Raw genomic sequence first — 57,671 nt, forward strand, 5'->3', positions numbered from 1 at the left:
GTTTTTGAACAGGGAGAAGCAAGAGTCAAAATGTTATCTTTAGATAGAGATGGAATTTGTATTGCAGATTTAGAAAATAGCAATGCGAATGTTGTATTTGTTACACCTTCCCATCAGTTTCCATATGGAATGATTATGCCTATTACGAGAAGGATGCAGCTTTTACAATGGGCAAAGAAAGAAGAGAGCAGGTATATTATTGAAGATGATTACGATAGTGAATTTCGTTATTCTGGAAAGCCTATACCGGCGCTGCAAGGGTTAGATACAGAGGGGAAAGTTATTTATATGGGGACGCTATCTAAAGCATTATTGCCATCGCTACGGATGAGCTATATGGTGTTGCCGAAGAAATTAATTAAAAAGTATCAACAGCAATATTTATTTTATACACAAAGTGTTTCAAGAATAGATCAAGAAGTGATTAGAAGATTTTTAAATGAAGGATATTGGGAAAAACATATTCATAAAATGCGTGTTGTCTACCGAAAGAAGAGAGATAGACTTGTTTTTGAAATAGAGAAGTATTTCTCTAATCGTGTTGAAGTGATAGGAGAAGATTCGGGATTACACATTTTATTAAAAGTGCATAATGGAATGCGGGAAGAAGAATTAATTCAAGAAGCTGCGAAATATAGTATTAAAATATATCCTGTGTCTACGTACTATAAAGACGGTATGGCGCCTGAGAGTGTAGTTTTACTTGGGTTTGCGATATTATCAGAGGAAGAGATTGCGAAAGCGATTCAATTATTACACACGGCATGGTTTACAAGAAAGTAAAAAACATCCTCCAAACATGAGGATGTTTTTTATTATTTATTTTCATCTAAGAATAAGACCATATGCTCTTCGTCCCAATATTGTCCGTTATATTTTAATGAACGTTCTTGTACACCGAATGTTTTAAAACCTAATGATTCATAAAGTTTTTTCGCTCCATCGTTGCCAACAACAACATCAAGCATAACTTGTTCTACTTCTAAAGATTTAGCAAGCTCAAGACATTCTTTAATAAGTGCTTTTCCTGCTCCAAGTCCGCGTGCTTTTGGAGATACATATACAGAACCGATTTTAGCTTTATGTTCTTGTTTTACATATGGTTTCGTTTCCAGTGTTGCAACCCCGATTAATTTTCCATCTTTAAATGCACCTAGCGTATAGTTTTCATCTTGTGCTAATTTTTGTGCTTTATATTCAATCGCACACTCTTTATTAATAATATCTTCATAAGAAGAGCTGAATGCTTCAGGGTTTTGCTTTAATCCTTCTACGCGAAGTTCTAAGTAAATTTCTGCTTCGTCTTTTGTTAATACATGGATATCCAATTATATCACCCTCCAAATCTTTGCAAATGTACCTTTATTTTATATTGAAATAAGAATAATTTCAAAAGCTTAGCTTATATGAGCTGTTTTTATGAACAAAATAACACCAGTAGTGTTTACTACTACTGGTGTTTTCACACGCATATTATTCAAAAGGTAGCTCGATTATAAAGTTTGTTCCCGCTTCTAATTGGCTTGTTACTAGAATAGAACCGTTATGCAATTCTACAATTTCCTTTGCAACAGCTAGCCCGATGCCTTTTCCGCCTGTAGCTCGTGTTCTGGATTTATCAACACGATAAAAACGGTCAAAAATATGCGGGATATCTTCTTCAGGAATACCTTCACCTTCATCTTGTACACTTATTGTAAAAGAATATGTTTCCATGAGTACACGTATCGTAATGGATGTGTTTTCTGGCGAATGTTGATAAGCGTTGTGTAATAAATTTAACATAACTTGTTCCATACGTCTTTCGTCTATACAAACTTCTAAATCATCTTTGCAATATACATGAAGTTGCATTTGCTTATTCGTTAATGTTGTTTTTGTTTTTTCAACCATTCGTTCTAAAAATGGCTGAAGAAGCACTTTTTGTTTTTTTATAACAAATTGGTGTTGTTCTAATTGTACAAGCATAAATAAATCTTGGACGAGATCGGTTACACTATCCGTTTCATCCTCAATGATTTGTAAGTATTCTTCTCGCTCCTCTTTTGTTAAAGAGTCTCTCTTTGCTACCTTTGCATAACCTTTCATATAGGTCAATGGAGTTAATAGTTCATGAGCGACACTAGCGAGAAATTCATTGCGCTCTTTTTTCATATACGTAAGCTCACTCGATAAATCTTCAATTGTTTTTGCTAAACTTCCGAGTTCATCATTTCGTTTAATACCTAATTGAATTGGCTTGTTTAATTTTGACATTTTTTCTGTCGCTCTCTTCATTTTTATAAGAGGATCTGTAATAAATTTAGAAAAAACAAAGACAGAAATAGTTGTTAAAATAATCGTCAAAATACTAATGATAAGAAATTGATGCAGGAGTTTAAGTAACATCTTTTCTAAGAAAGATGTTTTTAATAACATATGTAAATTACCTTGAAATCCTTGAATTTCAAGTGGACTTACTGTTGAGATGAATTTTGATTTTTTCCAGTTTCTTTCTACAATTAACCCGCTTTTTGGAATAGATTTTGTTTTACAAATAAGTTGTTTTTGCATTTCTTTCGTTATGGGTTCTGAGTTAGAAATAATTTTGCCGTTATTGTCAGTTATAATGATTGTGATATCAGTATTAGCAATTAATTCGGAACCGATTAAATCTTCAGCCGCATGCTCGATAGTGAAATCCTGATACCGAGGGTGTTTAGGACGTTCTGTGTATTGCTGTTGTTTAGAATGATCATTCCATCTTGCACGGTTTACAATCTTATCACGATACCGATTACCTTTCTCTAATAGAGCATCGGTTTCTTCTTTCACACGCATTGTTGAAAGGCTTTTATAAAAAGATACGAAAGCAATTGTTTCAATACATAAAGCTAATATTAAAAAGTATGTCCCAATTTTAAGGGAAAGTTTACTCATTTTCTCACCATACCTTATTCATAATAAAGAGTCAGTGGTATACGATTTCCCACTGACCGAAGTAATTATTCACTTTTCCATTTATATCCGACTTTATAGACCGTTTCTAGGTAATCTTCAATAGGAAATCCTTTTTTGCGTAGTTTATCACGGATATTACGAATGTGTGAATCAATTGTTCTATATTCGATATCTGTTTCATAGCCCCAAATTTTTTCGATTAAATCATCTCGGCTATAAGCACGGTTTGTATTTTGCAAAAATAGTCCGAGTAACGAAAATTCGATAGGAGTTAGCGAGATTTTTTCATCGTACACTGTGACGGTATGTTTCGTTTTATCCCACTCAATACCATTGAAACTAACAAAGCCATCTTTTTTTGTACGGCGTAATATAGCCTCGATTCGTGCGACTAATACATGCTCATCAAATGGTTTTGTAATATAATCATCTGCGCCCATCGTGAGGCCTTTCACCATATCGTAGTTTTGGTTGCGAGCTGTTAACATAATGATAGGAACGTTAGAAATTTGACGAATTTGATAGCAAGTATCCCATCCATCCATATTCGGCATCATAACATCTAATAAAATAATATCGAATTCTTTTTGTTCGATTAATTTTAGTGCTTCAAGGCCAGAGGTAGCTTTCATACAAAAATAGCCGCGAGGGCTTAAGAATAGATCTAATAATCGTAACATACGTTCTTCATCGTCTACTAATAAAATTTTTACCATAATCTTGTGCACCCCAAACTGTTCATTCTACTTGTATAGTTTACATGAAAATAATAAAAAACTCTTTTTATGTGATTGAATGGAGGGATGATTTTTTCGCTCGGAGTAATTGACATAAAAAATGCACTAGTTTTGCACAACTATTTTTTATAATAAAAAACGTAGCGACACAAAATACCCTATGTTGCGACATAACGTCATGTCATTTTATTTATAAAATGACAATTCCATTCTATTGTGTATGTGAGATAGAGAGGGTTTTCGTATTCACCTCGCATCGGATAAGAAAAATTTCCTATCTCACACTTTTTTTAAAAGGAGATCATACACATGAATTCAAAAGAAGAAATTTCAAAAAAAGAAAAGCAAGATCGTAATACGGTTGTCATGTGCATTGCCGTATCTATGGTTATTATTATAAGTTGTGTAAATAAAATTTTGGGGATTTTATAATATAAAAAAAGCTGATTGCTTCTTAAGAAGCAATCAGCTTTTTTCATTGTTAGGGGAGTATTCCTATATGATAAACCAAGGTAAAATTGCTAACCCAGAAGTTACAATTGCTGTAGTAAATATTAAAAGCATAGCTCGTTTGTTTTGTTTCATGTCACATTCTCCTCTACATATCAAGTACATGCGATCAGCGTGGGATATAGTTCCCCACTGAGTAAAGTTTCACTTTATATTTTTAGTATAATGAATGGTAAGGATTGGTACGATCGATAAAGGTGACATGAAGATTACATTGTTGTAATGCAAAAAAACATCTTTCTTATTAAGAAAGATGTTTTTGGAAAACTACCCCGCAAAAGCCCGATTGGTTCAGCTAATACTCAGTAGGGGATGGAAAAATCACCCACTGAGTAAAGTTTCACTTTATATTGAAGTATTAATCATTTAAGAACAGAACCATATGTTCCTCGTCCCAATATTGACCGTTATGTTTTAATGAACGCTCTTGTACGCCGTAAGTTTGGAAACCTAATGACTCATATAATTTTTTTGCTGCATCGTTACCAACTACAACATCGAGCATAAGTTGTTCTACATGTAATTTATCGGCATTTTCAATAATTGCTTTAATTAGAGCTCGTCCTGCTCCAAGGCCACGCGCTTTTGGAGAAACAAAAACGGAGCCAATTTTTGCTTTATGTTCTTGTTTAATAAATGGTTTTGTTTCTAAAGTAGCGATACCAATTAAATCATTATCTTTGAAGACACCTAGAGTATACTTATCCGGATTGCTTAATCGTTTAGCCATAGCAGCCACAGGATTTTCATGTTTAAGAACATCTTCATAAGAAGAGCTAAAAGCTTCCGGATTCTTCGTTAAACCTTCCATACAAACTTTTAAATATATTTCTGCGTCCTCTGTTGTTAATAAGCGAATTTCCATAGTTGTAACCTCCCTGGTGGATTTCAAATAAATCCATTACTTTTATAAGATTGAGTATATGTTTTGTTAGTATTCTCTTTTAATTTGTAAAAGAATGAAAAGATATATGCTACAATGTTTTGTTTTAATTATGTAATGAAATTATATATTAACTTTGTTAACTATTCAAGTGTTTAATATGTTACATTTTTATAACTAAAATAACTCCTCGATTGAGGAGTTATTTTTTAAACATTGGATTGATAGCCATCAATTCGTTTTGGATGTGTGTAAATATTACAAGATTCATTTCTAATAAACCCTACGACTGTAATGCCTAAATCATGGGCAAGTTGCAATGCCAGTTTTGTTGGAGCGGATTTAGATAGAACAATTTCACATCCGATTTTTGAAACTTTGAGTAAAATTTCGGATGAAATACGTCCGCTAAATGCGATGATTTTTCCTTTAATGGATATATCGTTACGCAAACAATGACCATATATTTTATCTAATGCATTATGTCTTCCAATATCCATTCTTGATAGGAGGATATTGTTTCGATCACATAGCGCGGTATTGTGAACACCGCCAGTTTGGCGAAATGTAGTAGAAGATTGTTGCAAGGTATTCATTAAATGAAAGCATTCTTCAGGAGTAATTTTTACATGTATATCATGTAAGTCTTTTGCTTTTGCTGCGTCGTTTACGAAAATAAAACCTTGTCTACCTTTTCCGCAGCAAGAAGTGATGTATCGTTTATTATATAAAGTTTGATAGAGCGGATTCACTTTTGATGATTTTACATGGACAATTCCGTTATCTTTTTGAACCCATAGTTCTTCAACATCTTTATAGGAAGAAATAATCCCCTCAGAAATTAAAAAACCAATTACCATATCTTCAATATAATTTGGTGTACATACGACTGTTACATATTCTTCACCATTCAATTTAATAGTAATAGGAGATTCTGTAACAATCTCATCAAGTTGTTTTGAAAATGTACCAGATTGATAACGTACAATTGTATAAGTCTCTTGCGTAGGCCCCATATTTCATTCCCCTTTTATATGTATTTATCTCCCACATTTATCATAAAACAATGGAAAAAATAAAAACACCTATTAACAAGAAGATCACAGATTATTTTGGTTATTATTGTATATGTACGATATAATAGAACTGTAGAATAGTGATATTTTCAAGCTTTCGTAGTTATACCTTATAACATCTAGAATCGACTTCATAAGAAAGTATTTGGGTAGAGCGTTTCAAAAATATGTACAGTAATGCGATTTTGAAAACGGATTCATAATTGTGTTGTACAGTTGGTTGTAAGGAGAGGGGAAACTATGGCAGAACAGACAGTCCGTGTAACCGTCGATGGTAAAGAATTTTCTGCATCAGGTGAAAAGACGATACTACAATTATTTAACGAGAGTAATTTGGAACATCCTCAAATTTGTCATGTACCAGAAGTAGATCCAATTCAAACTTGTGATACGTGTATTGTAGAAGTAAATGGAAAGTTATTGCGTGCTTGTTCAACGAAATTAGAGAACGGTATGCATATCGAAAGACAGTCCCAGCGTGCAAAAGAGGCACAGACTGAGGCAATGGATCGAATATTAGAAAATCATCTATTGTATTGTACCGTTTGTGATAACAATAATGGTAACTGTAAAGTCCATAATACAGTACATATGATGGGAATTGAGGAACAGAAATATCCGTATGAGCCAAAAGTAAGTGCGTGTGAAGTGGATATGTCACATCCATTTTATCGATATGATCCAAATCAATGTATTGCTTGTGGGCAGTGTGTAGAAGTATGTCAAAACTTACAAGTGAATGAAACTATATCGATTGATTGGAGCTTAGACCGTCCACGTGTTATATGGGACAATGGTGTAAGTATAAATGACTCATCTTGTGTAAGTTGTGGGCAGTGTGTAACAGTATGTCCATGTAATGCGTTAATGGAAAAAACAATGCTGGGTGAAGCTGGATTCATGACAGGATTGAAACCGGATGTGTTAGATCCGATGATTGATTTTGTAAAGGATGTAGAGCCGGGATATAGTAGTATTTTAGCAGTTTCAGAAGTAGAGGCTGCGATGCGTAAGACGAAAGTGAATAAAACAAAAACAGTTTGTACATTTTGTGGTGTAGGTTGTTCATTTGAAGTATGGACGAAAGACCGCCACATTTTGAAAGTGCAGCCTGTTTCAGATGCGCCGGTTAACGGTATTTCCACATGTGTAAAAGGCAAATTTGGATGGGATTTTGTAAACAGTGAAGATCGTATTACAAAGCCATTAATTCGCCAAGGAGATACGTTTGTTGAAGCTTCATGGGAAGAGGCTCTGGAAGTTGTTGCATCCAATATGCAGCATATTAAATCAGAATATGGAAGTGATGCATTTGGATTTATTTCTTCTTCGAAAGTAACGAATGAAGAAAATTATCTTATGCAAAAACTAGCCCGTCAAATATATGGAACGAATAATGTAGACAATTGTTCCCGTTATTGTCAATCTCCAGCAACAGACGGTTTATTTAAAACTGTCGGTATGGGCGGGGACGCTGGAACAGTGAAAGATATTGCGGAAGCAGGCCTTGTCATTATCGTTGGAGCAAATCCAACAGAAGGACATCCTGTACTTGCAACGCGTGTAAAACGTGCTCATAAATTACATGACCAAAAATTAATTGTGGCAGACCTTCGTAAACATGAAATGGCAGAGCGTGCGGATTTATTCATTCATCCGCGCCAAGGAACTGATTACGTATGGCTCGCTGGTATTACGAAATATATTATTGATCAAGATTGGCACGATAAAAAGTTCATAGCTGAAAATGTGAAGAATTTTGATGAATATAGCAAAATGGTAGAAAAGTATACGCTTGATTATACAGAAGAAATTACGGGGATTTCGAAAGAAAATCTGAAAGAAATGGCTCGTATGGTATATGAAGCAGATGGTACTTGTGTACTTTGGGGAATGGGTGTAACTCAAAATACTGGAGGAAGTACAACTTCAGCAGCAATTTCAAATCTATTGCTTGTTACGGGTAACTATCGTCGTCCTGGTGCAGGAGCATATCCATTACGCGGACATAATAACGTACAAGGCGCTTGTGATATGGCAACATTACCAAACTGGCTTCCAGGTTACCAAGCGGTTTCAGATGATGCGCTCCGTGCGAAATTTGAAAAAGCATACGGTACTACAATTCCGAAAGCACCAGGTTTAAATAATATTGCAATGTTACTTGCGGCAGATGAAGGAAAACTGCGTGGTATGTATGTTATGGGTGAAGAAATGGCTTTAGTAGATTCGAATGCCAACCATGTACAACATATTTTAGCGAATTTAGATTTCCTTGTTGTTCAAGATATGTTCTTATCGAAAACAGCTCGTTTTGCTGATGTTATTTTACCGGCAGCACCAAGCTTAGAAAAAGAGGGAACATTTACGAATACAGAGCGCCGTATTCAAAGATTATATGAAGTATTGAAGCCGCTTGGTGATTCAAAGCCAGACTGGTGGATTTTACAAAAAGTAGCTCGTGCACTTGGCGGGGACTGGAATTATGAAAGTCCAAGTGAAATCATGGATGAAATTGCATCGCTTGCACCTTTATATTCTCAGGCAACATACGATCGTTTAGAAGGATGGAATAGTTTATGTTGGGGTAGCCATGATGGTAGCGATACACCGCTATTATATGTGCATGGATTTAACTTCCCGGATAAACTAGCTCGTCTATCATTAGATGAATGGGTACCACCAGTTGTAGCGCCAGATGAGTATGATTTACTTTTAAATAATGGACGTATGTTAGAACATTTCCACGAAGGGAATATGACGAATAAATCGGCTGGTATTTTATCTAAAGTATCTGAAGTGTTCGTTGAAATCTCGCCTGAACTTGCCCTAGAGCGCAATGTGAAAGATGGTGGCCTTGTAGAATTAGCATCACCATTTGGGAAAATTAAAGTACAGGCACTTGTTACAGATCGTGTAACGGGGAAAGAGCTATATTTACCGATGCATGCAACGGTAAATGAAGAGGCAATCAATATTTTAACTGGAACGGCGACAGATCTTTATACGTGTACACCAGCGTATAAACAAACGATGGTAAAGATGCGTGTATTACGTGAAAAAGGGAATCGTCCGTTACCATCTTCAAACCCGAGAGATAAAAAGCGTAATCCGCAAAACGGTGTTGAAATCGAGCAAAAATGGCAAAGAAAACAATACGTATCACTTGTGGACTAGGGGGCGGAGATAGTGGCGAAAGAAATTACTATAATTAAAAAGAAAGTTGTAACAGAGGAAGAACAGAAACAGCAATTAGCAGATGAACTTCTAAATGAGCTATCTAATAATCGTGAAGCAGTAGAAGAAACGATGCAGCTTTTAGCACAGTTGCAGAAGGCTGGTATATTAGATGCAGCGATTAGTTTACTTGCTGCGAAGGAAGATGTTTCAAAAATCGCTGTGGAGCAATTAAATCGTGAACCAGTTAAAAATGCACTCAACAATATGATGGGGGCAGGAGAAGCGTTATCTTCAGTTGACCCAGAAATAACGAAGCAAATTACGTCCAGTTTAGTTACAGGATTGCAATTTGCAACAGATGAATTAAATAGTGGTAAAAAAACAAAAGTGATGGATTTCTTTAAAGTATTAAAAGATCCAGATATCAATAGAGCTATTACATTCGGTTTTAGCTTCTTGAAAGCATTTGGACAAGGGCTAGAGAAAAAATAGAATAAATGAAAAAGTGATGGGAAGTAGCCATCACTTTTTTCATTATATGTATAAGAGTGTTCATGTTAAGCGGAATATATTATTATTAAAAAGATGGATTAGAACTGGAAATATGGAATCCATCTCAAATATCGTTTTAGAATGTGGAGGAATATATGCAACACCGTAAAAAACTATCTATACCAGGAGTAATAGGACATTCCTTTCAAACAGTTAAATTTGCTTTTTGGAATGTATTAACTTTTCAACTTGCTTATAAATTATTAGCAGCGATTGTGTTTGTTCCACTATTTGGAATCATTTTTAATAAGTTATTGTATTTTGGTGGTTATGCAAATGCGACAAATGATGAATTATTAGCGTTTTTAAAGACGCCTTATGGCATCTTAGCAATCGTAATTTTATCATTGTTAGCACTGTTTCTTATCTTTACAGAATTTGCGGTGCTTATTATTATTTCGTATTTCGCTCATAAAAGACAGAAGGTGAAATTACGTCCGATTTTATATAAAACGGTAACGTATTTACCTACTCTTTTTACATATTGCTTACCAGGATTTATTTTATATGCTGTCGTATTGTTGCCTCTTTTAAATATGGGATATGAAACAGCATTAATCCCGCAAATTCAAATTCCTAACTTTATTACAGGAGAACTGTTTAAGACAACGATGGGACAAGTTGGTTATTACACGTTCTTTGCTGTAGTCGCGTATTTGAATCTTCGATGGATTTTCGTTCTACCTATTGTTGTTTTAGAGCAAAAACCATTTCGCGTGGCAGCACGTAAAAGTGCAACTTTAGTAAAGGAAAGCTTTTTTAAAGTACTATTCTTTTTAGTAGGGTTTTTTATTTCAATTGGAATTGTATATGTCGTGTTTTTGGGAATATATTTATTGTGCCTATGGGGTGTTTATGAATTTACAAACCCGAAAGGAACATTTGCATTATTAGCTGAATCAACGATTTCTGTATTTTTAACGAGCACATTGTATTTATTCAGCTTTATCGTGACGCCATTTTATATTATGGCGATTACGCGATTATACTTACAAAAGGTACCGGTTGAGGATGTTTTATTAGAAGAAGGATTAGATTATTCGAAAACGAAAGCAGATAAATGTTTTTTTCAAAAACATCGTTGGAAATTCATTGGCGTATACATTGTAGGAATTATTACTGCCGGAATGGTCGTTGCCTTCATTGTAACGTTTATTTCAAATTCGTATAAAGAACCGATTATTATGGCGCACCGCGGGTATATATCAAAAGGCGTAGAAAATACGAAAGAAGCTGTGCAAGGTGCTATTGATGCAAAAGCAGACTACGCTGAAATAGATGTATTACAAACGAAAGACGGTGAACTAGCGGTTATACATGATTTGAAGCTGAAACGTCTCGCAAATGCCAATGTGCATGTGTCAGATTTAACGATGGCGGAGTTAAGGCAACTTACCCTTAGTCAAGATGGACTTTCAGGACAAATAAGTACACTTGATGAAATCATTAAGCTAGCAAATGGCAAAATCAAACTTAATATAGAAGTGAAGCTTCATGGGGGCGAAAAAGATTTTGTAAACAAAGTCTTAAAAACGATTAAAGATAATGAATTTGAGAAGCAATGTGTAATTCAAACGTTACACTATCCACTTATTAAAGAGTTTAAGCGTGCAAATCCAGATATAAAAGTAGGGTATATATTGTATGCAAGTAGAGCTAACTTAAAGAATGTGAAGGCTGACTTTTACGTAGCAGAAGAATATATGTTAAATAAGAAATTAGTAAAAGAAGCAAGGAAGTTAAACAAACCAATTTACGTATGGACAGTAAATGATATGGAAAATTTAAAGGCATATTATAAGTTGAACGTAGATGGTATCATAACCGATTACCCTGAAGATGCACGTGAAACAATTAAGATGTTAAAAGAGCAAGAAGCGGAAGAAAGTGATCTGTTTGATAAAATTACTGAAACGACAGATGATTTATTTTCTAAGTTATTTATAAGTTACCCAGCTGCTGGCTAAATGCTAGCAGCTGTTTTTTTGTGAAAAGAATATATCTCTAAAGTATTGAGTAAAGTAATAACTGTATATGTATACGTTATCGCTTAGGTTTCTTACATTGTTACATTATTGTCAAATAATAAATGATTGCTGTTTATTTTGAAGCAGTATAATAAAAATAGAGTGAAAGATAATGAAATGACACGAAACCCCTAATAGAATCAATGTTTTATATATTTACACTATTCTAAATATAAAAACTTTAGGAAAATGGTATGTTAGCGTTTTCATAACTTTTAAGTTATGCTAGAATAAGGACATAAGTTATTAATTATTACAAAAAGAAAAAAGAATCTCTTTTTTCTGTTAATTATAAGGGGGCATTTCATTATGCGTATTGGGGTACCAGCAGAAATTAAAAACAACGAAAACCGTGTGGCAATGACACCAGCAGGTGTTGTACATTTAATTCGTAACAATCACGAAGTATTCATTCAAAAGGGTGCAGGTTTAGGGTCTGGTTTCACAGACGCTCAGTATGTTGAAGCGGGAGCAAAAATTGTTGATACAGCTGAAGAAGCTTGGAACATGGAAATGGTTATGAAAGTTAAGGAACCAATTGAAAGCGAATACAAACACTTCAGTGAAGGCTTAATCTTATTCACATACTTACACTTAGCTCCAGAGCCAGAATTAACAAAAGCTTTAATCGAGAAAAAAGTTGTTTCTATCGCATATGAAACAGTACAATTAGAAAACCGTTCATTACCATTACTTGCACCTATGAGTGAAGTAGCTGGTCGTATGGCTGCACAAATTGGTGCACAATTCCTTGAGAAAAACAAAGGCGGTAAAGGTATCTTACTTGCAGGTGTTCCAGGGGTTAAACGTGGTAAAGTAACAATCATCGGTGGTGGACAAGCTGGTACAAATGCTGCTAAAATTGCAGTTGGACTAGGTGCGGATGTAACAATCATCGACTTAAGTGCAGAACGTCTTCGTCAATTAGATGACATTTTCGGAAACCAAGTAAAAACTTTAATGTCTAATCCTTACAATATTGCAGAAGCTGTTAAAGAGTCTGATCTTGTAATCGGTGCAGTATTAATCCCAGGTGCAAAAGCTCCAAAACTTGTAACAGAAGAAATGATTAAATCAATGGAACCAGGTTCTGTTGTTGTAGATATCGCGATTGACCAAGGTGGTATTTTCGAAACAACTGATCGTATTACAACTCATGATAACCCAACTTATGAAAAACACGGCGTTGTTCATTATGCAGTTGCAAACATGCCAGGTGCGGTTCCACGTACATCAACTCTTGCATTAACAAACGTAACAGTACCATATGCAGTACAAATTGCTAACAAAGGCTACAAAGAAGCTTGCCTAGGTAACACTGCATTACTAAAAGGTATTAACACATTAGATGGCTATGTAACATTCGAAGCAGTTGCAGAAGCTCACGGTGTAGAGTACAAAGGTGCTAAAGAATTATTAGAAGCAGAAACAGTATCTTGCTAATAGAAGCATTATACAAAACAAAATCGAACAATATATAAAACAACATGATAAGAGCTAAGAGTGAAGATCTCTTAGCTCTTCTTGGCAAAAGGGGGCATACATCGTGGCCAACCTATTTAAAAAGAAATCCGTTACGCAATTGTTAGGGGAAAGTAAAAGTAAAACTTTGACGAAAACGCTAGGGGCATTTGACCTAACAATGCTAGGGATTGGTGCGATAATTGGTACAGGAGTTCTAGTATTAACTGGATTAGTAGCAGCAAGAGATGCTGGTCCAGCAGTTATTTTTTCATTCATGATTGCAGCCATCGTTTGTGGATTTGCAGCATTATGTTACGCAGAGGTTGCTTCTACACTTCCTGTTTCAGGTAGTGTGTACACATACTCATATGCAACAATTGGTGAGTTTGTAGCTCATTTAATGGGATGGACATTACTATCCGTATATGTTGTAACGACTGCCGCAGTAGCTGGCGGATGGACTGGTTACTTCCATAACTTAGTGAGTGGATTAGGGCTTGAAATTCCAAAAGCACTGCTAACGATTCCGTCTCAAGGTGGTATAGTGAATTTACCAGCAGTTATCGTTACATTAGTTATAACTTGGTTATTATCAAGAGGTACGAAAGAAAGTAAACGAGTGAATAACATAATGGTATTAATTAAAATTGGTATCGTTGTTTTATTCATTGCAGTTGGTGTATTCTACGTGAAACCAGAAAACTGGATACCATTTGCACCGTATGGTTTAAGTGGAGTTTTCGCGGGGGGAGCAGCAGTATTCTTTGCTTTCTTAGGATTTGATGCATTAGCAACTTCTGCTGAAGAAGTAAAAAATCCGCAACGTGATCTACCGATTGGTATTATCGCTTCGTTAGTCATTTGTACAATCATTTATGTTGTAGTTTGTCTCGTTATGACGGGTATGGTTTCATATAAAGAGCTAGATGTACCGGAAGCGATGGCGTATGTGTTAGAAGTTGTAGGACAAGATAAAGTAGCTGGTATAATCGCAATTGGAGCTGTAATTGGTATTATGGCAGTAATTTTTGCTTACATTTATGCAACGACACGTGTATTCTTCGCTATGAGCCGTGACGGTTTATTGCCAGAATCTTTCGCGAAAATTAATAAAAAGACAGAAGCACCAACATTTACAGTTTGGTTAACAGGAATTGGTAGTGCTTTAATTGCTGGATTTATCGATTTGAAAGAATTGTCGAATTTAGCGAATATTGGAGCGTTGTTAACATTTGCGATGGTTGGTGTGTCAGTTATTATTCTTCGTAAAACACATCCAAAATTACAACGTGGATTTATGGTACCACTTGTACCGATCTTGCCGATTATTTCAATTGCATGTTGTCTATTCTTAATGGTAAACCTACCATTAAAAACATGGATGTACTTCGGTGCTTGGTTAGCAATCGGAGTAGTTGTATACTTTGTTTATTCGAAAAAACATAGTCATTTAAAAGACGATGGAAGTTCGCAGGATAATTTAGAACAAGCTAATTAAAGGGATATAAACACAGTAAGCCTTGTGCGTCTAGGGAGCGCGCAAGGCTTTTTCTTTTGTTGAAATAAAGGGAATGTATATTATTTTGTCGAATTTTTCTGTCGGAATATGAAAAAAGGGTGGGAGCGAAATGGAAGAAGCAAAAGTTGTTGTTGGAGCAGAGGGTTATAATAATAACCCTGGTTGGTTACATACGAATGAAGAAGAATTAAATTTATTACGGAGAGAAACTTGGCTTGATAAATTTCAACCTAATTCTTTATCAGTAATTTTGGCAGAACATGTATGGGAGCATTTATCATATGAAGAAGGAATTGAAGCTGCAAAAATTTGTTATGAGTTTTTAATGGAGAATGGATATATTCGTTGTGCAGTACCAGATGCATTTTTTCCAGATGAAGAATATCAGCAAGGGGTACAAGTAGGTGGACCTGGTCCATTAGATCATCCTGCAGCAAGTCATAAAATTGTTCATAGCTATAAAACAATCACGTCCATGTTTGAATCAGCAGGTTTTCAAGTAAGGCTCTTAGAATACTGTGATGAGAATGGTAAGTTTCACTATAATGATTGGAATGAGAAAGATGGATTTATTTATCGTTCGAAACGTTTTGACCATAGAAATCGGGATAATCATTTAGGATTTGTTTCTTTAATTGTGGATGCGGTGAAAAATGAAAAGTAAGTAAAAAGGGGTGTGCGAATTGTGCATCCTTTTTTGTATGAGAATATAGAGAGTGCGGAAAATATGTATACGACTTATTAAAATGTGAACGGAATGTTCATAAAAAAAATTCAGATTTCATTGACACATATGAGTGGGCGCTCATATAATAAGAGTATAAGATATATGAATGATTGTTCATATGTTCAATTAAAGAGGTGAGCTATAATGGCTGGAAATAAAGTAGAAACACTACAAGAGACATGTTCTCAAACGATAATTCATGAAGAAGTTGTAGAGCAAGTAAAACAAACAATTCCAACTGATGAAAGTTTAAGTAAAGTAGCAGAACTATTTAAAGTATTAGGTGACCGTACACGTACGAGAATATTACATGCGCTATTTGAAGCTGAAATGTGCGTTTGTGATTTAGCTTATTTATTAGGAATGACACAATCATCTATTTCGCATCAGCTTCGTGTGTTAAAGCAAGCGAAACTTGTGAAGAATCGTAAAGAAGGAAAGGTTGTTTATTATTCGTTAGCTGACCAGCACGTAATTCATATCTTCGAGCAAGCGTTTGAACACGTAAACGAAGAAGAATAAAAGAACGCGAGGAGGGAGAACGATGGCTGAAGCATTGGTGAAAAAGAAACTGATGTTAGAAGGTTTAGATTGTGCGAACTGTGCAATGAAAATTGAAAAAGGTGTTGGGAATATAGAAGGAGTAAATTCTTGTTCTGTAAACTTCGCAACAAAGACAATGATCTTAGAAACAGCACAAAATAAAGAAAACGAAGTTGTTACGGAAGCAAAACAACTCGTTACAAAATTAGAACCGCATATTAAAGTTCAAGAAGAACAAAAAAATAAAATTGCTAAAGAAGTATTTATATTAGAAGGTTTAGATTGCGCGAACTGTGCAATGAAAATTGAAAATAAAGTGAAGGAAATGCCAGCTGTCTCAGAAGCAACTGTTGATTTCGTATCGAAGAAATTACGAGTAGAAGTTGCGAATAAAAGAGAACTAGAAGCGACTGTAGCAAATATAACAAATGTCGTTCAAAAGTTAGAACCAGATGTGAAAGTTGTTCGTGAAGAGAAGAACGGTCATGACCACGGACATAGTCACGATCATGGTGAAGCAAATGTGAAAAAGATGGTAGGGAGATTAGTGGTCGGCGGAATTTTGACAGCAATTGCTGCATTAGCGGGCTTACCACAAATGGTAACAATTCCGTTATTCGTCCTTGCTTATTTATTAATAGGTGGAGATATCGTTTGGAGAGCGATAAGAAACATAACTCGTGGCCAAGTATTTGATGAAAACTTCTTAATGGCAATTGCAACTGTAGGAGCTTTTGCAATTCAACAATATTCTGAAGCTGTAGCAGTAATGCTATTTTATCAAGTAGGAGAACTATTCCAAAGTATTGCGGTAAACCGCTCCCGAAAATCAATTACTTCATTAATGGATATTCGTCCTGATTATGCGAATGTAAAGGTTGGAAATGAAACGAAGCAAGTATCACCAGAAGATGTACAAATTGGCGATTATATTATCGTTAAGCCAGGTGAGAAAGTGCCGTTAGACGGAAAAGTAATTGAAGGAACATCAATGGTAGATACTTCAGCATTAACAGGTGAATCTGTACCACGTGAAGTAGAAGTTGGAAATGATGTATTAAGTGGCTTTGTGAACCAAAATGGTGTGTTGACAATTGAAGTTACAAAAGAATTCGGTGAATCCACTGTATCGAAAATTTTAGATTTAGTTCAAAATGCAAGCAGTAAAAAAGCACCAACGGAAAACTTTATTACGAAGTTTGCACGTTACTACACTCCAGTTGTAGTTATTACAGCGGCGATCATGGCGTTTATTCCACCACTTATTTTAGAAGGAGCTACATTCTCTGAGTGGATTTATAGAGCTTTAGTGTTCTTAGTAATCTCTTGTCCATGTGCGTTAGTTGTATCCATTCCTCTTGGATTCTTTGGAGGTATCGGTGGTGCATCTAAAAGTGGTGTGTTAGTAAAAGGTAGTAACTATTTAGAAGCTTTAAATGATGTAAAATATATTGTTTTTGACAAAACAGGAACATTAACAAAAGGTGTTTTCAAAGTTACAAAAATGGAACCGAGCGAAGGTACTACAAGTGAAGAGTTATTAGAGTATGCGGCATTTGCTGAAGTATATTCTAACCATCCAATTGCCCAATCTATTCGAAAGGCATATGGAAAATCAATTGATGAAAAAATAATCGATGATTATAACGAAATTTCTGGTCACGGTACAGTCGTAAAAGTACAAGGAAAAGAAATTTTTGCAGGTAATGCAAAATTAATGAGAAAAGAAAATATTGAATTTAAGCAACCAGAAACAGTAGGTACATTAGTTCACGTTGCTGTAGATGGAAGATATGCAGGTTATATTGTTATCTCTGATGAGGTAAAAGAGGATTCGAAACAAGCGATTCAAAAGTTAAAAGAACTAGGTATTAAAAAGACAGTAATGTTAACTGGTGATGCAAAACCAGTTGGTGAAGCTGTCGGTAAAGAATTAGGCTTAGATGAAGTTCGTGCGGAATTACTACCACAACAAAAAGTAGAAGAGATTGAAAAAATTGATGCAGCGAAGCACGGAAAAGAAAAAATTGCCTTCGTTGGTGACGGTATTAACGATACACCAGTATTAGCCCGTGCAGACGTTGGTATTGCGATGGGTGGTTTAGGATCAGATGCAGCAATTGAAGCGGCAGACATCGTTATTATGACTGATGAGCCTTCAAAAATTGCGACAGCTGTAAAAATTGCAAAACGTACAAGAAGTATAGTGTGGCAAAATATCATCTTTGCTCTAGGTGTAAAAGGGATCGTTTTATTACTTGGTGCTTTTGGTATTGCAACAATGTGGGAAGCTGTTTTCTCAGATGTTGGTGTGACACTACTTGCAGTGTTAAATGCAATGCGTGTATTAAGAGTGAAAGATTTATAAAAAAGAGGACGCGACCCGCGTCCTCTTTTTTATTGGTGATTTTGTTGAAATTGACTCAATAAAATAATACCAAATATTATTTTACTTTTAAATAGCGTTATATTGAAATTTACAAATAAAATACATTCGTCTTATTCTTTTAATATATTTTTTACAAATATCCATATAGTATTGAAAAAACAGAGAAGGGGAAACTTCTCTGTTTACTTTTGTATGTTTTTTTCGACTTGTTCTCGAACTGTTTGAATGTAATTCATTTTATGATCCCAGCACTCTTGGCTTAAATCGACAGGGTATTCTTCAGGATTTAAAGTTCGCATATATTCTTCCCAAAATAGAGAGAGACTCTGTTCATTATATTTTTGAATATCTAATATACTTGGTAGTTCATATGTTCTTTCACCGTTAACGAAAATATCTTTATGCAGTTCACGGGCTTCAAAGTTTGTTACGAATTTACTTATATATGTGTGAACTGGATGGAACATTTTTAAGCGCTCTTCTTTTCCAGGTTCTTCAGAATCTAATGCAATATAATCGCCTTCTGCATGATCGTTTACCCGATTGATAATACGATAAATTCGTTTCAGTCCTGGAGTGGTAATTTTTTCAGGGTTAGATGAAATTTTAATCGTATCATTTAATTTTCCGTCAGTATCTTCAATCGCAACTAGTTTGTAAACAGCCCCCAATGCAGGTTGCTCAAAGGACGTAATTAATTTTGTCCCAACGCCCCATACGTCAATTTTTGCTCCTTGAGATTTAAGGTGCATAATTGTGTATTCATCTAAATCGCTAGAAGCGATAATTTTTGTATTTGTAAACCCTGCTTCATCTAATAGTTTTCGTGCCTTTTTCGATAAATAAGCCATATCACCACTATCAAGACGTATGCCATAGAAATCAATACGATCCCCAAATTCTTTTGCAACACGAATCGCATTTGGAACACCAGATTTCAATGTGTCATATGTATCAACGAGAAAGACGCACTTTTTATGAGTTTCAGCGTATTTTTTAAACGCGACGTATTCATCGCGATATGCTTGAACGAAAGAGTGAGCGTGTGTGCCAGCTACAGGAATCTCAAAGCGTTTCCCAGCACGAACGTTGCTTGTAGAGGAGAAACCACCAATAAAGGCAGCACGCGTCCCCCAAAGGGCAGCATCGAACTCATGGGCACGTCTTGTGCCGAACTCTAAAAGCTCATCATTACTTGCAGCATGTTTCATACGTGCTGCTTTTGTGGCAATTAATGTTTGGTAATTCACAATATTTAAGAGGGCAGTCTCAATAATTTGTGCTTCACCAAGTGGTGCATCAACACGTAATAAAGGTTCGTTATTAAATACAACTTCGCCTTCTTGCATACTGCGAATCGTCCCAGTGAATTTCATATTTTGTAAATAATGAAGGAATTCTTCTTCAAATTGTAATTCTGCTAAATAAGCGATATCGCTTTCAGTAAAACTGAAATTTTCTATGTACTCTACAATTTTCTCAAGGCCAGCAAAAACAGCGTAGCCGTTCTCAAATGGAAGCTTTCGAAAATATAAATCAAAAACAGAACGGCGATTATGAATACCATCTTTCCAATATGTATAAGCCATGTTGATTTGATATAGGTCTGTATGTAAGGCATAACTATCGTCTTTATAATGAGTCATCGCGAGAACACCTCCATAATTTGGTTATAGTATACCAATTTTTCACCATTCGTAGCAAAGAAGAGATATTGATGTGAAGTCAAGAGAGAAAAAAATGAAATTATGCATATTTTTTAGAAAATTTATATTTATCAATTTATATTTCTCCAAATTTTATGTATTATTAGAGTAATGGGGGTAATGAGAATGGAGGAGGACAATGCAACAAACATTAGAAAAAATAGGCAAACAAGTCTTTTATAAACGGCTACAGCAAAAAATGACACAAGAAGAATTATGTCAGGGCATTTGTTCTGTCTCATACTTAAGTAAGATTGAAAATGGAAAGATTGAAGCATCAGAAGAAATTCTACAATTGCTCTGCGCAAGATTAGAAATTGCCGTGACGGATTTGAGGGATGTAGAAGAAGATGTGAAGGGGAAGCTGGATGAATGGTTGAATGCACTAGTTCATTTAGACAAGCAACAAGTAGAACGTATATATGAAGAGTTGCAAGGTGAAATGAAGCATGTGTTGGATTTTGAAATTATAAATTATTATAAACTGCTGTATACACGTTATTTAATTATGAAAAGGGATTTTCCTGCTGTCGAAAAAGAGTTAGAGAGCTTAAAGAAGATGTACAAAAAGTATTCACCATTCCAAAAATTATTATATACGTATAGCAAAGGGTTATATTATTTTTTACAACATAGATATAAGAAGGCATTGGAGTATTTGACTCGAACAGAAGTAATGGCAAAGGAACAAGGTTATCATGAGAATGGAATATATTTCAATTTAGCTCTTGTTTATAATGAATTAGAAGTTGAACATATGACTTTACATTTTGCTAATGTAGCAATGGAAGGATTTAAGAATGAATATAAATTCCGTTATGTGATAAATTGCCAGTTACTTATTGCGTTGAGTTATATACAAAAAAAGCAATATAATGAAGCACTATCTATTTATAATAATATTTTGAGGGAAGCAAATTCTTTTGCTGATAAAGAAAGTATAACAGCTATTGCTTTAAATAATTTAGGCTTTTTGTACTATAACTTAAAAGATTATGCAAAAGCAAAAGATTATTATTTACAATGCCTAAAGTACAAAAAGGAAGAGGATTTAAATTATATTGATGCAGTGTATGAGATTGCTTTGCAGTGTATTGAATTAAAAGAATTTGAAGAAGCGAAAGATTGGATTAATAAAGGGATAGATGTTGCCAAGAGGGATGAAAAGTATAAAAGTATGCTATATATACTTTCAATGCTTAAGAATAAATACTTTGAAACGAAAGATGTTTATAAAAGATTTTTAGAAGTTGAGGCAATCCCATTTTTTAGAGGCGAAGAAAATAAAAAGGAATTAAAAATGGTGTATTTAGAACTAGCAGGATATCACGAGGAATTACTAGAATTTAAGGAAAGTAATAACTACTATAAATTAGCAATTAATTTATTAGAAGAAAAGGGAGGAAAATAATATGAAAAAAATAATTATTGGTGCTTTGGCTTTGGTAGCTGTATTAGTGGTATTGGAACCGCAATATGCTTGGACATCGGATATTTATGGTCAAGGAGAAAAAGTAGTAGAATTAATAAATTCTTAACAGAAACCCCTTTCCAACAGGAAAGGGGTTTTTCAATATTTGTTCCTCAAAATTCTACAAAACTTGAGAAAAAAATTATTTGAATTTTTAGTATATTAATAGTGGAAACATAATGCTAATATGAAACTACTCTTTTTCAAAAAAAATTTTTATTAGGGGGAAGGTTCATGAAAAAGAAAAGTTTAGCATTAGTGTTAGCGACAGGAATGGCAGTTACAACGTTTGGAGGGACAGGCTCTGCATTTGCGGATTCTAAAAATGTGCTCTCTACGAAGAAGTACAATGAGACGGTGCAGTCACCTGAGTTTATTTCTGGTGATCTAACTGAAGCAACTGGCAAGAAAGCAGAATCTGTTGTGTTTGATTACTTAAACGCAGCAAAAGGTGATTACAAGCTAGGGGAAAAGAGTGCACAAGATTCTTTCAAAGTGAAACAAGTGAAGAAAGATGCTGTAACTGATTCAACAGTAGTACGTATGCAACAAGTTTACGAAGGAGTGCCTGTATGGGGTTCTACTCAAGTAGCTCACGTAAGTAAAGACGGTTCCTTAAAAGTATTGTCTGGAACAGTTGCACCTGATTTAGACAAAAAGGAAAAGTTGAAAAATAAAAATAAGATTGAAGGCGCAAAAGCAATTGAAATCGCGCAGCAAGATTTAGGGGTAACACCGAAATATGAAGTAGAACCAAAAGCGGACTTATATGTATATCAAAACGGTGAGGAAACAACATATGCATATGTTGTAAATCTAAACTTCTTAGATCCAAGCCCAGGAAACTACTACTATTTCATTGAGGCAGACAGCGGTAAAGTATTAAATAAGTTTAATACAATTGATCATGTGACGAATGATGATAAGTCACCAGTTAAGCAAGAGGCTCCTAAACAGGATGCGAAAGCTGTTGTAAAGCCTGTAACAGGAACGAATAAAGTAGGAACTGGTAAAGGTGTATTAGGAGATACGAAGTCGCTTAATACAACGTTATCTGGATCATCTTACTACTTACAAGATAATACACGCGGGGCAACGATTTTCACATATGATGCGAAAAACCGTTCAACATTACCAGGAACATTATGGGCAGATGCAGATAATGTTTTCAATGCAGCGTATGATGCAGCAGCAGTAGATGCTCATTACTATGCAGGTAAAACATATGATTACTATAAAGCTACGTTTAATAGAAATTCTATTAATGATGCAGGAGCACCGTTAAAATCGACAGTTCATTACGGAAGTAATTATAACAATGCATTCTGGAACGGATCACAGATGGTATACGGAGATGGTGATGGTGTAACGTTTACTTCATTATCTGGTGGAATTGATGTAATTGGTCACGAGTTAACGCATGCTGTTACGGAAAATAGTTCAAATCTAATTTATCAAAATGAATCTGGGGCTTTAAATGAAGCGATTTCTGATATCTTTGGTACTTTAGTAGAATTCTATGATAACCGTAACCCGGATTGGGAGATTGGTGAAGATATTTACACACCTGGTAAAGCAGGAGACGCACTTCGCTCTATGAGTGATCCTACGAAGTATGGTGATCCAGACCATTATTCTAAGCGTTACACTGGTTCAAGTGATAACGGTGGTGTTCATACAAACAGCGGTATTATTAATAAACAAGCTTATTTATTAGCAAATGGTGGTACGCATTATGGTGTAACTGTAACTGGTATCGGTAAAGATAAATTAGGTGCGATTTACTACCGTGCAAATACACAGTATTTCACGCAATCTACTACATTTAGTCAAGCTCGTGCTGGTGCAGTACAAGCTGCTGCAGACTTATATGGTGCAAATTCTGCTGAAGTAGCAGCAGTTAAGCAATCATTTAGTGCTGTTGGTGTAAACTAAGGCTTTAAGGAAGAGCTAGTAATAAAATACCTCAAAAATAAAGAAGGAGCATAGGCTCCTTCTTTATTTTTTTCTCCATTTTTTCCACAAATAAAACAATCCAATAACGCCTGCGATTGTTACAACCCACTTCGCTTCATTTGTTCCGTTCATGACTTGGTATGCCGAATATACTTCAATCAATAAGGCCGGTATTTTACCTATTGTACTGGCAATACTGAAGGAGAGTAATGACATTTTCCCTAGAGCTGCAAATAAAGTCACGATACTTGATGGGATGAAAGGTATCAATCGAAACGATAGAACGAGTAGAAAGGCCTCTCTACCTTCTACATAAAGAAGACGCTCTACCTTTGGGTACTTATTTACTTTATCGTGAGTGAACTTTTGAAGGCCCAGGCGGTAAATATAAAACGAGATAATAGCCCCTAAGGCCTCACCTGCGATCGAAATGATTGTGCCATTTGTTACACCGAAGAGCTGTATATTAATGGCGGTTAAAAAGATGCTAGGAATAACACCTAAAAGACTAATGATGATGTTAATTAAGATACTAAGTGGAATTGCGATTGAATAGTATTCTATTAAGAAATTTTGAATCGTTTCAGCCATTGTTTAAAATCCTTTATCTTTTTTTGCATTACACCATATTTCGATTGTATAGGCAAGGGGAAATTTACATAATGTAGAAAAACGTTGATAAGAAGGGATCCTGATACCTTATATAGGTATTAGGTATATAAAAATAGGGGTATTTTAAATCGTTTTGAAAAATAGTATAAAACCCTTTTTATAAAAGGGTTTTATAATTATATTATTGGTGATTTTATTCGGGAAATAATTATAAAATATAGGGGGTATATATTATAAAAGGCGAAAAATAGAGGGTTGATGAAATTGCGCGGGTAAATATGGAAAAATAGATGAAAAAAATGAAAACTGATAGATTTTTTCGTTGTGAAATTGACTTTTAGTGAAGTTGCGATAATAATCATGGAAGAGGTGATATGATGAAACGAATAAGTAGTCTTTTCTTCAGTAGTTTATTGGCATTAATGCTGATCTTAAGTGGATGTGCAGGAAAAGAACAAAAAACAGAGAAACAGACAGGTAATCAAGCTACATCGGTAGAAAAAATTAGTGATAATATTTTAGATGAAATGGAAGGACCACCTAAAAATGGTCATACGATTGAAAGACATGTAGGCAAGTCAGAAGAGGATTTGAAGAATCGCTTGAAGACAGATAAAGTGTCAGCCGCAAGTACATACTATGATAAAGAAACAGCGACGAAAGCTGTAAAAGATAGCTTGAAGCAACATGACAAAGAAATTCAAGATTGGTTAAAAAATTCTAAAGAGGCTCGTCTCGTAGTAAATACAACTCATTCATTCCCTGTTGGAAAAACGGTAATAAAGAAAAATATGAGTGTAAAAGACAAGTTGGTAAAAACTGTTACTGTTTTAGCAAGAGATAAGTCAGGGGAATTAGGGTTTAAGATTATTACTTCTTATCCATCTGATAAATAAGAAGGGGGAGTACATTATGTATACGACATTACAATACTTTCTTAAATCGTACTGTACGTTAAGTATTCATGAGGATGAAATAGTAAGCGTGATGGAAGAGTTTATTGAACAAGAAGACGAAGAAATTGTTTTGAAATTACGTGATGAATTAATAAATATGAAGAAAAAGAACGCGTGGGAAGAGGCGTGTGTATTAGCTGCGAAGCAAGGAAATCGTATGTGGTCTTTAGAAGAAACGAAAGATCATCTTGAAACTTTTTTACTATTACTGCAAAAGAAAAAGGCGTGATTTAATCACGCCTTTTTCTTTATGTTATTCGGTTGATATTATCTATTCTTTTGGGGCGCTTTTATATACACTTTTTGAAATTTGTCCATTTGATATTACTTCCCCGTTTTGTGTTACTTTTTTATACGTAACCGCTGTGATTTTATCACTAGTCCTACTAATTACTTGAGAAGACACTTCAACATTTTTACCAGTATTTGTACCGAAAATGCGTGTAGTAATACTACCTCCATTTGAAAATGCTTGAATATAAATATGATTGCCTGTATTATTTTTAAATTTTAAATCTGGACCATAATCTGCTACTGCTGCATCTTGCCCAAGTGGTAAATAATTTACTGGCATAGAATGATTGCTTCGAGAAACAATTCCTAAATCAGCCCTTAAAGCGGCGCTGTATAAAGTACTACTGACTTGGCAAACTCCTCCGCCTGCACTTTGTATTACTTTACCTTGTGAATATACTGCTGCAGATTTGTAACCATGTGCAGCATCAGTTACGCCAACGCGGCCGTTAAAACTAAATGTTTCATCAGGTGCCACAATAACCCCACTTAAAGTATTAGCTGACTTATTTACGTTAAATGATTGATTTCCGTTACGGCCAGCCATTGGAGTAGAATATTCAGCAATGACTTCTTTAATACCCATTTTCTGTATATCTTCTGTAGAACGTTCTGGTTTTATGAATGTAACTGGTAATGTAACATCTGATTTACCAGTAGTAATAGCTTCGTTTGTTAAACTGTTTAGTTTTCCTTTATCAATTTTTTCTCCGTTTTGGCTTTGACTAACATTTACTGTTGAGCCTTCAATGCTTAATTCTGCATTAACAGGATTTTTTAATGTTTCATTATATTTATCTTTTATAAAGGTTTCATAAGCTGTTGCATTTAATTGTGGTGTTAATTTATAGTCACGTTTTAATTCACCGTTTTCAGCTTGCTTGCGCATTTTGTAACGATTCATTACGTTTCCTTCTTGTTCTTTGAAGATTTTGTCAATAATATCTTTCTCTTTATAATTTACCCCTAAATCTTTCCATGTGTAAGTTTGTTTATCGTTTTGGAATATGTAGGTAAGGGATTTTTGATCTAATTCAGTTACCCTTTGATTAATAATTGCTTGAATATCTTTCTTATTTTTTCCATCGAGAGAAATACCTTCAAATGTAGTATTTGGTAATGCAGTAGTATCTAATTGATTATTTAATTTGGATACATATTGATATCCCCCAACACCGCCTACACAAAGTAATATGCCCCCAGCAATTGCAGAACCAATCAGTATTTTACTTAGCTTCATTTATTTCCCCCCAGAAATTTATGTATAAATATATGTATTACATTTTTTGTATAAAAATGATGAAAATAACATTATGTACGTACTAGTATACTATTATTTTCACTGTGTGTGTAATGTTTTCATAAAAAATGTTACATCGCTGTAATAATTGTCACTTCTTGTCACAATGTGTATGAAAAATATGTTGAAAAATATAATAAAAAGGCTGTCTAGAATGATCTAGCAGCCTTTTTATTATAATTTTTTATGTTCATTTTTATTCGTAACACCGAGATGTTTTTGAAGGGTAGTTGAAATAGTATCGACGCTTTTTTCATTTGGCACGTAATAATAAATACCACCTATATATTTATCTGTACCTTCTACTTGCATTTTTTCCATCTTTAAATTTGAATCCATTGAATTTTTTGTAATTGTCATCATATCATCAAAAGTTAAATTGGTTTTTAAGTCTTTATCGACAGCGTCTAGTAGGCCACCGATTTTATTAATGGAATTAAGAGATAGTGCCTTTTCAGCAATGGCCTCTAATACAAGCTGTTGTCGTTGGCCACGCATATAATCACTATCGATGTGACGAGTTCTAGCTAGTGCCAGTGCCTCTTCTCCATTTAAATGTTGACGTCCTTTTTTTAGATGAATTGCATCTGCTTCATCTTTACTATTTTGCTCTGTGAATTCAACTGGAACGTCCACAGTAATGCCACCAAGAGAATCAACAATTTTAATAAAGGATTTAAAATTGAATTTTACATAATAATCAACTGGAACATCTAAAAAGTTCTCTACCGTATCAATTGTGCTGTCTACACCACCGAATACGTGCGCATGTGTGATTTTATCGTATTTATCACGTGATTTAATGTAGACGCGTGAGTCACGTGGAATGCTTACAAGTTTAACGGATTTATCGTTTTTATTAATTGTTGCAAGTAATAACGCATCTGTTCGAGTTGCTTTTCCATAATCTTTTTCCCTAATATCACTTTCATCAACACCCATAATTAGTACGGAAATGTTGTCGGTCATAGGTTTAACAGCTTTTTCACGTTTACTGGACTTTTCTCCTCGACCTAGTTCAGCATAAGCATTATTTAAGACGGACTTTGCTTTACTGTATATATGGAAGGAGTAGCCTCCTGCTCCAAGTGCTACAATTAGTAATGGAATAAGAAGGAACCAAAGTAGGCGTTTTTTCTTTGAGCGTCCTTTTTTGGCTCGCGTATCGTTGTTCGTGTCGGATTTCATCATTTTTTCTCCTTTAAAACTATCAAAGTGTATACATTTAGAAGTGTATTCAAACACATAAAAAATATTTTACGCTAAATAAAAGCGATTGTACATGTATAAAAAATAGATGTCTTGATTATTTATCCGGTATTAACGAGCAGTAAAACGCCCACCTCAAAGTCCAGTGAATACAATGAAGTTAGGTGGGAGATAACTGCCCGTAAATACCCGATTGATGAAGGCTAATAATCAGAGTGGGGATAGCCCCACTCTGATTAAAGTTTCACTTTATAAGACACCTATTCGTTATTGTATACAAAAGATAGGGATAAGAAAATGATAAAATTTTACCTAATTACAACATAATGCTTACGATAATTGCAGATAAAATACTAACGAGAGTAGCTCCATATAGTAATTTAAGGCCAAACCTCGCAACAACGTTTCCTTGTTCTTCGTTTAGTCCTTTTACCGCACCTGAAATAATACCAATGGAAGAAAAATTGGCAAAAGATACAAGGAAAACAGAAATAATACCAACTGTACGGGGAGAAAGGCTATTAGAAATTTTACTAAGGTCCATCATTGCGACAAATTCATTCGTTACAAGCTTCGTTGCCATAATGCTACCAGCTGCTACAATTTCAGAGCTTGGTACACCGATAAGGAATGCGATAGGTGCAAATACGTAGCCAATTAATTGTTGGAACGTAATACCGAATATAATGAGGAACAAGTCATTAATACAACTAATTAATGCGACAAATCCGATGAGCATAGCGCCGACAACAATGGCTACACGAAAACCATCAAGAATATATTCTCCAAGCATTTCAAAAAAGCTTTGTTTTTCACCTTTGATTTCTAAAATATCTTCGTCATCTTTAACGTCGTAAGGGTTAATGATGAGTACGATAATAAAACCGCTAAATAAATTGAGAACGAGTGCAGTTACTACATACTTAGGTTCAATCATTGTCATATAGGCACCTACGATAGACATAGATACGGTTGACATAGCGGAGGCACAAAGTGTATAAAGACGGTGTTTTGGAATTTGAGCTAATTGCTTTTTCACTGTAATAAAAACTTCTGATTGGCCGACAATGGCAGAAGCGATAGCGTTGTAAGATTCTAATTTCCCAAGACCATTTATTTTACTAAGAAAGTACCCGATCCAACGAATGAAAAATGGTAGTATTTTGAAATGTTGTAATATACCAATTAAAACAGAAATAAAGACGATTGGTAATAATACAGTAAGGAAAAATGGCATTTCACCTTTATTTGCAAGACCACCAAATACGAAATTTATTCCATTAGCAGCATACTCGAGTAGCTTTGTAAACAAACTGGAAATGATTCTAATAAGTATGAGGCCGATTTCTGTATTTAATAGTAAATAGGTTAAAATTAACTGTATAATAAGCATGATAAAAATTGGTTTAAATTTAATATGCTTCTTATTATTGCTAGCAATATAAGCGAGCAAGAAAACAACAATTAATCCGACGAAAAAAGTAATGAATTTCATGGTAAGCCCCCTAAAAGAGATATTCTGCTATATATGTTTTTCATTTCAAGGGAGAATATGCATCTTTGGTAAAGAAAGGAATAGAGAGAGTATGAATATATGTAGAGTGCATCACGTTGCAATTATTTGTTCGAATTATGAGACGTCAAAGTATTTTTATACTAGAATATTAGGGTTTAAAGAAATGAATGAAGTATATAGAAAGGAACGAGATTCTTATAAATTAGATTTATGTGTAGGAGAAGAGTATCAAATCGAATTATTTTCATTTCCAAATCCGCCTGAGCGCAAAAGTTTTCCAGAAGCAGCCGGTCTTAGACATTTAGCATTTGCTGTTACAAATATAGAAGAAGCTGTGAAGCATTTAAATCAATGTGGTGTTGAGATCGAACCGATCCGTATTGATGAAATAACGGGGAAGAAATTCGTCTTTTTCCAAGACCCTGATGGTTTACCTTTAGAATTGTATGAGGTTTGAAAATTGGTGGATTTTATATAGAGTTGCTTTCCAATAATTGAAGAAACTAAAGTGAAACTTCTTTTTAAAAGGAGGTGTAACTTTAGCTAAGAAAGCTAAAGAGCATATGTGGATATTTTAAAATTATTGATGGTAGTCATTCTTATTGGGTTAACAGCATTTTTTGTGGCTGTTGAATTTGCAATTATTAAGGTACGTAGCAGTCGTATTGATCAACTCGTTAGCGAAAAAAGACGAGGTGCACTGGCCGCTAAAAAGGTAACTACAAATTTAGATGAATATTTATCGGCCTGTCAGCTAGGTATTACAATTACTGCTTTAGGGCTCGGGTGGTTAGGGGAACCAACCATTAAACATTTACTCGAGCCGTTGTTTTTAAAATTGCAATTCTCACCTACAATTTCCAGTACAGTTTCATTTATTATTGCCTTTGCAGTAATTACATTTTTACATGTTGTCATTGGGGAACTTGCTCCAAAGACATTTGCTATACAAAAAGCAGAACAAGTTAGCTTATTGTTATCGAAACCACTTATTTATTTTTACCGAGTTATGTATCCGTTTATTTGGGCTTTGAATGGTTCAGCGAGGGTTGTAACTGGTTTATTCGGATTACATCCAGCTTCTGAACATGAAGTAGCTCATTCAGAAGAAGAATTAAGGTTAATCTTATCTGAGAGCTATGAGAGCGGAGAGATTAACCAAAGGGAATTTAAATATGTAAATAATATTTTTGAATTTGATAATAGAGTAGCAAAAGAAATTATGGTACCTCGTACGGAAGTTGTAGGCTTATATGAGGACGAACCATTTGAAACACATATTAAAGTAATCGCGCAAGAAAAGTACACGAGATATCCTGTATTTGGTGAAGATAAAGATGAAATTATTGGGATGGTTAATGTAAAAGATTTATTTATTCGTTATATGGATGGTAATCGGGACGAGGAGTGCTCGATTATGCCATATACAAGGCCAGTTATTGAAGTGCTAGAAAATATTCCAATTCATGATTTACTATTACAAATGCAAAGAAAACACATTCCATTAGCTGTATTGTATGATGAATATGGTGGTACAGCAGGGATTGTTACACTAGAAGATATTTTAGAAGAAATTGTTGGAGAAATTCGAGATGAATACGATGAAGATGAGAATCCACCTATAGAGCATGTAAGTGAAGGCTATAAAATCGTAGAGGGAAAAGTGCTTATTAGTGAAGTAAATGATTTGCTTGGCATACATTTAATTGCTGATGATGTAGATACAATTGGTGGCTGGATTATGGTACAAAAACAAATCGTTGCTGAAGGAGATATTATTGAGAAACACGGTTTTTATTTTAAAGTCCTTGAAAAGGATATGCATCAAATTAAACGAGTGGAAATAAGGAAAGTAGGAGAATGATTTTCTATAAACTTTAATAAAAAGGATATACAGAAAAATAAATGTTTGCGCTTTCAAAAAAGGTACTATATAGTGAAGGTGGATACTGAAAAATTCTTCTGAATGATACTCGTGTTTTTAGAGGGCGGATTTTTTGGATAAGGATTTAGAATGAAAAAGTATAGGTGATAAAAATGATAGCAACGAAGGATATACGTATAGAAAAAGATTTTTTAGGTGAAAAGGAAGTACCAAGTGCAGCTTATTATGGTGTACAAACATTACGTGCTGTAGAAAACTTCCCAATTACAGGATATCGCATTCATCCATCACTCATTACAGCAATGGCAATTGTGAAAAAAGCGGCGGCACTTGCGAATATAGATACTGGTTACTTAGCTAAAGACATTGGACATGAAATTGCAGAAGCAGCGCAAGAAATTGTTGATGGAAAGTTTCATGATCAATTTATCGTGGACCCTATTCAAGGCGGAGCCGGAACTTCTATTAATATGAATACAAATGAAGTAATTGCGAATAGAGCGTTAGAACGTATGGGATATGAAAAAGGTGCGTATGCGAAAATTAGCCCAAACACTCATGTGAACATGGCCCAATCAACGAACGATGCGTTTCCAACAGGGATTCATATTGCAACTCTTATGATGTTAGAAAAGCTTCTTATTACAATGGAAGAACTTCATTCTGCTTTTCGTAAAAAAGCAAAAGAGTTTGATCACGTTATTAAAATGGGACGCACACATTTACAAGATGCAGTTCCAATTCGCCTTGGACAAGAATTTGAAGCGTATAGCCGAGTGCTTGCGCGCGATATAAAAAGAATTAAACAGTCTCGTCAACATTTATATGAAGTGAATATGGGGGCGACAGCTGTTGGTACAGGATTAAATGCAAATCCTACGTATATTGAACAGGTGGTAAAACACTTAAGAACGTTTAGTGGGTTCCCACTTGTTGGTGCAGAGCATTTAGTTGATGCAACGCAAAATACAGATGCATACACAGAAGTATCTGCAGCACTTAAAGTATGTATGATGAACATGTCTAAAATTGCAAACGATCTTCGTATTATGGCGTCTGGGCCACGTGTTGGGTTGGCTGAAATTCAATTGCCAGCACGTCAGCCAGGTTCATCAATTATGCCAGGTAAAGTAAATCCAGTTATGGCAGAAGTGATTAACCAAGTCGCATTCCAAGTAATTGGAAATGATCATACAATTTGCTTAGCATCAGAAGCAGGACAATTAGAGTTAAATGTAATGGAGCCTGTGCTTGTATTTAATTTAATTCAATCTATTAGTATTATGAATAATGGATTCCGTGTATTCCGTGAATATTGTATTGAAGGAATTACAGCAAATGAAGAATTGCTGAAGCAATATGTTGAGAAAAGTGTTGGAATTATTACAGCAGTTAATCCTCATATTGGTTATGAAGCAGCATCTCGTATTGCACGTGAAGCGATTGAAACAGGAAAATCTGTTAGGGAGTTATGTTTAGAGCATGGTGTACTGACAGAAGAGGAATTGGATATTATTTTAGATCCATTCGAAATGACTCACCCTGAAATTGCTGGAGCTTCTTTATTAAAAAATAAAGAAATGTAATGTGAAAAACACCGATCCATTTGGATCGGTGTTTTATTTTTAAAAGATATTAAATACAGCGTTTAATTGAAGTAAGCTAATAACAGCTAAGAAGATTAAACTGTATTTCATTGCTGTTTTAAATAGAGCAGATTCTTTACCAACTAGTCCAACTGCGGCACAAGCAACTGCTACAGATTGTGGTGAAACCATTTTTGCCATTGTACCACCTACTACGTTTAAGGCAACGAGTGTAGAAGGAACGATGTTTAACTGGTCTGCTGTTACTGCTTGAAGTGGTGCGAATAAAGAACCACTTGAAACTACTGAACCTGTAATGAATACGCCAATCCATCCTAAGATTGGAGAAAGAATTGGGAATGCATTACCAGTAGAAGAGAATGCAAGTCCAAGTGTAGATGACATACCAGAGTAGTTCTCTACGTAAGCTAATGCGATAACGCTACAAATTGTATATACTGGAGCTTTTAATTCTTTCATTGTTTCAATCATTAATTCTTTAACCATTTTACCTTTTACGCGGTAAACGATAAGTGAAACGATAATTGCTAGTACAATCGCAGTAGTTGTAGAAGAGAATACATCAAATTTGAAAACAGCTGCGAAAGGTGTATCAGCTTTTGTAATTGGTGTAGTTTTCATAACAGCATTATGAAGACCAGGGAACTGAATGTTAAATACTAAGTTTGCTAACGCACCATCTGGAGCAAATAAAGCTTTAATCGGTTTTAAGTTAAAGATTGTTACAAATGCAGTTAAGAATACGAATGGAGACCAAGCATATAAAATTTGATTGAATGTATGTGATACTTTAGTTTCTTGTTTTTCTTCTTTAGTAGAAGATTTTGGTTGCCAAACACGTAAGAATAATGCAAGAGAGATCATACTTACAACGGCTGCGAAAATATTAGTAAGTTCTGCGCCTAAGAAGTAAGTTACAGCGAATTGAGTAATAGCGAAAGAAACACCACTTACAAGAATACCTTGCCAAGTTTCTTTAATACCTTTAATTCCATCGACCATTGAAACAAGTAAGAAAGGTAAGATAACACTAATGAAAGGTAAAATAAGAACAGTTTGACGACCAATAGTTAATGCGTCAAGTTGAGTTAATTGTGCTGGTACTGTAACTGGAATACCCATAGCACCCATAGCACCACCAGCAATATTAGCTACTAAACAAATACCTGCTGCTTTTAATGGATTAAAGCCCATACCTACAAGTAGTGCAGCTGTAATAGCAACTGGAACCCCTAGACCAGCTGCGCCTTCTAAGAAAGCACCGAAAGAATAAGCGATTAATAATACTTGTAAACGTTGATCATTTGTAATGCTTGAAATACTATCGCGAATAATATTGAATTGCTCTGTTTTAACAGTTAATTTGTAAAGGAAAATTGCAGCGATAACGATAGTACAAATTGGATAAAATCCAGATAAAACACCGAATCCGGCAGATGCTACAGCTACTGTTGCTGGCATTTTATAAACAAATATTGCAAGGATAATAGCGACAATTACACTATAAAGACCAGCCATGTAACTTTTCATTTTGAATCCCATTAAACAAATGATGAAACAAAAGATTGGAAGTGCTGCGATTAGTGCAGATAACCAAATATTGTTTAATGGGTCATAAATTTGTGTCCAAGTACTCATAATAATGACAACTCCTATCTATTATATGTGAAGAAATTCACATTATTTGTGAAACTATTCACAATCAACTTACATGCTTAGTATATTCTCCTTCAACACTATTGTCAACGTAAAAAAGTATAATTATTCCATAATAGTGTTAAAAGAAAAGCTTTGTTCATAAAGTAGACAAAAAACACACTCAAATGAATTTAAGTGTGCTGTATAAACTATGTGCATATTATTTTGCTTATTCAGATGGCATGTTCCTTATAGGCGTATATTAGATGAAGTCTTTTATATTAAGTATAAAGTTTGATATATGCAATTATCTGTCCTATTTGATCTAGTGGGGGGAACGGTGAGTGGATTTAATAGGAAGTTTTGCACAACAATCCAACCGCTTGCAATACGAATAAAAAATAAGAAACAAATTTTTAATATCACATCATCTCTTTTTACTGAAAATTCCTTTTAGCGTAACAAAGAGGTTAATTATAGTTCAACTACATTACGATAGGTTATCAATTATAGACGGTATTTTACAATACCGTTACTGTGCATTTCAATGAGGTGAAAATATAACAAAAAGCCTGATAAAACAACGTTTGCAAGCAAAGTATTCGTAGGCCATTATTTTGCTTTTTCGTTATATCATATAGTATAATATTCAAAATCAGCAAGGATTTTTTCCTGAATTTTTGCTGATAAAGATGGAAAAATTTTTCGGCTTTATAGGTTGATAAAGTTATGTCGTAACAGGAAATATAAGAACAGATATATAAATAAATAAAAAGAACATAAAAACGCAAATAAAAACGAAAATGAGGGGAACTTTATGAGCCAAAATCAATTCGAATGTCGTATTTCAGAAGAAGATGTACAAATGTTAAGAGCGTTAGCTCACCCACTTCGTCTACGTCTAGTAATGGAACTTATGCAAAGAGGAACATGTAATGTAACACAGCTACAGGAAGTATTAGAAATTCCACAATCAACTGTTTCACAACATTTAACGAAGTTAAAGCAAAATAAAGTAGTACGCTTTGAAAGACGAGGATTAGAAGTGTATTATCAAATCCATAATGATAAAGTAAGTGCAGTAGTAAAAACATTATTTTCTTAAAATTTGAATATTATGGAAAAAGACGTGTAGAATATACGTCTTTTTTTATTTGTCAGAAAGGTAGCGAGAGAGTAAATATTAGCATGTTAGGAAGAAATGACTATCAATCAACATGCTGCCTTACGGAATATATTCTAAAAGGAAAAGAAAAAATAAAAAGGAGTGTAGTAAGCAAAAGGAGGGATAGTAGTATGGATGTGAAACGTGTGAAACAAATCTTATCTTCTTCAAGTAGAATTGACGTTACATATGAGGGCGTACCAGTATGGATTGAGAGCTGTGATGAGCAGAAGGGGAGTGCTCAAGTGTATGATGTATCTAATCCTGGTGAGAGCGTTCATGTGGACGTGACAGCTTTAGAGGAGAAGTAATAAAAAAGACGCTTCTAATTTTAGAAGCGTCTTTTTGTTATTCCATCATACTTGCAACTTTTTTAGAGCATAGAAGAAGTACAAATCCTAAGACGATAACGATAATCCCGATACTTGCAAATACTTCAAGGTATCCTAATGATTGTGTAAAGGAAGCAAGTTTACCAGCTAACCAGTTAGCCATACCTGAACCAGCTAACCATACACCCATTAATAATGATGCTAATTTAACAGGTGCAATTGCACTTACCATAGATAATCCGATTGGTGACAAGAACAACTCACCAATTGTATGGAACATATAAGTAATGATGATGAATAATAAGTTTGCTTTAACAGTTATATCAGCTTCATTACTTCCAGTTTTTAGAACTGCTAATGTTAAAACAAGGTAACCTATACCTAGTAAAATCATACCTAAGGCCATTTTTGTTGGTACTTTTAAATCACCGCGTTTTGTTTTAGAAAGTTTTAACCATAGCATAGATACTAATGGTGCAAGTAATACGATGAATGCTGGGTTAACAGATTGGAACCAAGATGTTGGCACTTCCCATCCGAAAATTGTACGATCGACAAATTTATTTGTATAAAGTGTTAGAGAACTACCAGCTTGTTCAAATCCTGCCCAGAAGAATACTACGAAACAAGTTAAAATTACAATTGCCCAAGTGCGATTTTTTTCTTGTTTTGTTAAAGGTTTCTTTTCAATTGTAGGTTGATTTTTTGATTTTTTACCGACAACTGTTGTTCCAGCTTTACCAAGGTAGCGAGGAGCTAATAAGTTGAAAACAATTTGCCCAACAATCATACCGATACAAGCTGCTAAGAATCCGTATTTATATCCCATAACCATAACGCCATCAACGCTTGTTTTAAAGAAGTCTTCTGCTAAAAACCCACAAATAAGTGGAGCAAAGAAAGCACCTACGTTAATACCCATATAGAAGATAGTAAATGCACTGTCACGACGTGAATCATTTTCATCATACAATTCACCTAACAGTGTAGAAATATTTGGTTTAAAGAATCCATTACCAATAACTAGTAGTATTAATCCAAGGAAAAGTCCTGTTTTTGTGTTCATTGAGAATAGTACAAAGTTACCGATTGCCATAATAATTCCGCCGAGAGTAATGGCATGACGTCTTGTAATGTAATGATCAGTTAGCCATCCACCAAGAATTGGCATGAAATATACTGCTGCTGTAAAATAACCGTATAATTGCACTGCAAATGCCTTATCAAATCCTAACCCGCCACTAACCGCAGCAGTTGTTAAATAAAGAACTAAAAGGCCGCGCATTCCATAATAACTAAATCTTTCCCACATTTCTGTTAAGAACAACAAGTACAACCCTGGTGGATGTTTTTTTGGTGATTGTTGCTCTCCAGCTTTGTCTAATTTTAAAGCTGCATCCATTTTTGTTTCCCCCTAATCCTGTATAACGGATATTTATGTAATCATTTTAATTTACAAAATATTTAGAAGTCAATAGAATTATATGGAAATAGAAAGAAAATTTCTAAAAAAGTTCTATTTTTCTTCGACCGTTACTGTATTTTGCCCTGAAAACGAGATGATAAGCGTTTTCAAATGTAATAATTGAATTCTAAAAGAAAATAAAATAGTGATTAATCAGAAAATTTAGATTAAAACATTTATTCTGATATAAAGAAAATATATTCTATTTACTTTCTCAATATAACATATTGGGAATAAAAATACAAAACGAAATAATGTGACATTTAAGTGAATTGAAAAATAACCAGCTCCACAGAAGGGAGCTGGTTAAGGAAATATTATTTAACAAAGCGTTTTTCAATGTCATCTAATAGTAGGTTAGCAGCCATTACGCCACCAGCTGTATTCCAAATAACGTCATCAACTTTGTATGCTTTACCATTTTTTACTGCATTTAAATTTTTAAATAGAGGATCGTTTATATACTCTTTTTCTAGTTCAGATCCTTTTTTCTCATTTCCTTTATCGAATGTGAAGTAGAATAATACGTCACCATCCATAGCAGAAATACGCTCTTTAGATACGTTACGCTCTGCAAAATCATCTTTATTTTGATCTCCAGGACGTTTAAATCCAAGTTCTTTTAAAATAACACCAGAGAATGTATCGCCATGATAAATACGAACATCACCAGGCATGAAACGAACCATAGAGATTTCTTGGTTTACTTTATCGCCAAGTTTGCCTTTTAAATCTTTTATACGTGATTCGTAATCAGCTACAACTTTTTGACCTTCTTTTTCTTTATTTAATGCTTTTGCATAAAATTTGAAGTTATCTTTCCATTCACCACGTAATGTTTCTGAGAACACAGTAGGTGCAATTGCTTTTAGTTGTTCGTACACTTTTTCGTGGCGCATTTTATTACCGATAATTAAGTCTGGTTTTAAAGAAGCAATTGTTTCAACGTTAACTTGTCCTTCATCACCAACAACTTTTACATCTTTCATTTTATCCTTAATATGTGGATACCATGGGTCACCAGTCCAAGACTTTACAGCACCAACTGGTTTCACACCTAATTCAAGTAAAGCTTCAGTTCCTTCATTTGTTAAGATAACTACACGTTTTGGATTAGCAGGAACTTCTGTTTTACCCATTGCATGTTCTACAGTAACCACTTCTTTTTTATTATCTTCTTTTGTAGATTCTTCTTTGTTATTTGATTTTCCACAAGCGCTTAAAAGCATTGAAAATGCTAGTAAAAATACAAATACTGTAAACGATTTCTTCCGCATGAAATTCATTATGTACCCCCTACATGTTGAGAATATTTTTCAATAGCAAGCATGATATTAAGCCTTTATCTTTTGATTGTCAATACATATGGGTGAAAATAATTCTCATTTCCGTTGACAATGAGAATTAAGTTGAAATACACTAACAACGTATCATTATACATTGAAGGGGAAACGCTGCATGTTATTAAAAACAAATCGAGCAAAATGGATTGGATTATTTGTTGGAATCATTGCAGTCGTTATTTGTATTTGGGGAAGTATTATTTTCGGGTATACAAATACGAGTTGGAAACTAGCATTGGATGCTTTTTTCCATTTTAACGGTTCCAATGAACATATTATTATTCAAAATGTACGTCTGCCTAGGGCGTTAATTGCAGCTAGTGTTGGTGCTAGTTTAGCCATTGCTGGTTGTCTTATGCAAACTTTAACTAAGAATCCACTTGCTTCTCCAGATTTTATTGGATTAAATTCAGGTGCTGCGTTCTTCATAGTTGTAGCAATTGTAATCTTTTCAGTAACATCATTATCAGCTTTCACATGGATTGCCTTTTTAGGAGCGGCGGTTGCAGCTGTACTTGTATTTGCTTCTAGTTCTTTAGGAAAAGAAGGAACTACTCCTCTTAAGTTAACGTTAGCAGGGGTCGCAATTAGTGCGTTATTTTCATCATTAACACAAGGATTACTTGTGTTAAATGAAAAAGCACTTGAAGAGGTATTATTTTGGCTTGCTGGATCTGTGCAAGGGAGAAAGTTAGAAATTTTACAATCTGTATTCCCATATTTATTAATAGGATGGATTGCATCTCTTATGATGGCAGGGAAAGTAAATACATTGATGATGGGAGAAGACGTCGCGAAAGGACTTGGACAACGAACAATTTTAATGAAATCATTCGTGTTACTTATTATTGTACTGTTGTCTGGTGGTTCGGTTGCGGTTGCTGGCCCAATTGGATTTATTGGAATTATTACTCCGCATTTTGCGAGATTTCTTGTTGGAGTTGACCACAGATGGAGGGTGCCTTATAGCGGATTGTTAGGTGCAATACTACTAATATTGGCTGATATAGCAGCAAGATATGTCATTATGCCACAAGAAGTACCAGTAGGAGTTATGACAGCATTTATTGGAGCTCCATTCTTTATTTATATTGCACGTAAGAGAGGGCTTAGCAAATGAAGAAATATATTCCGTTTCGTATAGGAAAAGGTGAGCTCTCGTTTTTAATGTATAAACGAGCTTGTCTCGTCTTGTTAAGTTTACTAGTTGTTTTAATAGGATTATTCTTTGCGAGCGCAGGTATGGGAGACATGAAAATTGCTCCTTATGATGTATGGCAAGCGATCACTGGAAATGGCGATGCGATGTCTAACATGGTTGTAAATAAGTTTCGTATGCCGCGTATTTTAATTGCCATCCTCGTAGGAATTGCGCTTGCTGTAGCAGGATGTATTTTACAAGGTCTCGTTCGAAATCCACTTGCTTCTCCGGATATCATCGGGATTACGGGCGGGGCAAGTGTTGCAGTTGTATTGTTTTTAGCTATATTTAGTGATAAAAATAATGCGCTAACTGTAAGCATTCATTATATGCCGTTAGCAGCCTTTGTTGGGGCAACGATTGTGGCGCTTTTTGTATATTTATTTGCATGGAGAAATGACGGGTTATCGCCGATTAGTCTTGTTTTAATTGGTGTGGGGTTTTGGGCATTAACGAAAGCGGCAACGACTTTGTTTATGTTGTTAGCACCAATTTATCAAGCGAGTCAAGCGAATGTATGGATTACAGGTACTGTTTATGGTTCTTCACGGCAAAACGTTATGGTGCTTGCACCGTGGGTTCTCATTTTAACGGTAATATCATTTATAGCTGCTAGACATTTAAATGCGCAAGAGCTAGGGGATGATATTGCGGTAGGACTTGGTGTTCCTTTAACGAAGTCACGCGTATTCATGTTATTACTTAGTACGGCTTTAATTGGGGGAGCAGTTGCCTTCGCCGGAGGAATTGGATTTGTCGGTTTAATGGCACCTCATATTTCACGAAGGCTAGTTGGTTCTTTATACGGTGCATTACTCCCAGTTGCAGCTATTGTTGGTGCAATTCTAGTACTTGCTGCAGATTTAATTGGGCGTACAGTTTTCACACCACTTGAAATTCCAGCAGGGGTATTTACATCAGCAATTGGTGCACCTTATTTTATTTATTTACTTTATAAAAGTCGGAATTCATAAAGGGAGATGAATATGCAAAAAGCATTGGAGACGAAACGTTTGACGTTGTCTTATGGTGAAACAATTATTATTGATGAGTTGAATTTAGAAATTCCAAAAGGTGAAATTACAATCTTTATCGGTTCCAACGGTTGCGGGAAATCAACTTTATTACGTTCACTAGCTAGATTATTAAAGCCAACAACTGGTGACATTTTGTTAGATAATCAAGCTATTCAAAGTATGCAAACTAAGCAAATTGCTCGTCAAATGGCAATTTTACCGCAAGGACCGCAAGCACCTGAAGGGCTTACAGTATTGCAACTTGTAAAACAAGGACGCTATCCATATCAAACATGGCTGAAACAGTGGTCAGAAAAAGATGAGGAAATGGTACAGAAGGCACTTGCAGCAACAGGTATGACAGAATTTGCTGAGCGTGATGTGCATGCTCTTTCAGGTGGACAACGACAACGTGCTTGGATTGCAATGACGCTTGCACAAGATACAGATATTATTTTACTGGATGAGCCTACTACATATTTAGATATGACTCACCAAATTGAAGTGCTAGATTTATTATTCGAATTAAATGAAACAGAACAAAGAACAATTGTTATGGTATTACACGATTTAAATTTAGCATGTCGCTATGCAGATAACATTGTAGCCATTCAAGATAAACAAATATATGCACAAGGTAAACCTGAAGAAGTGGTAGATGAGAAACTAGTACGTGATGTATTCCGAATGGAGTGTCAAATTAGTACGGATCCGTTGTTTGGAACACCGCTTTGTATACCTCACGGAAGAGGAAGACGTGTAGTTAAAGAAGTTGCTCAGGTAATGAGATAAAAAAACGATGAGTGATTCATCGTTTTTTTTATTTGGTACAAGAAAATAAGAGGAAGAGAGGAATACGTAAGCGACGTTTATACTCTTCTTCATTTTGAAAATAGGTTGGATTTGGTGTAGCTTCTTTTAATGATGTAATGGTAAATCCGGCTTGCTGTAATAATGTGAAATAATCTTCCGTTGTACGATGATATTTAATAACTTCTTGGTCAATCCATGGTTCAACCCGTTTGCCTAGTTTAAAGTAATCATCGACGAGCCAACTCGTTCTTTTACCACTTGTTTGTAAGCTTTCAAACGAAGAAGTAATAACGGGATGTTGAACGCTAAAGGTAAAGGTGCCATTTGTTTTTAAAGTTTGAAACACATTTTGAAAAATGGCATCAAGATGTTCAATATAATGTAAGGCGAGTCTAGATGTTACTAAATCAAAAGTGGAAGAGGGGTAGGTATAATCTTTGAGGTTTAAAAAATGAACAGATCCATTTTTATTTTCTAGTTGTTTTTTAGCTTTTTCATACATAAGTTCGGAGCCTTCAATGCCGGTGTAAGAGTAGCATCCCTTTTCTAATAATTCCGCGCCAAACTTAGCATCACCACAGCCTAAATCGAGAATTTGTTTTCCTCGTACATGACCAATGAGCTGAAAGAATACTGGTTTTTCAATGGATTCATTTGGGCTATTTTCTCGGTATCTTCGTTTCATATATTGTTCGAAAAATGCTGTGTTATTGTATACATCAGATTCTGTAAATGCCATGTTTGAAACCTCCTGAAATATTTTTTTAATTCTATCAAATATGAAAAGTAAATAATAGATTTATTGTAATGAATCATATATAATCTAAAATTGTAAGCGGTTACTTTAAACTATTTTTCTATAATAAATTCTGAAAACGTGTTAAGCTAGTAGAGGGATTATTAGAACTATTAAGACAATAATCCGCTTACATGAACGATGGGAGGCTTCACGATGTCTAGTAAAACACTTGCGAAATTTTTAGAAGAAAATTTAGAGGATTTAAAATCAAAGGGGCTTTATAACGTAATTGATCCGCTTGAGAGTTCAAATGGACCGATCATTACAATTGGCGGAAAAGAATATATTAACTTATCTTCAAACAACTATCTTGGATTAGCAACAGATAGCCGTTTGCAAGAAGCAGCAATTGGTGCTATTCATAAGTACGGTGTTGGAGCAGGGGCTGTTCGTACAATTAACGGTACTTTAGATTTGCATATTAAGTTAGAAGAAACAATTGCAAAGTTTAAACATACAGAAGCAGCAATTGCTTATCAATCAGGATTTAACTGTAATATGGCAGCGATTTCAGCTGTTATGGATAAAAATGATGCAATTCTTTCAGACGAATTAAACCATGCTTCTATTATTGATGGTAGTCGTCTATCAAAAGCAAAAATTATTGTTTATAAACATTCGGATATGGAAGATTTACGCCAAAAAGCAATTGCGGCGAAAGAATCAGGTCTTTACAATAAATTAATGGTAATTACAGACGGTGTCTTTTCAATGGATGGAGATGTTGCAAAACTACCAGAAATTGTTGAGATTGCAGAAGAGTTAGATTTAATGACATACGTAGATGATGCACACGGTTCAGGTGTACTTGGAAAAGGTGCAGGAACTGTAAAGCACTTCGGTCTTTCTGATAAAGTTGATTTCCAAATTGGTACATTATCAAAAGCAATTGGGGTAATTGGTGGATATGTAGCAGGGAAACAAAACTTAATTGACTGGTTAAAAGTTCGTTCACGTCCATTCTTATTCTCTACAGCATTAACACCAGCTGATGCAGCAGCTTGCATGAGATCAATTGAAATCTTAATGGAAAGCACAGAGTTACACGATCGCTTATGGGAAAATGGCCGCTACTTGAAACAAGGATTAAAAGAACTTGGCTTTAACATTGGAGAAAGTGAAACGCCAATTACACCTTGTATCATTGGGGACGAAGTATTAACACAAGAATTTAGTAAACGTCTAAATGAAGAAGGGGTATACGCAAAATCTATCGTGTTCCCAACTGTAGCAAAAGGAACAGGGCGCGTTCGTAATATGCCTACAGCAGCTCATACGAAAGAAATGTTAGATGAAGCAATTCTTAAGTATGAAAAAGTAGGAAAAGAAATGGGCATCATTTAAGTAACGACATCTTTTGAATAGCTTGCAAATGAGGAGTGGGGAAAATGAAAAAAATTCTAGTAACCGGTTCTTTAGGGCAAATTGGTTCTGAACTAGTAATGAAACTTCGTGATGTATACGGCGCATCAAATGTTATTGCAACAGATATTCGTGAAACAGATAGTGAAGTAGTAACGTCTGGTCCATTTGAAACGTTAGATGTAACAGATGGACAAAAACTACATGATATCGCAAAGCGTAATGAAGTAGATACAATTATTCATTTAGCAGCTTTACTTTCAGCAACAGCAGAAAAAAATCCGTTATTCGCATGGAACTTAAATATGGGCGGACTTGTAAATGCATTAGAAGCAGCTCGTGAATTAAACTGTAAGTTCTTCACGCCAAGTTCTATCGGTGCATTCGGTCCATCGACGCCAAAAGATAATACACCGCAAGATACAATTCAGCGTCCTACTACGATGTATGGGGTAAACAAAGTGGCAGGAGAATTACTATGTGATTATTATCATCAAAAATTTGGCGTAGATACGCGCGGTGTCCGTTTCCCAGGTTTAATTTCTTACGTAGCTCCTCCAGGAGGCGGAACGACTGATTATGCAGTTGAAATTTATTATGAGGCGATTAAAAAAGGTGCATACACCTCATACATTGCTGAAGGAACGTACATGGACATGATGTATATGCCTGATGCTTTACAAGCGATCATTTCTTTAATGGAAGCTGATCCAAGTAAGCTAGTGCATAGAAATGCATTTAACATTACAGCAATGAGCTTCGAGCCAGAGCAAATTGCAGCGTCAATTCGTAAACACATTCCGACGTTTACAATGGATTATGCAGTAGATTCAGCTCGTCAAACAATCGCTGATAGCTGGCCAAACTCTATTGACGCAACTGCAGCAATGAAAGAGTGGGGCTTTAAAGCAGAATACGATTTAGACAAAATGACAACTGACATGCTGGCTAAGTTAAAAAAAAAGCTCACAGCTGAGTTAGTGATGAATTAATAGGAAGAGTCGATTCTTAGGAATCGGCTCTTCATTATTTTTGGGAGGAGAGAAGTCTTATGCAAAGAGTTGATGTCGTATACGCACTAATACATGACGAAGAAACAGATAAAATATTAATGGTACATAATGTAGAACAAAACGTTTGGTCATTGCCAGGTGGGGCTGTGGAAAAAGGTGAAATATTAGAGGAAGCACTAATAAGAGAAGTGAAAGAAGAGACAGGTTTAACCGCCTTGGCTGGGGGGCTTGTTGCGGTCAATGAAAAATTCTTTGAAGAATCAGGGAATCATGCACTATTTTTTACATTCCGAGCGAATGTAGTAAAAGGGGAACTTATTGCGGAAGATGAAGGTGAAATTTCTGCAATAGAGTGGGTAGATCGAACAATTGCGAATGAGCGTTTCCCATACTATGACGGAGGATTTGAATCTTTATTAGAAGTAGCCATTCCATACAAGTTTCAACCAGAAACAAAGTAATTGAACGAAAAAACAGGAGCCACAAGGCTCCTATTTTCTATTCAATCGTCTTCAGTAATAGTTTTTTCAGCAATGGTTTAATCTTCAATCGTAAATCTTCAGCATGATTTGCAACTAAGAAGTGATGGTTATAAATGTTTTTCATCAATTGATAAGTTGCTTCTTTCGCTTCGCCTTCTTCGATGAAGATACCGATTACTTCCATACCACTTTTACGCGCGAGTTTAACAGCTTCATGCGTATCTAAAATTCCGTCTTGTTGATAGTCTAGCGCAGAAGGCTCACCGTCTGTGAAGACTAGTAAGAATTTATGTTTCTCAGGTCTTTTGGCAAGTTTTTCAGAAACGATACGAATAATATATCCGTCGCGGTTATCTTCTTCTTCACGAAGTTGCATAATTTCTGGACCAACGTTTGGCAACGTTGAGTTTTTATAATTTACAACTTCATGGATAACGTTCGGCTTATCTTCAGGTTTAGCACTAGAGGCATCTTCCCAAAATCCGCTAATAGCGTGCGGGATTTTTAAAGACTTTAAAGCTTCATGGAATAGTACAACACTCTTCTTCGTTTCTTCCATTTTGTTATACATAGAACCAGAACAGTCAACTAATAGTTGGAATGCAACATCGAGTTCTTGTGACTCTTGTCCTTTTTTATAAAACATACGCGGTTGTTTTTCGGTATAAATACGAAGGAATTTCTTACGAAGTCTTCCGTAATATTTATCACTATTCGCATTCGTTTTATTTTCAATTGTTTTTTCGATAATTTTCTTTAATTCTTTTACATCTTTATTGACGACTGATTTGATAGCTTGGTAATCTTTTTTCTCATCTGAGTTTGGTTTGCGAGCTTCTTTAAAAGTATGAGAAGCACCTACATTATACTTACCGTATGCACCGTCGTGCTGGCTAGAAGCGTGTGAAGCCCTTGCTTCTTCTGTATCAGCACCATCAAAGTTGGATTGTGTACTTTTTTGTGAAGTACCTTGTACAGAACCAAGTGCTTGGTCGCCATCTTCTGATTCACGGGCAGTATCACCCATCATATTAGTTTTTGTTCCGCTTTCTAATTCAAAGCGTAAAAAGTTCTCGTTTTCGTTATTTTTATTTTCACGATGCCATGTGGAGAAACTTTCATCCATTTTGTTTTTATTTTCATCGTCATCTATAAGCTGCGTATCATCATTTGCTAAATCTTCGACGCGACAGTTCTTTTCGTCTGCAAGGACAGATAAGTAAAGTGGAGCATGTCCGAAATAGTTGTTAAGCATATCGCTTTCAAGAAGCGCCTCTAAGCGATAGCGAATTTTCTCAACGATATACATAATATCTTCTGTATTACGTGCTTGGAATGTTTCATGTAAAATCGCTTCAATTTGCTCAAAATATTCATTATTAAACATTTCGTATTTATCGCTAGTTAATGAAAGATAGCATAGGCAAAATAGACGATCACCGTGATAATTACGAACACGGTTTATTTCATTTTGAGAGCCGAAATAATTGCGGTACATTTCTTTTCGACGTTTAAAAACATGCTTCGTGCCAGGACGTAAGTTCTTTACGATTTCCTCAACGCGTAAATCTTCTAATAGAACAAATAATTGTGTTAAAAACTTTTTTAGGGGCGATTCTTGCAATTCAATCGCATAAGAACGAATTAAAGTCATGTCCGAGTAATGTTTATTACCAAGTGCTTTTAAGAACACTTCGCTTTTTAATCCGATTACTGTATCTTCTTCTTTTCGATCATCCCAAAAGTGACTAATGACAACTTTCTTTTCAATTTCGTCGTAGTATGCTTTATAGCCATATTCAAGATAGGCATCGTCTTCTTTTAGAAGGGCATACATTAAGTTTTCCATTTGTAGAAACAGCGACGCATCAATTTTTTTGTCACTAAAAATTTGTCTCATAAATTATCCCTCAAAGAAATAACTTTCTGCTAATTCACGGACAGTCATTTGTTCTGTTTCATCATTAAGTTTTGCAATTATGCTTCGTTCAATCGCTCGCATAACAGGAATATATACACCTAAATCACATGCGTCGATAATACCACGAATACTTGCTGCTTCTTCACTTACACGTCCATCGCGAGCTAAAGGCATAAGGTCGCTTGCAAATGCAACAAACTTTTCAATTGTTGCAACATCATTTAATTTTGATTCTGCTAATAATAGTTCTTTTAATGTATCACCTTGAATGTAAGGAACTTCAATAATAACGAAACGGTTTTTTAACGCTTCATTTAGTTCACTTGTTCCAACGTAACCTTCGTTAATCGCAGCAATTACACGGTATTCGTCATCACCGTATACAACCTCTTGTGTAAATGGGTTTGTAATCATTTTACGGTAATCTAATGCGCCGTGAAGAAGTGGTAACGTTTCAGGTTTTGCCATATTGATTTCGTCAATATATAGGAAGTGACCGTTCTTCATTGCTTTCATAAGAGGACCGTTAACGAATGAAACTTCAGATGCACCATCTTTCGTTTGTAGTGTGTTGTATCCTAAAATACCCTCTACATCTAAGTCGACAGAGCAGTTAATGCTATGCATTGGTTTTTGGAATAAAGAAGAAAGAGTTTCCGCTAGTACTGTTTTACCACTACCAGTCGGTCCTTTTAATAGAATATTCTTGCCAAGAAGAAGTGCTGTAATCGCATCTTCAATAATGCTATTATCAGACGCTTTATATATTTTCGTTCCGATTAAATGTGCATTTTCACCAGCTTCTTGTTTATTCTTTTCATGAATCGTAGAAAGCTGTTGTTTTAAATCAGCATGTATATGAAATTGTTCTAACATGTATTTCCCACCTAACATTATTTTCATAAAGTAATACATCTTATGATAACTTGTTTTAATATGGTATGCAAAGAAAAGGAAGGAGGATAAAGGGAAAAGAAAAAGCAATCAAGATGAAGTTGATTGCCTACAGTAAAGGAGAAATGAGCCTCATGAAAGACTCCAATATGCGTTTTTTTATACTTCTTTTTTGGAAAGAGTTCCATTTAATTTCAGTTGAATGTTTAAAATCTTCTTCAAAATCACGTTTAATGTCGTGAACTGTTTTTGATTCATAAAGCACGCTAATAATTTCGTAATTCAATTCAAAGCTACGTACATCCATGTTCGCTGTTCCAATAGTTGCAATTGTATCATCAACGAGTACAATTTTTGCATGCATAAAACCATCTTTATAACTGTAAATAGAAGCACCAGCTTTTAAAAGCGGAGTGAAATAGGATTGAGATGCTTGATCACTAATGATGCTATCACTTTTACCTGGATATAAAATCCGTACATCTATTCCGGCAATTGCACTTAAGCGTAATAATGTTAAAGTTTCTTGATCTGGAATAAAGTAGGGTGTAGCGATCCAAATGGATTTTTTTGCAGAGCCCATAACAGCTAATAATGTATTACGAATACTTTTATCATCGGAGCTTGGTCCGCTTGCTACGATTTGAACAGCACCTTCTGCATTTGAAATCTCTTTACCTGGGAAGTATTGTCTATTCATGAATTGATCCCAGGAATAAGTATTTAAACCACTAGAGGCATAGAGCCAGTCTTCTAGAAAGATTGCTTGTAATTTATATAATGCTTTTCCTTCTATTTTTAAATGACTATCACGCCAAACAGGAAATTTCTTGGAACGGCCAAGATATTCATCACCGACATTGAGTCCTCCGGTAAAACCAATTTTTCCATCTACAATAACAATTTTTCGATGGTTACGATAATTGACAGTTTCAAGTAACCAAGCTGAAAAAATAGGGTCAAATTCTACAATTTCAATCCCAGCTTCTTTCATAGGTTGCAAAAATCGTCGTCGTAACGTATTACTTCCAAGGCCATCATAAAGGAAGCGTACAATAACACCATCTTTTGCTTTTTGTATTAAAGCATTTCGAACTTTTGTACCAATTTCATCAGATTTATAAATGTAGTATTGAATATGTATATGATGCTTTGCCTGCTCTATAGCTCGCAAAATTTCTGAAAATGTTTGATCTCCGTTTGTTAAAAGTTTTGTAGTTGTTTTATCTGCGGCAGGACCACCTCCAAATTTTTGTATGACTTCTGTTAAATGTATGGAACGTTCATTTAGTGGGACTGTGAGTAATAACTCTAGTCTTCTTCCTTCTAATATTTCACGGAATAATTTTCTTTGTTCTTCTGAACGATGGAGATGTTTTTTTCTTCTCCAGCGGCTGCGTCCGAAAATAGCGTATAAAAGCACACCTATAATAGGAAGAAGTGCTAATACTAAAAACCATGCTAACGTACTTTGTGGAGATCTATTTTCTATAAAAATAACGAATGAAATTCCGACGATTGTGATGGACCATAGAGCACCGACAAATGTATATAACGAAATATACGATGTATTTAATAGGAACAGAACGATAGATACAATTGTAAATATTAATAGTAATTGAACGATAGGCTTCTTCATTTCTATATAATTCCCCTAATCTTTTTTCAATATAGACTTCTTAAATAGAAGATGTAATATGACATCTTTATTATAAGGTGTTTTGCTTTTTTTACAAAATATAGACATTTCACCTATACTTTCCGCATTTGTCCTACATACAGTGTACTATCCCATTTTTTATCCCACTCTTAACGCATATGAAAATGAAAAAATCGAAAAGGAGCTGAGAAACATGGATTATATAGAAAATAATGGATTGTACTATCGAAATCATCATCATGGAGGACACAATCACTATGATCACCATCATCATCACGGAGGCGGATGGGGCTGGGGTGGTGGTAGTTCATGGGGAGGCGGATTTTTCCCTGGAAGCTTTGCAGGAGGAGTGTTAGGCGGACTAACAGCTGGTGCATTAACAGGTGCAACAAGTGGAGGATATTATCCGGCTCCATATCCAGTAGCTTATCCATCACCATACCCTGTAACGTATCCAATGCCATACCCAGGTTATCAGCAAATACCATATTCGTATTAAACTAAAAAAGAGGCTATCCTCTTTTTTAGTTTAATACAGTATTTATTTATAAAATAATTCCAAAGTTAAGGTGGAAATATGTTAATATTTTGTTATTGTAATTCAAAAACATGCACATTAATGTAGATTTTCATATTATTATTTGTGAATAGTTATGTAGTATGATCTAATTTCTATTTCGTTATTAAAAACAAAGAGATCAGATATGAGTGGTATTAGTTGGAAACAAGGCTTGCATAGAGCTACTTAAAAGGATTGCGGTATAATAAGGCGCGAAGTAATTAGAGATATGGGAAGCTACCAGTTATAATCGAAACGGTATAATATTGCTTTTTATTACAAATAATATTATGTTATTTTAATCGGTTTATTTAAAAAGATAATTTATGTAAAGGGCTAGTATTAGAAAATGAAATATCTCTATTTCTATGAAGAGAAACAGGTTGTGTTTTAGTCAGATAGAAGCAAGGAGAGATGCGCATGCTAGAACAGAGAGGTCATGCATTATATGACTCTTCGTTGCGAGATTTAAAGTTAGCATTAGATGAGTCTTCAATTGTTGCAATTACAGATCGAAAAGGTCTTATTACATATGTAAATGATAAATTTTGTGAAATCTCTAAATACAAAAGAGAAGAATTAATTGGAAAAGATCACCGTATTTTAAATTCAGGTCATCATCCGAAAACCTTTTTTCAAAACTTATGGAAACGTATTTTGAATGGGAAAGTATGGACAGGTGAGATTCGGAATCGAGCAAAAGATGGTACATATTATTGGGTCAAAACAACAATTGTTCCATTTTTAAATGAAAAAGGAGAGCCTTACCAGTTTATCGCAATACGAAATGATATTAGTAGTAGAAAAGAAGCGGAACAGAGGTTGCGGCTAAGTGAAAGTCGTTATAGGGAACTTGCCTATCATGATGCTTTAACGAGTTTGCCGAACCGTTTGCAATTAATAACGACCGTTAATAAATTGATTGCAGATAAAAAAGAATTTGGTATGATTTACTTTGATTTGGACCGTTTTAAATTAGTAAATGATACGTTAGGTCATATGATAGGGGACTTACTTTTAAGCGAAGTCGCTTCAAGGTTGCATTATGTACTAGGAGAGAAAGATGTTCTGGCTAGGCTAGGTGGCGACGAATTTGTGCTGTTAACAAAAAATCATAGACAAGATGATATGAGGCAGTTAGCGACATCTGTGTTGTCATGTTTCCAGGCACCATTTATTCTTGAAGGCCATGAAGTATATATTTCAGCTAGTCTAGGACTTTGTTCTTATCCACAAGACGGACAAGACGTGGAAACATTATTGAAAAACTCCGACTTAGCTATGTATAGTGCAAAAGAACAGGGTAGAAATGCTGCATGTTTCTTTACAGATGAGCTACGCGCGAAAATAAATCGTAGAATGAAAGTTGAGTTTGCTTTGCAAAAGGCAATTCGTGATGAAGAGTTAGATGTAGTATTGCAGCCTATTATTGATTTGAAAACGAAGAGATATTCTGGTATAGAAGCTCTAGTACGCTGTATGACAGAAGACGGACCTATTTCACCAAACGAATTTATCCCGGTAGCTGAAGAGTCTGGACTTATTATAAAGCTAGGAGACTGGGTATTAGAAAAATCGTGCCGATTGTTTAAAACATTGCCCAATTATCAAGAAGGACTAAAGTTATCAGTGAATTTATCTATACAACAATTAATGCAGAAACGTTTTATTTTCTCTGTACGTAGCATTTTAAAGAGAACTGGTTTTCCTCCGAACCGTTTAATATTAGAAATAACGGAAAGCATAGCAGTCCGCCATTTTGATTATATTATTGCTACATTACAAGAATTAAGAAATATGGGTGTTTTAATTGCTTTGGATGATTTCGGAACTGGCTATTCTTCCTTATATTATTTAAAACAACTACCACTGGATATTGTAAAAATTGATCGTAATTTTATTCGTGAATTTCATTATGATCACGCACAACCAGAACGAACGATTGTAAAATCCGTTATTGAAATTGCTCATAGTTTAAATTTAGCAGTAGTTGCTGAAGGAGTAGAAACAGTAGAGCAAGAGAGTTTGTTACAATCAATGAGCTGTGATTATGTACAGGGATTTTATTATGCGAAACCTTTATCTGTAGGAGAGCTAAAAGAAAAGTTAATTACAGATTTTTAATAAAAAAGAGAAGCCAGCAGCTTCTCTTTATTTAATCCGTTTTTTGTGAGTCTTTCATTAGTACTGGATAAAGAATAAGACCTAATACGAACAATCCAATTCCTAAGAAGAATGTTTTTAAATCAGCAGTTCCCGTTTTGATAACCCAAATAGAGTATACCAACGCTAATGTCGTAATGATTCCATCTTTTACCCGAGATCCGGGCAGTATATCATACGTTTCTCCTGTAATAACTAATTTTAATTGGTACAAGGTAGAAACAAGGTATGGAATTAAATAGGCTAATGTTGCTACGACGATAGCGAAACTATACGCTTCTGAAACAGTACCAGAAATCGTTGAAAATAAGAAAATTTGCGTCATTATATTTGTAATCAATAGTGATTTTGAAGGACTACCTTTTTTATTTGTTTTCCCGAAAAACTTAGGGAAAAGTCCATTTTTTGCTGCCTGGTAAGGTACTTCTGAACTAACAACAATCCAGCCAACTGTAGATCCAAATAAAGATATAAGAGCGAGTAAGGCCATTATATATGCACCTTTATTTCCAATTGCTAAATTTAATGCATCTACTAACGGTTTTTGAGACTCCTTTAAAGCATCTTGCGGAAGAGCTCCCATTGTAAGTAAAGTAATTGACATGTAAATAAGAAGAGCGATAATTAATCCGAAAATCGTAGCTTTTTTTACATCGCGCTGTGATTTTGCACGGTTAGAAAGCATAACCGCTGATTCAATACCGATAAACGCCCAAAGTGTTGCAATAGCAGCTGAATTGATTTGGCCACCTAACGAGATAGATTGTCCTGCTTCATTCATAAAGGTTTGACCGTCTCCGAAATTAGAAGCATTGAAAATGAATAATGTAATTACAATAAACATTGTAAATCCGATAATTTTTGCAATAGTAGCAAGTAGATTCATATTTCCAGCTCGATCAATATTTTGAGAAAGAATATATTGAATTCCCCATAGCATAAGGCTACATACAAGGAAAGTTAACCCTTTTCCGAGTTCTAGTGAAAATCCGTTTATTGAAAAAAGAATTTGCTTACTTTGTAAAACTGGAAAGAATGTTGATAAATATCCAGCAAAGGAAATAATAACAGATGCTGTTGCAGCCCAGTTAGCAGCCCAATATCCCCATGCCATACTATATCCTGCAACTTTACCAGCTTTTTTTGAAGGAAACATCGCTTGAGCATAGCTTTGTGGTCCAGCTTTTAATTCTGGTTTACGAATCGCTAAATTTCCAAATACAAGTGCAATCATAAATACGCCAAGGCCTGTAATACTCCATGCGAGTGTAGAACCCATTGGACCTGATACTTGTGCTAAATTTGCTGGAAGCATAAATACGCCACCGCCAACCATATTCCCGATAACAAATGCTGTTAAAACCCATAATCCCCATTTTTTCGTTTCCATTTTTGTTAACTCCTTTGTAGTAAGTTTTGCTTAAACATCATTTTTTACTAGCTTTTTGACAATAAAAAAAGAGCCATGTAGATAAAAAAATACCTACATGGCTCTTTTGCCAAAGCGTAGGTACAACGGGAATAACCCTTGTACCTACGCGTAATTTTTCCGCTAGGTTTCAAGGGTTACGTATGATGATGATGTTTTTGTGCAAATGTAACTACAGTTGTTGTATAAGTAAGCATAGTTCTTTGCTCCCTTTCTCCTCTGATTTTGAAGTTAGTATACTACATGTTTTTTTGAATGAAAAGAAAAATATAAAAATTTTTATAAAAATACGTTTTAAAGATTAAATATTTACCTATATTTTTCTTGTACTGGAAAATAAGTGAGAGATTGGCAGAAGAGTGAAGCATGTTATAATACATATAGAATTAGAAGGTGACAAGGGGCTATTGTAGATGATGAGTAAGTATGAACAAATTTATACAGAAATCAGTAAATCTATTGATAATAAACAATTAAAAGAGGGATGCAAAATCCCATCAGAAACAGAATTAATGAAGCAGTATGAGGCAAGCCGAGGCACGGTGAGAAAAGCTGTAGATTTACTGCAAGAGCGTGGATATGTGCAAAAAATTCATGGAAAAGGTGTTTTTGTTTTAAAGCGAAAAAATATTGAATTTAATTTTGGCGGTATTGTAAGTTTCCAAGAAGAAAATGAACGTTTGGGACGTCATTGTATTACGGAAGTTGTGGAAATGGACAAAGAAAAAGCCACAAAAGAAATTGCAAAATTATTAAATGTAAAAGAAAAAACAGAGATTGACCATATTAAACGTGTACGAAATATTGATGGAGAAAAAGTAATTTTAGATATAAATCATTTTGTATCTGAGTTTGTTCCAGGATTAACGAAAGAAGTTGCAACTGCATCGATTTATAAATACATCGAGAAAGAGCTTGGGCTACATATTAGTTATTCGCAGAGGGTAATTGAAGTACAGCCATGTACAGAGGATGACAGAAAGTATTTAGATTTAAATGGAACAGACTATGTTGTCGTTGTGAAAAACTTTACACATTTGTATGATGGAAGTCAGTTTGAATATACAGAATCACGCCACCGTTTAGATATTTTTCACTTTTCGGATGTGGCACGCAGGAAGTAAAGAGGTGGAACAAAATATTGTTTCATCTCTTTTTTTTATAAAAAAAACACAAACTCGTATATACGAGTGTTGACTAACTTATATATACGAGTTAATATGTAATTGTAAACGGTATCAAAAAAAGAAAAGAGGGACGGGAATATGGGGAAAGACTATCGTAAAACAGCAGAGGAAGTGTTGCAGTATATTGGTGGGAAAGACAATATTGAACAAGCTGCACATTGTGTGACGAGGCTCCGTATCGCTTTAAAAGATGAAAGTAAAATAGATAATGATAAATTACAGTCTGTTTCATTAGTGAAAGGAGCGTTTCATAACGCTGGTATATTTCAAGTTGTAATTGGTCCAGGAGATGTAGATCGTGTTTACGCTGAATTGATAACGCTTGCGGGTATGAAAGAATCGACTGTAGCTGACGTAAAAGACTCTGGAAATCAGAAGTTAAATCCAGCTCAAAAGTTTGTAAAAATATTTTCAGATGTATTTATGCCGATATTACCAGCGATCGTAACGGCTGGTTTACTAATGGGTATTAACAATCTATTAGGCGCAAAGGACTTATTTTTTGATGGGAAAAATTTATTAGATGTTTATCCGAACTTAGGCGGGCTTTGGGATTTAATTAATATGATGGCCAATACAGCATTCGTATTCTTACCAGCACTTGTCGGGTGGTCAGCAACGAAGCGTTTTGGTGGTAGTCCAATACTAGGGATTGTTATGGGATTAATGCTTGTGCACCCGGCCTTATTAAACGCTTGGGACTATGGAAAAGCAGCGACTGGTTTAGACGGACAAAAGATTGAGTACTTCGATATTTTAGGACTGTTCCAAATTGAAAAGGTAGGGTATCAAGGTCAAATCTTGCCGGTTTTAGTAGCTGCATTTGTGTTAAGTAAAGTAGAAATTTTCTTAAAGAAACATGTACCAAATGCAATTCAATTATTAGTTGTACCAATTACAACAATCGTTGTGACAGGTGTGTTAGCATTAGGAATTATTGGTCCGGTTACACGTCATATTGGAGATTTATTAACAGTAGGATTAGTAGGTGTATATGAAACAGTACCAGTAGTTGGAGCAGTATTATTTGGAGCGTTATATGCACCACTTGTAATTACAGGTATGCATCATATGTTTATTGCAATTGATTTACAATTGATTGCACAACATGGCGGTACATTTATTTGGCCGATGATTGCTCTTTCTAATATTGCGCAAGGTAGTGCGGCACTTGCGATGTTCTGGATTTCTAAAAATCAAAATGATAAAAGTATGGCATCAACATCAGCCATTTCAGCATACTTCGGTATTACAGAACCAGCGATGTTTGGTGTGAATTTACGAAATAAGTTCCCGTTTTATGCAGCGATTATAGGGTCTGCTGTGGCAGCGATATTCATTACATTAAATGGTGTATTAGCACCTGCTATCGGAATTGGGGGATTGCCAGCATTTATTTCTATCATTCCGAAATCGATTCCAATGTTTATTGTCGGAATGATTATTGCAGTTGTAATCCCATTTACTTTAACATGGTTATTTGCAAAAAGAGTGAAACAGAAGTAGGAGGAAGTTAAACATGAAGGATTGGCATAAAAGTGTAGTCTATCAAATTTATCCGAAGAGCTTTAATAGTTATTACAATAGAGAAACCGGTGATATAAAAGGGGTTACAGAGAAACTAGATTATTTAAAAGAACTCGGAGTGGATTATATTTGGTTAACACCGATATACCAATCACCACAAAATGATAATGGATATGATGTAAGTGATTATTACAGCATTGATCCATCTTACGGAACGATGGAAGAGTTTGAAGAACTTTTAGCAGAAGCGAAAGTACGTAACATTGAGATTATGCTGGATATTGTTGTAAATCATAGTTCGACTGAACATAAGTGGTTTAAAGAAGCGAAGGAAGATAAAAATAGTCCATATCGTAATTACTATATTTGGCGTGATGAAAAAAATAATTGGCAGTCTAAGTTTGGTGGATCTGCTTGGAAATATGATGAGAAGACGGAGCAATATTATTTACATTTATTTGATGAAACACAAGCTGATTTAAATTGGGAAAATGAAAAACTTCGTGAAGAAGTATATGATATGATGCGTTTTTGGCTGGATAAAGGGGTAACAGGATTTCGATTAGATGTCATTAACTTAATTTCAAAAGACCAATGCTTCTTAAACGATGAAGGTAGTACTGCGACAAGTGATGGACGCAAG

49 protein-coding genes (2 of these 49 only partly in view) are annotated in these 57,671 nt (G+C 34.9%); 31 read left to right on the top strand and 18 right to left on the bottom strand.

The genetic code is table 11. The features are described 5' to 3' along the window. Nucleotides 1–783, top strand: the 3' portion of a protein-coding gene (pdxR, locus tag N2V80_RS02985) for a MocR-like pyridoxine biosynthesis transcription factor PdxR (RefSeq protein WP_000891925.1). It extends 618 nt beyond the left edge of the window; only the last 783 of its 1,401 coding nucleotides appear in the window; the start codon falls outside the window, past its left edge; it ends in the stop codon at nucleotides 781–783. Nucleotides 784–815: 32 nt separating this feature from the next. Here pdxR and N2V80_RS02990 read toward each other — a convergent pair whose 3' ends face one another. From N2V80_RS02990 to N2V80_RS03000, 3 genes are all read right to left on the bottom strand, one after another. Further along, nucleotides 816–1,328 (bottom strand): GNAT family N-acetyltransferase, encoded by a 513-nt coding sequence (locus tag N2V80_RS02990; protein ID WP_000351212.1) that lies wholly within the window; start codon nucleotides 1,326–1,328, stop codon nucleotides 816–818. A 145-nt stretch (nucleotides 1,329–1,473) separates the two neighbouring features. Beyond that, nucleotides 1,474–2,919 (bottom strand): HAMP domain-containing sensor histidine kinase, encoded by a 1,446-nt coding sequence (locus N2V80_RS02995; RefSeq protein ID WP_000041028.1) that lies wholly within the window; start codon nucleotides 2,917–2,919, stop codon nucleotides 1,474–1,476. A 65-nt stretch (nucleotides 2,920–2,984) separates the two neighbouring features. After that, nucleotides 2,985–3,656, bottom strand: a complete 672-nt coding sequence (locus N2V80_RS03000) for a response regulator transcription factor (protein ID WP_000238956.1) — start codon at nucleotides 3,654–3,656, stop codon at nucleotides 2,985–2,987. A 330-nt stretch (nucleotides 3,657–3,986) separates the two neighbouring features. Here N2V80_RS03000 and N2V80_RS03005 point away from each other — a divergent pair, with 330 nt between their 5' ends. After that, nucleotides 3,987–4,109, top strand: coding sequence for a hypothetical protein (locus N2V80_RS03005; protein WP_061456759.1), 123 nt, complete (start codon nucleotides 3,987–3,989; stop codon nucleotides 4,107–4,109). A gap of 436 nt (nucleotides 4,110–4,545) precedes the next feature. Here the strand turns inward: N2V80_RS03005 and N2V80_RS03010 are convergent, their stop codons facing one another. Continuing rightward, nucleotides 4,546–5,052 carry a GNAT family N-acetyltransferase gene (locus N2V80_RS03010; RefSeq protein WP_000405883.1) on the bottom strand — a complete coding sequence of 169 codons (507 nt, stop codon included), beginning with the start codon at nucleotides 5,050–5,052 and terminating at the stop codon, nucleotides 4,546–4,548. 227 nt (nucleotides 5,053–5,279) lie between these two features. Next, the gene (gene fdhD / locus N2V80_RS03015; protein WP_000529230.1) at nucleotides 5,280–6,086 is read right to left on the bottom strand and encodes a formate dehydrogenase accessory sulfurtransferase FdhD; all 807 of its coding nucleotides are present in this window, start codon (nucleotides 6,084–6,086) and stop codon (nucleotides 5,280–5,282) included. Nucleotides 6,087–6,386: 300 nt separating this feature from the next. Between fdhD and fdhF the strand changes: the two genes are divergently transcribed. The 8 genes from fdhF (at nucleotide 6,387) to N2V80_RS03055 (ending at nucleotide 18,526) form a co-directional block, all read left to right on the top strand. Next, the gene (fdhF, locus tag N2V80_RS03020; protein ID WP_000840676.1) at nucleotides 6,387–9,323 is read left to right on the top strand and encodes a formate dehydrogenase subunit alpha; all 2,937 of its coding nucleotides are present in this window, start codon (nucleotides 6,387–6,389) and stop codon (nucleotides 9,321–9,323) included. Between the two features lie 12 nt (nucleotides 9,324–9,335). After that, nucleotides 9,336–9,818, top strand: coding sequence for a DUF1641 domain-containing protein (locus N2V80_RS03025; protein ID WP_001040507.1), 483 nt, complete (start codon nucleotides 9,336–9,338; stop codon nucleotides 9,816–9,818). Between the two features lie 155 nt (nucleotides 9,819–9,973). Beyond that, a complete protein-coding gene (locus tag N2V80_RS03030) occupies nucleotides 9,974–11,845 on the top strand; it encodes a glycerophosphodiester phosphodiesterase (protein ID WP_001164700.1) in 1,872 nt (623 codons plus the stop codon). A gap of 369 nt (nucleotides 11,846–12,214) precedes the next feature. Beyond that, entirely contained in the window at nucleotides 12,215–13,348 is a 1,134-nt protein-coding gene (gene ald, locus N2V80_RS03035; RefSeq protein ID WP_001219744.1) for an alanine dehydrogenase, read from the top strand. 103 nt (nucleotides 13,349–13,451) lie between these two features. Next, nucleotides 13,452–14,867, top strand: coding sequence for an amino acid permease (locus N2V80_RS03040; RefSeq protein WP_001284887.1), 1,416 nt, complete (start codon nucleotides 13,452–13,454; stop codon nucleotides 14,865–14,867). Between the two features lie 130 nt (nucleotides 14,868–14,997). Continuing rightward, nucleotides 14,998–15,552, top strand: coding sequence for a class I SAM-dependent methyltransferase (locus N2V80_RS03045; RefSeq protein ID WP_000390572.1), 555 nt, complete (start codon nucleotides 14,998–15,000; stop codon nucleotides 15,550–15,552). A gap of 207 nt (nucleotides 15,553–15,759) precedes the next feature. Next, complete coding sequence (locus N2V80_RS03050) at nucleotides 15,760–16,137, top strand: ArsR/SmtB family transcription factor (RefSeq protein ID WP_000918375.1); 378 nt, start codon at nucleotides 15,760–15,762, stop codon at nucleotides 16,135–16,137. A 22-nt stretch (nucleotides 16,138–16,159) separates the two neighbouring features. Further along, complete coding sequence (locus N2V80_RS03055) at nucleotides 16,160–18,526, top strand: heavy metal translocating P-type ATPase (RefSeq protein ID WP_000796562.1); 2,367 nt, start codon at nucleotides 16,160–16,162, stop codon at nucleotides 18,524–18,526. A gap of 203 nt (nucleotides 18,527–18,729) precedes the next feature. Here the strand turns inward: N2V80_RS03055 and N2V80_RS03060 are convergent, their stop codons facing one another. Further along, nucleotides 18,730–20,193 carry a nicotinate phosphoribosyltransferase gene (locus N2V80_RS03060; protein WP_061655583.1) on the bottom strand — a complete coding sequence of 488 codons (1,464 nt, stop codon included), beginning with the start codon at nucleotides 20,191–20,193 and terminating at the stop codon, nucleotides 18,730–18,732. A gap of 199 nt (nucleotides 20,194–20,392) precedes the next feature. On the opposite strand from N2V80_RS03060, the gene N2V80_RS03065 reads away from it, so the two are divergent. The 3 genes from N2V80_RS03065 to N2V80_RS03075 all read left to right on the top strand — a co-directional run bounded on the left by N2V80_RS03065 (nucleotide 20,393) and on the right by N2V80_RS03075 (nucleotide 23,659). Then, on the top strand, nucleotides 20,393–21,664 hold the full coding sequence (locus N2V80_RS03065; RefSeq protein ID WP_001187937.1) for a helix-turn-helix domain-containing protein: 1,272 nt from the start codon (nucleotides 20,393–20,395) through the stop codon (nucleotides 21,662–21,664). 1 nt (nucleotide 21,665) lies between these two features. Next, complete coding sequence (locus tag N2V80_RS03070) at nucleotides 21,666–21,791, top strand: NprX family peptide pheromone (protein ID WP_000720172.1); 126 nt, start codon at nucleotides 21,666–21,668, stop codon at nucleotides 21,789–21,791. Nucleotides 21,792–21,958: 167 nt separating this feature from the next. After that, complete coding sequence (locus N2V80_RS03075) at nucleotides 21,959–23,659, top strand: M4 family metallopeptidase (protein WP_000730369.1); 1,701 nt, start codon at nucleotides 21,959–21,961, stop codon at nucleotides 23,657–23,659. Nucleotides 23,660–23,722: 63 nt separating this feature from the next. Here N2V80_RS03075 and N2V80_RS03080 read toward each other — a convergent pair whose 3' ends face one another. Further along, complete coding sequence (locus N2V80_RS03080; RefSeq protein WP_000852189.1) at nucleotides 23,723–24,271, bottom strand: TVP38/TMEM64 family protein; 549 nt, start codon at nucleotides 24,269–24,271, stop codon at nucleotides 23,723–23,725. A 398-nt stretch (nucleotides 24,272–24,669) separates the two neighbouring features. Here N2V80_RS03080 and N2V80_RS03085 point away from each other — a divergent pair, with 398 nt between their 5' ends. Together N2V80_RS03085 and N2V80_RS03090 are read left to right on the top strand one after the other, a co-directional pair. Next, a complete protein-coding gene (locus N2V80_RS03085) occupies nucleotides 24,670–25,188 on the top strand; it encodes an RNase A-like domain-containing lipoprotein (protein ID WP_000822695.1) in 519 nt (172 codons plus the stop codon). Nucleotides 25,189–25,204: 16 nt separating this feature from the next. Further along, nucleotides 25,205–25,477: a hypothetical protein gene (locus N2V80_RS03090; protein ID WP_000288803.1), complete on the top strand. Its 273-nt coding sequence runs from the start codon at nucleotides 25,205–25,207 to the stop codon at nucleotides 25,475–25,477. A 42-nt stretch (nucleotides 25,478–25,519) separates the two neighbouring features. Here N2V80_RS03090 and N2V80_RS03095 read toward each other — a convergent pair whose 3' ends face one another. The 3 genes from N2V80_RS03095 to N2V80_RS03105 form a co-directional block, all read right to left on the bottom strand. After that, nucleotides 25,520–26,782, bottom strand: coding sequence for a VanW family protein (locus N2V80_RS03095; protein WP_000777362.1), 1,263 nt, complete (start codon nucleotides 26,780–26,782; stop codon nucleotides 25,520–25,522). Nucleotides 26,783–27,016: 234 nt separating this feature from the next. Beyond that, a complete protein-coding gene (locus N2V80_RS03100; protein ID WP_001986019.1) occupies nucleotides 27,017–28,033 on the bottom strand; it encodes an LCP family protein in 1,017 nt (338 codons plus the stop codon). A gap of 334 nt (nucleotides 28,034–28,367) precedes the next feature. Beyond that, nucleotides 28,368–29,546 (bottom strand): NupC/NupG family nucleoside CNT transporter, encoded by a 1,179-nt coding sequence (locus N2V80_RS03105; protein WP_000668870.1) that lies wholly within the window; start codon nucleotides 29,544–29,546, stop codon nucleotides 28,368–28,370. A gap of 91 nt (nucleotides 29,547–29,637) precedes the next feature. On the opposite strand from N2V80_RS03105, the gene gloA2 reads away from it, so the two are divergent. From gloA2 to aspA, 3 genes are all read left to right on the top strand, one after another. Next, on the top strand, nucleotides 29,638–30,024 hold the full coding sequence (gloA2, locus tag N2V80_RS03110; RefSeq protein WP_001017684.1) for an SMU1112c/YaeR family gloxylase I-like metalloprotein: 387 nt from the start codon (nucleotides 29,638–29,640) through the stop codon (nucleotides 30,022–30,024). 108 nt (nucleotides 30,025–30,132) lie between these two features. Further along, the gene (locus N2V80_RS03115) at nucleotides 30,133–31,431 is read left to right on the top strand and encodes a hemolysin family protein (RefSeq protein WP_061655584.1); all 1,299 of its coding nucleotides are present in this window, start codon (nucleotides 30,133–30,135) and stop codon (nucleotides 31,429–31,431) included. Between the two features lie 173 nt (nucleotides 31,432–31,604). Beyond that, the gene (aspA, locus tag N2V80_RS03120) at nucleotides 31,605–33,038 is read left to right on the top strand and encodes an aspartate ammonia-lyase (RefSeq protein ID WP_000562129.1); all 1,434 of its coding nucleotides are present in this window, start codon (nucleotides 31,605–31,607) and stop codon (nucleotides 33,036–33,038) included. Between the two features lie 39 nt (nucleotides 33,039–33,077). On the opposite strand, the gene N2V80_RS03125 is transcribed toward aspA, so the two are convergent. Beyond that, nucleotides 33,078–34,697, bottom strand: a complete 1,620-nt coding sequence (locus N2V80_RS03125; RefSeq protein ID WP_000109103.1) for an L-lactate permease — start codon at nucleotides 34,695–34,697, stop codon at nucleotides 33,078–33,080. 817 nt (nucleotides 34,698–35,514) lie between these two features. Between N2V80_RS03125 and N2V80_RS03130 the strand changes: the two genes are divergently transcribed. After that, complete coding sequence (locus tag N2V80_RS03130) at nucleotides 35,515–35,802, top strand: ArsR/SmtB family transcription factor (protein ID WP_000081428.1); 288 nt, start codon at nucleotides 35,515–35,517, stop codon at nucleotides 35,800–35,802. Between the two features lie 191 nt (nucleotides 35,803–35,993). Next, a complete protein-coding gene (locus tag N2V80_RS03135; RefSeq protein WP_000382679.1) occupies nucleotides 35,994–36,173 on the top strand; it encodes an acid-soluble spore protein H in 180 nt (59 codons plus the stop codon). Nucleotides 36,174–36,210: 37 nt separating this feature from the next. Here the strand turns inward: N2V80_RS03135 and N2V80_RS03140 are convergent, their stop codons facing one another. Together N2V80_RS03140 and N2V80_RS03145 are read right to left on the bottom strand one after the other, a co-directional pair. Then, nucleotides 36,211–37,596 (bottom strand): peptide MFS transporter, encoded by a 1,386-nt coding sequence (locus tag N2V80_RS03140; RefSeq protein ID WP_000338328.1) that lies wholly within the window; start codon nucleotides 37,594–37,596, stop codon nucleotides 36,211–36,213. 380 nt (nucleotides 37,597–37,976) lie between these two features. Beyond that, nucleotides 37,977–38,945 (bottom strand): ABC transporter substrate-binding protein, encoded by a 969-nt coding sequence (locus N2V80_RS03145; RefSeq protein ID WP_001010274.1) that lies wholly within the window; start codon nucleotides 38,943–38,945, stop codon nucleotides 37,977–37,979. Nucleotides 38,946–39,117: 172 nt separating this feature from the next. On the opposite strand from N2V80_RS03145, the gene N2V80_RS03150 reads away from it, so the two are divergent. Genes N2V80_RS03150 through N2V80_RS03160 form a run of 3 tightly spaced genes read left to right on the top strand, consistent with a single transcriptional unit; the run spans nucleotide 39,118 to nucleotide 42,011 of the window. Then, nucleotides 39,118–40,122, top strand: coding sequence for a FecCD family ABC transporter permease (locus N2V80_RS03150; protein WP_000925232.1), 1,005 nt, complete (start codon nucleotides 39,118–39,120; stop codon nucleotides 40,120–40,122). Then, nucleotides 40,119–41,177, top strand: a complete 1,059-nt coding sequence (locus N2V80_RS03155; protein ID WP_061655585.1) for a FecCD family ABC transporter permease — start codon at nucleotides 40,119–40,121, stop codon at nucleotides 41,175–41,177. Before N2V80_RS03150 ends, N2V80_RS03155 begins: the two co-directional genes overlap by 4 nt. A 12-nt stretch (nucleotides 41,178–41,189) precedes the next feature. Beyond that, nucleotides 41,190–42,011 carry an ABC transporter ATP-binding protein gene (locus N2V80_RS03160; RefSeq protein WP_001167963.1) on the top strand — a complete coding sequence of 274 codons (822 nt, stop codon included), beginning with the start codon at nucleotides 41,190–41,192 and terminating at the stop codon, nucleotides 42,009–42,011. 28 nt (nucleotides 42,012–42,039) lie between these two features. On the opposite strand, the gene N2V80_RS03165 is transcribed toward N2V80_RS03160, so the two are convergent. Further along, nucleotides 42,040–42,771 (bottom strand): class I SAM-dependent DNA methyltransferase, encoded by a 732-nt coding sequence (locus tag N2V80_RS03165; protein WP_061655586.1) that lies wholly within the window; start codon nucleotides 42,769–42,771, stop codon nucleotides 42,040–42,042. 213 nt (nucleotides 42,772–42,984) lie between these two features. On the opposite strand from N2V80_RS03165, the gene N2V80_RS03170 reads away from it, so the two are divergent. The 3 genes from N2V80_RS03170 to N2V80_RS03180 are packed head-to-tail and all read left to right on the top strand — an operon-like array spanning nucleotide 42,985 to nucleotide 45,667. Continuing rightward, the gene (locus N2V80_RS03170; RefSeq protein WP_000095905.1) at nucleotides 42,985–44,175 is read left to right on the top strand and encodes a glycine C-acetyltransferase; all 1,191 of its coding nucleotides are present in this window, start codon (nucleotides 42,985–42,987) and stop codon (nucleotides 44,173–44,175) included. Nucleotides 44,176–44,219: 44 nt separating this feature from the next. Beyond that, the gene (locus N2V80_RS03175; protein WP_000723129.1) at nucleotides 44,220–45,185 is read left to right on the top strand and encodes an L-threonine 3-dehydrogenase; all 966 of its coding nucleotides are present in this window, start codon (nucleotides 44,220–44,222) and stop codon (nucleotides 45,183–45,185) included. Nucleotides 45,186–45,244: 59 nt separating this feature from the next. Next, nucleotides 45,245–45,667, top strand: a complete 423-nt coding sequence (locus N2V80_RS03180; protein WP_061655587.1) for an NUDIX hydrolase — start codon at nucleotides 45,245–45,247, stop codon at nucleotides 45,665–45,667. Between the two features lie 37 nt (nucleotides 45,668–45,704). On the opposite strand, the gene N2V80_RS03185 is transcribed toward N2V80_RS03180, so the two are convergent. The 3 genes from N2V80_RS03185 to N2V80_RS03195 form a co-directional block, all read right to left on the bottom strand. Next, the gene (locus tag N2V80_RS03185) at nucleotides 45,705–47,588 is read right to left on the bottom strand and encodes a vWA domain-containing protein (RefSeq protein ID WP_001248851.1); all 1,884 of its coding nucleotides are present in this window, start codon (nucleotides 47,586–47,588) and stop codon (nucleotides 45,705–45,707) included. A gap of 3 nt (nucleotides 47,589–47,591) precedes the next feature. Continuing rightward, complete coding sequence (locus tag N2V80_RS03190) at nucleotides 47,592–48,485, bottom strand: ATP-binding protein (RefSeq protein ID WP_000892973.1); 894 nt, start codon at nucleotides 48,483–48,485, stop codon at nucleotides 47,592–47,594. 127 nt (nucleotides 48,486–48,612) lie between these two features. Then, nucleotides 48,613–50,142, bottom strand: coding sequence for a cardiolipin synthase (locus tag N2V80_RS03195; protein WP_000743032.1), 1,530 nt, complete (start codon nucleotides 50,140–50,142; stop codon nucleotides 48,613–48,615). Between the two features lie 214 nt (nucleotides 50,143–50,356). On the opposite strand from N2V80_RS03195, the gene N2V80_RS03200 reads away from it, so the two are divergent. Together N2V80_RS03200 and N2V80_RS03205 are read left to right on the top strand one after the other, a co-directional pair. Continuing rightward, nucleotides 50,357–50,662 carry a hypothetical protein gene (locus N2V80_RS03200; RefSeq protein ID WP_061655588.1) on the top strand — a complete coding sequence of 102 codons (306 nt, stop codon included), beginning with the start codon at nucleotides 50,357–50,359 and terminating at the stop codon, nucleotides 50,660–50,662. 480 nt (nucleotides 50,663–51,142) lie between these two features. Then, nucleotides 51,143–52,846, top strand: coding sequence for a putative bifunctional diguanylate cyclase/phosphodiesterase (locus N2V80_RS03205; RefSeq protein WP_000893350.1), 1,704 nt, complete (start codon nucleotides 51,143–51,145; stop codon nucleotides 52,844–52,846). Nucleotides 52,847–52,877: 31 nt separating this feature from the next. On the opposite strand, the gene N2V80_RS03210 is transcribed toward N2V80_RS03205, so the two are convergent. Beyond that, complete coding sequence (locus N2V80_RS03210; protein ID WP_000448444.1) at nucleotides 52,878–54,275, bottom strand: amino acid permease; 1,398 nt, start codon at nucleotides 54,273–54,275, stop codon at nucleotides 52,878–52,880. Nucleotides 54,276–54,727: 452 nt separating this feature from the next. Here N2V80_RS03210 and treR point away from each other — a divergent pair, with 452 nt between their 5' ends. The 3 genes from treR to treC form a co-directional block, all read left to right on the top strand. After that, nucleotides 54,728–55,438, top strand: coding sequence for a trehalose operon repressor (gene treR / locus N2V80_RS03215; protein ID WP_061655589.1), 711 nt, complete (start codon nucleotides 54,728–54,730; stop codon nucleotides 55,436–55,438). A gap of 141 nt (nucleotides 55,439–55,579) precedes the next feature. Next, entirely contained in the window at nucleotides 55,580–57,007 is a 1,428-nt protein-coding gene (treP, locus tag N2V80_RS03220; RefSeq protein ID WP_000513940.1) for a PTS system trehalose-specific EIIBC component, read from the top strand. 13 nt (nucleotides 57,008–57,020) lie between these two features. Further along, a protein-coding gene (gene treC / locus N2V80_RS03225; protein ID WP_000656144.1) for an alpha,alpha-phosphotrehalase crosses the window boundary here: on the top strand, nucleotides 57,021–57,671 show its beginning. The gene runs 1,011 nt beyond the window's last position; 651 of the gene's 1,662 nt are visible here — the first part of the coding sequence; it begins with the start codon at nucleotides 57,021–57,023; the stop codon falls past the right edge of the window.

This window comes from Bacillus sp. FSL W8-0640, assembly GCF_038007725.1.
GTDB classification, from domain to species: Bacteria; Bacillota; Bacilli; order Bacillales; family Bacillaceae_G; genus Bacillus_A; species Bacillus_A cereus.

What these genes read in the sequence shown, in the direction of transcription:
- N2V80_RS03045 (WP_000390572.1), top strand. Translation starts at nt 14,998, where the DNA reads ATGGAAGAAGCAAAAGTTGTTGTTGGAGCAGAGGGTTATAATAATAAC.
- N2V80_RS03210 (WP_000448444.1), bottom strand. Translation starts at nt 54,275, where the DNA reads ATGGAAACGAAAAAATGGGGATTATGGGTTTTAACAGCATTTGTTATC.
- treP (WP_000513940.1), top strand. Translation starts at nt 55,580, where the DNA reads ATGGGGAAAGACTATCGTAAAACAGCAGAGGAAGTGTTGCAGTATATT.
- N2V80_RS03130 (WP_000081428.1), top strand. Translation starts at nt 35,515, where the DNA reads ATGAGCCAAAATCAATTCGAATGTCGTATTTCAGAAGAAGATGTACAA.
- N2V80_RS03195 (WP_000743032.1), bottom strand. Translation starts at nt 50,142, where the DNA reads ATGAAGAAGCCTATCGTTCAATTACTATTAATATTTACAATTGTATCT.
- N2V80_RS03050 (WP_000918375.1), top strand. Translation starts at nt 15,760, where the DNA reads ATGGCTGGAAATAAAGTAGAAACACTACAAGAGACATGTTCTCAAACG.
- fdhF (WP_000840676.1), top strand. Translation starts at nt 6,387, where the DNA reads ATGGCAGAACAGACAGTCCGTGTAACCGTCGATGGTAAAGAATTTTCT.
- N2V80_RS03105 (WP_000668870.1), bottom strand. Translation starts at nt 29,546, where the DNA reads ATGAAATTCATTACTTTTTTCGTCGGATTAATTGTTGTTTTCTTGCTC.
- N2V80_RS03080 (WP_000852189.1), bottom strand. Translation starts at nt 24,271, where the DNA reads ATGGCTGAAACGATTCAAAATTTCTTAATAGAATACTATTCAATCGCA.
- N2V80_RS03000 (WP_000238956.1), bottom strand. Translation starts at nt 3,656, where the DNA reads ATGGTAAAAATTTTATTAGTAGACGATGAAGAACGTATGTTACGATTA.
- N2V80_RS03135 (WP_000382679.1), top strand. Translation starts at nt 35,994, where the DNA reads ATGGATGTGAAACGTGTGAAACAAATCTTATCTTCTTCAAGTAGAATT.
- N2V80_RS03190 (WP_000892973.1), bottom strand. Translation starts at nt 48,485, where the DNA reads ATGTTAGAACAATTTCATATACATGCTGATTTAAAACAACAGCTTTCT.
- N2V80_RS03090 (WP_000288803.1), top strand. Translation starts at nt 25,205, where the DNA reads ATGTATACGACATTACAATACTTTCTTAAATCGTACTGTACGTTAAGT.
- N2V80_RS03125 (WP_000109103.1), bottom strand. Translation starts at nt 34,697, where the DNA reads ATGAGTACTTGGACACAAATTTATGACCCATTAAACAATATTTGGTTA.
- N2V80_RS03085 (WP_000822695.1), top strand. Translation starts at nt 24,670, where the DNA reads ATGAAACGAATAAGTAGTCTTTTCTTCAGTAGTTTATTGGCATTAATG.
- N2V80_RS03065 (WP_001187937.1), top strand. Translation starts at nt 20,393, where the DNA reads ATGCAACAAACATTAGAAAAAATAGGCAAACAAGTCTTTTATAAACGG.
- N2V80_RS03070 (WP_000720172.1), top strand. Translation starts at nt 21,666, where the DNA reads ATGAAAAAAATAATTATTGGTGCTTTGGCTTTGGTAGCTGTATTAGTG.
- N2V80_RS03175 (WP_000723129.1), top strand. Translation starts at nt 44,220, where the DNA reads ATGAAAAAAATTCTAGTAACCGGTTCTTTAGGGCAAATTGGTTCTGAA.
- fdhD (WP_000529230.1), bottom strand. Translation starts at nt 6,086, where the DNA reads ATGGGGCCTACGCAAGAGACTTATACAATTGTACGTTATCAATCTGGT.
- N2V80_RS03180 (WP_061655587.1), top strand. Translation starts at nt 45,245, where the DNA reads ATGCAAAGAGTTGATGTCGTATACGCACTAATACATGACGAAGAAACA.
- gloA2 (WP_001017684.1), top strand. Translation starts at nt 29,638, where the DNA reads ATGAATATATGTAGAGTGCATCACGTTGCAATTATTTGTTCGAATTAT.
- N2V80_RS03205 (WP_000893350.1), top strand. Translation starts at nt 51,143, where the DNA reads ATGCTAGAACAGAGAGGTCATGCATTATATGACTCTTCGTTGCGAGAT.
- N2V80_RS03185 (WP_001248851.1), bottom strand. Translation starts at nt 47,588, where the DNA reads ATGAGACAAATTTTTAGTGACAAAAAAATTGATGCGTCGCTGTTTCTA.
- N2V80_RS03165 (WP_061655586.1), bottom strand. Translation starts at nt 42,771, where the DNA reads ATGGCATTTACAGAATCTGATGTATACAATAACACAGCATTTTTCGAA.
- N2V80_RS03055 (WP_000796562.1), top strand. Translation starts at nt 16,160, where the DNA reads ATGGCTGAAGCATTGGTGAAAAAGAAACTGATGTTAGAAGGTTTAGAT.
- ald (WP_001219744.1), top strand. Translation starts at nt 12,215, where the DNA reads ATGCGTATTGGGGTACCAGCAGAAATTAAAAACAACGAAAACCGTGTG.
- N2V80_RS03200 (WP_061655588.1), top strand. Translation starts at nt 50,357, where the DNA reads ATGGATTATATAGAAAATAATGGATTGTACTATCGAAATCATCATCAT.
- N2V80_RS03010 (WP_000405883.1), bottom strand. Translation starts at nt 5,052, where the DNA reads ATGGAAATTCGCTTATTAACAACAGAGGACGCAGAAATATATTTAAAA.
- N2V80_RS03060 (WP_061655583.1), bottom strand. Translation starts at nt 20,193, where the DNA reads ATGACTCATTATAAAGACGATAGTTATGCCTTACATACAGACCTATAT.
- N2V80_RS03155 (WP_061655585.1), top strand. Translation starts at nt 40,119, where the DNA reads ATGAAGAAATATATTCCGTTTCGTATAGGAAAAGGTGAGCTCTCGTTT.
- N2V80_RS03075 (WP_000730369.1), top strand. Translation starts at nt 21,959, where the DNA reads ATGAAAAAGAAAAGTTTAGCATTAGTGTTAGCGACAGGAATGGCAGTT.
- N2V80_RS03145 (WP_001010274.1), bottom strand. Translation starts at nt 38,945, where the DNA reads ATGAATTTCATGCGGAAGAAATCGTTTACAGTATTTGTATTTTTACTA.
- N2V80_RS03100 (WP_001986019.1), bottom strand. Translation starts at nt 28,033, where the DNA reads ATGATGAAATCCGACACGAACAACGATACGCGAGCCAAAAAAGGACGC.
- N2V80_RS03095 (WP_000777362.1), bottom strand. Translation starts at nt 26,782, where the DNA reads ATGAAGCTAAGTAAAATACTGATTGGTTCTGCAATTGCTGGGGGCATA.
- N2V80_RS03005 (WP_061456759.1), top strand. Translation starts at nt 3,987, where the DNA reads ATGAATTCAAAAGAAGAAATTTCAAAAAAAGAAAAGCAAGATCGTAAT.
- treR (WP_061655589.1), top strand. Translation starts at nt 54,728, where the DNA reads ATGATGAGTAAGTATGAACAAATTTATACAGAAATCAGTAAATCTATT.
- N2V80_RS03150 (WP_000925232.1), top strand. Translation starts at nt 39,118, where the DNA reads ATGTTATTAAAAACAAATCGAGCAAAATGGATTGGATTATTTGTTGGA.
- N2V80_RS02995 (WP_000041028.1), bottom strand. Translation starts at nt 2,919, where the DNA reads ATGAGTAAACTTTCCCTTAAAATTGGGACATACTTTTTAATATTAGCT.
- N2V80_RS03030 (WP_001164700.1), top strand. Translation starts at nt 9,974, where the DNA reads ATGCAACACCGTAAAAAACTATCTATACCAGGAGTAATAGGACATTCC.
- N2V80_RS03140 (WP_000338328.1), bottom strand. Translation starts at nt 37,596, where the DNA reads ATGGATGCAGCTTTAAAATTAGACAAAGCTGGAGAGCAACAATCACCA.
- N2V80_RS03170 (WP_000095905.1), top strand. Translation starts at nt 42,985, where the DNA reads ATGTCTAGTAAAACACTTGCGAAATTTTTAGAAGAAAATTTAGAGGAT.
- aspA (WP_000562129.1), top strand. Translation starts at nt 31,605, where the DNA reads ATGATAGCAACGAAGGATATACGTATAGAAAAAGATTTTTTAGGTGAA.
- N2V80_RS03160 (WP_001167963.1), top strand. Translation starts at nt 41,190, where the DNA reads ATGCAAAAAGCATTGGAGACGAAACGTTTGACGTTGTCTTATGGTGAA.